The following is a 57,671-nucleotide window of genomic DNA, read 5'->3' on the forward strand; positions in this document are numbered from 1 at the left end:
CGGTCGACCGGACTTGGCGCTTTAGCGCTTGGTCCGGTCCCATGCAGTTTTATCGCGGTCGACCGGACTTGGCGCTTTAGCGCTTGGTCCGGTCCAAGCGCTTTCCCCACGATGGACCAAACTTCGCGCTTCTGCGTACTCCGGTCACATGCCCGTCCTCTTTACGGCGCGATGCAATCCGTTACTTGCTACTTGTTACCGTTCCCCGCTGATGCCGGTTGCCCGGCACTGCATATCCAGTCCCACTGCCGGGTCGCTGCACTGGCGAGCCCGTCCCGTAGTTCTAGCACCGATTCGCCTCGCGCGGGCGACGTTTGTCGTGCGTGAGGCGCCTCGCGCCCAACTGCGAACGATCGACCGTTGGGCGCCCGCGCTCCGTACGCCACGCCACATAGCCTGCGAGGTTCGCCGCGCAATATGCGTGCCACTTGGCAGGGCGCTGTAGCGCGGCTGGCGTTGTGTGCGCCGCTGCGCGGCTCACCGAGCCGTCGTAGAATCGTCGGCGGCCGGCGAGCAAGCCTGTGGGTGCTTGCGGCGGCCCGTGAACGTAAAACCAACCATGAAAAAATGTCGATGACCTTTCACCGCCTTTCCCTGCTTGCCGCATTGAGCGCCGCCACGTTCTGCGTTGCACCGGTCGCGGTACGCGCTGCTTCCGACGCATCCCCGAACAATGCGTCGACGGCCCCGTCCGTTATGTCGCAACCCGCACCGGCCAGCGTTGCGAGCGAGTCCGCTCAGTCGGTCGGCAACGACGGCCCGGCCTACGGACCCGAGTTGGAAGGCTTCGACTATCCCGCGCCGGTCCAGCAATACGCGTTCACTTCGCAAGGCGCTGCGTTGCACATGGCGTATATGGACGTTAAACCGGCGCACGCGAACGGCCGCACAGCAGTACTTCTGCACGGCAAGAACTTTTGCGCGGCGACGTGGGCCACGACGATTCATCGTCTGAGCGACGCCGGCTATCGCGTGATCGCGCCGGACCAGATCGGCTTTTGCAAGTCGAGCAAGCCCGAGCATTACCAGTACAGTTTTCAGCAACTGGCGCGCAACACGCACGCGCTGCTCGAATCGCTGGGCGTGAAGGACGCGACCATCATCGGTCATTCGACCGGCGGCATGCTTGCCGTGCGTTATGCGCTCATGTATCCGCAGGAGACGCAGCAACTGGTGCTTGCCAATCCGATCGGTCTCGAAGACTGGAAGGCGAAGGGTGTGCCGTCGCTGTCGGTGGACCAGTGGTACCAGCGCGAGTTGAAGACCACCGCCGACGGCATTCGCCGGTACGAACAGTCGACCTATTACGCAGGCCAGTGGCGCGCGGACTACGAGCCGTGGGTGCAGATGCTGGCGGGCATGTACCGGGGACCGGGTAAGCAGATCGTCGCGTGGAATTCGGCGTTGCTTTACGACATGATCTACACGCAGCCTGTTGTCTATGAATTCGGCCAGTTGCAGATGCCGACGCTGCTGCTGATCGGCCAGAAGGACACGACGGCCATCGGCAAGGACGCGGCGTCACCCGAGGTGCGCGCAAAGATCGGCCACTATCCCGAGTTGGGTAAAGCCGCGGCCAAAGCGATCCCTCATGCGACGCTGGTTGAATTCGCCGACCTTGGCCATGCACCGCAAATGCAGGACCCACAGGCTTTTCATAAGGCGCTGCTCGACGGAATGGCGGCGCTAAAGGTGAACCGTTGAGCCGGTAAAGGGTGTACGCGGACCGAACGGGTCGCAAGAAAAGTGCAATAAAGAAAAAGGGCGGTCGCTTATGCGCCGCCCTTTGTTCATCCAGTTGCGGTTTACTTGCCGCCGGCCAGTTCCTCATGAATTTCCGCGCCGATCTCGAACGACCGCAGCCGCGCCTTGTGATCGTAGATTTGCGCGGTGAGCATCAGTTCGTCGGCACCGGTTTGATCGATGATCGACTTCAGCCCCTCGCGCACCGCATCGCGATCGCCGATCGCCGTGCATGCGAGCGAATGCGCGACCGAGTTCAATTCCATCTCCGAAGCCGCTAGCCGCTCCACCGGCGGCTGCAATTGCCCCGGCGTGCCGCGCCGCAAGTTGATGAACTGCTGCTGAAGCGACGTGAAAAGACGCTGTGCTTCGTCATTGGTATCGGCTGCGAAGAGGTTCACGCCGACCATCGCGTAGGGCTTGTCGAGCGTCTCCGATGGCCGGAACTGCGAGCGATAAACCTGCAGCGCTGTCAGCAGGTAATCCGGTGCAAAGTGCGACGCGAACGCAAAGGGCAAGCCGAGCGCTGCAGCGAGCTGCGCGCTAAAGAGCGACGAGCCCAGCAGCCACAGCGGCACATGCAACCCCGCGCCGGGCACCGCGCGAATCCGTTGGCCTGAGACGGGGTCCGCGAAATAGCGCTGCAATTCGGCGACGTCGTCGGGGAAAGAGTCCGCGCTGTTCTGCAAATCGCGGCGCAGCGCGCGTGCCGTGGATTGGTCCGTGCCCGGCGCGCGGCCAAGGCCGAGATCGATCCGGCCGGGATACAACGACTCGAGCGTGCCGAACTGTTCCGCGATCACGAGCGGCGCGTGATTTGGCAGCATGACGCCGCCGGAGCCGACGCGAATCGTCTTCGTGCCGCCGGCCACATAACCGATCACGACCGAGGTCGCCGCACTCGCAATGCCGGTCATGTTGTGATGCTCCGCGAGCCAGAAGCGGCGGTAGTTCCACCGTTCCGCATGCTGCGCGAGATCAAGGGTGTTCTTGAAGGCATCTGCGGGCGTTGCGCCCGCGATGACCGGCGAGAGGTCGAGGACCGAAAAAGGGATCATTGTCTGTTCGCTTGCTGTTTCTGGCGCTTTCACGCGATGGGACATTCTCCCAAAGCTTTCGGCTTTCTGCTGATGGCGGCGCGATGCCCACGTTCGCGAAAGGGTTTGTCTGTGCAAAGCGGACCGAGGCGACGGCGCCGCCGTTACATGCAAAGTCGATATAGATATGGACGATCGATATTTAACAAGCGCATGACGCGCTGCTACCTTGAACGCCTCCAGAGAGCACGGCATTTTGCGTGCGATGCCGCTGCCCCGCCGGGCAGCAACCATTCACGGAGGCACTCGCGTGTCCATCGAATTCATCGGCATGATCCAGACCCGGAAGGTATCGGAAACGCATGCGCCGCAAGGGCCCGCTGTCGACGTCGGCTATGTCGCGCAGTTCGCCCGCGCGCATGAGGCGGCGGGCTTCGACCGCATTCTCGTGCCGCACCATTCCACGAGCCCCGATGCGCTGCTTACCGTCGCGCATGCCGCCAGCGTGACGAGCAGGGTGCATTTCATGCTCGCCCATCGCCCGGGCTTTGTCGCGCCGACTCTCGCCGCGCGCCAACTGGCGACGCTCGACCAGTATTCGGGCGGCCGGCTCGCCGTGCACATCATTTCGGGCGGCGACGACGCGGAACAGCGCCGCGACGGCGACTTCCTCTCGCACGACGAACGCTATGCGCGCACCGACGAGTATCTGAACATCGTGCGTCGCATCTGGACCGACGCGAAGCCATTCGATCACCACGGGCAGTACTATCGTTTCGAACAGGGCTTTTCCGAAGTGAAGCCGGTGCAGCAGCCGCACATTCCGGTGTATTTCGGCGGCGCGTCGGCGCCTGCGCTCGAAATTGCCGGACGTCATGCGGATGTCTACGCACTGTGGGGCGAATCGAAGGCGCAAGTGCGCGAGCAGGTCACGCGCGTGCGCGCCGAAGCCGCGAAGCACGGTCGCACAGTACGCTTCTCGGTGTCGTTCCGGCCGATTCTCGCCGCGACAGAAGCTGCCGCGTGGGAGCGCGCCGATCACATCCTCGCTGAAACGAGACGGCTGCGCGCGGCGCAAGGACTCGGGGTAGGCGGCCCCGCGCAAAGCGAAGGCGCGCGGCGTTTGCTCGCGGCATCCGGCGATTCGGATCGTGCCGACGAACGCTTGTGGACCGGCATCGCGAAAGAAATCGGCGGACGGTCGAATTCGACCGCCCTGGTCGGCACGCCGCAACAGGTCGCCGATACGCTCGCGGAGTACTACGCGCTGGGCGTCTCCACCTTTCTCGTGCGTGGCTTCGATCCGCTCGAAGACGCGATCGACTATGGCCGCGAGCTGATTCCCGCGACGCGCGAACGCATTGCGCACTTGCGTAGCGTCGAGGGAGCCCAGGGCGCCGCGACGACCGAGACTTTGGCCGCATGACCGGAGTTGCGATGACCGATCTTTCTCACGCACGTCCGGCCGCCGAACGCTCGGCGGTCGACGGCGAATCATCGACATTCAGGCGCCACGCGCCGCTGCGCAAATTCTGGTTCGACGACGTGCCGCCGCGCGAGGGCGTCGCCGAAGAGCGGCGTTACCGTCGGGAACGGCTCGCGGTCGCGTTTCGGCTCTTCGCACGCTACGGCTTCGATCAGGGACTTGCCGGTCACATCACCGCACGCGATCCGGAATGGCCCGATCACTTCTGGGTCAATCCGTTCGGCAAGCACTTCGGTCGCATCCGCGTATCCGATCTGTTGCTCGTCAATTCGCAAGGCGAGATCGTGGTCGGCGAGGGGCCCGTGAATCAGGCCGCTTTTGCGATTCATGCGGCGATTCACGAGGCTCGTCCCGAAGTGGTCGCGGCCGCGCACACACATTCGTTGTACGGCAAGGCGTGGTCCACGCTCGGCCGCAAGCTCGATCCGCTGACGCAGGATTCCTGCGCGTTCTACCAGGACCACGCATTGTTCAACGATTTCCGCGGCGTCGTGCTCGATACCGAAGAGGGCGCGCGCATCGCTGCGGCGCTCGGAGGCAATAAAGCGGTGATTCTGAAGAATCACGGCATCCTGACGGCGGGTCCGAGCGTCGAAGCGGCGGCCTGGTGGTATATCGCGCTCGACAACGCCTGCCACGCGCAATTGCTCGCCGAAGCGGCCGGCACGCCGCAAGCCATTCCTCACGAGATGGCGGCGCTTACGCACGAGCAGGTCGGCCGTGCGAACGGCGCTTTGTTCGCCTTTCAGAGCCTGTTCGAAGGCCTCGTGGAAGCGGCGCCCGACGTGCTGACCTGAGCGCTTTTGCCGGAATCTCGCGGTTCATCGCAGCGCCGCTGCGGCGCAGCGATGCCGCGGCTAAATGGCACAACGGCGGGCGAAGGTACGCAACGCCGGGCGACGGGCGCAACCATAGTCGAGCAGCGTGCCGAACTCGCACCGCTTTGGACCCGATTCTTCAACGCGGCGCTCGCTGCAGGTGCGCGAAGCGACCAGTGCCGCCCGCGCGCCGAACTTCCACATTATTCTGTCAAGCTATCCATGACCCAGACCCTGAGGCATGACCGGCTGCGCGCGTTCGTCGGCCGGATTGCGTCGCTCGTCGACGACGAAACGCCCGAAGCCGCGCTGCTCGAAGCGGGCGCTGTTGCGCTACGCGAACTGATTGCGCACGACGACTGGCTGCCCGATGCTTTCGCGCGGCCCGACCCCGAGCGCTACCAGCAGTTTCTGTTGCATGCGGACTCGCGGCAGCGTTTTTCGATCGTCAGTTTTGTCTGGGGGCCGGGGCAATCGACGCCCGTGCACGATCATACGGTTTGGGGGTTGATCGGCGTGCTGCGTGGCGCGGAAATTGCGCAGCATTACCGTGCCGCGCCGCATGGCGAGTTGGTCGAAGAGGGCGCGCCGCAGCGCCTCGATACCGGTGCCGTGGCTGCGGTGTCGCCGCGCATCGGCGATATTCATCGCGTGCGCAATGCTTTTGGTGACCGTACGTCGATCAGCATTCACGTGTACGGTGGAAATATCGGAGCGGTAAGCCGCTCCGTTTATCCGTGCGGCGGTGGCCGCAAAAATTTTGTGTCCGGCTACTCGAACGACGTGTTGCCGAACATCTGGAATGTGTCAAAGGAGTCTCCGATCTCATGACATTCGAAAAAGATTTACGTACCCGATCTTATTCAGACGTGCGCCGCGCACTGCTCGAACGCGAGGAAATCGCGCTCGTCGATGTGCGCGAGGAAGATCCGCACGCGCGCAGTCATCCGTTATTCGCCGCGAACCTGCCGCTGTCGCGGCTCGAACTCGATGCACCGGTGCGCCTGCCGCGCCGCGACGTGCCCATTGTCGTGCTCGACGACGGCGAAGGGCTCGCCACTCGTGCGGCGGAGCGCCTGGCAGGCCTCGGCTACACCAGGGTCGCGCTGCTCGAAGGCGGTTTGCAAGGCTGGCGCAAGGCCGGCGGTGAGCTGTTCCAGGACGTCAACGTGCCGAGCAAAGCGTTCGGCGAACTGGTGGAAAGCGTGCGCCACACGCCGTCGCTGCCGGCGCAGCAAGTGCAGGCGCTGCTCGATCGCGAAGAAAACGTGGTCGTTCTCGACGCGCGCCGTTTCGACGAATATCAGACGATGAATATTCCTGGCAGCATCAGCGTGCCGGGTGCCGAACTGGTGCTGCGCGCGCGTGAACTCGCGCCGGACCCCACGACGCGGATCATCGTCAATTGTGCGGGGCGTACGCGCAGCATCATCGGCGCGCAGTCGCTCATCAATGCGGGCGTGCCGAACCCGGTCGCCGCGTTGCGCAACGGCACCATCGGCTGGACCCTCGCCGGGCAACCGCTTGCGCACGGCAGTTCACGCCGGCCGCATCCGGTTGTCGACGATACGCTGCGCCTCGTCGCCGCCGACGGCGCGCGGGCGGTCGCCGATCGCGCGAAGGTAGGGCGCACGTCACGCGACGAAGCGCGCCGCTGGGCCGACGAAGCGGTACGCACCGTGTACCGCTTCGATGTGCGCACGCATGAGGAATATGAAGCGGGCCATGTGCCGGGCTTTCGCCACGCGCCCGGCGGCCAGCTCGTGCAGGAAACCGAGATGTTCGCGCCGGTGCGCGGTGCGCGCGTGATCCTCGCGGACAGCGACGGCGTGCGTGCGAACATGACGGCGTCGTGGCTCGCGCAGATGAACATCGAGGTGTACGTGGTGGACGGTCTGACCGCCGCCGACTTCGCCGAAAAGGGTCAGGCGCCTGCCGCGCGCCTCGCGCCCCAGCCACCCGCCGCCGACGAAATCGCGCCGGCGGAACTCGCCGCGCTCCTGCAGTCGCCGGGCACGGTCGTGCTCGATGTCACGAGCAGCGCGAACTATGTGAAGCGTCATATTCCGGGCGCGTGGTTCGCCATTCGCAGTGATCTGGAGAGGGCGGTGCACAAGCTGCCGGACGCTCAGCGTTATGTGCTCACATGCGGCAGCAGTCTGCTCGCGCGCTTCGCGGCGCCCGAGTTGGCGGCGTTGACCGGCAAGCCGGTACAGGTGCTGACGGGCGGCACGGCGGCGTGGATCGAAGCGGGTCTGCCCGTGGAGAGCGGCGAGACGCGGCTGGCGTCGCCGCGCATCGATCGATATCGGCGTCCATATGAAGGCACCGATAACGCGCGAGAAGCAATGAACGCCTATCTCGAGTGGGAGTATGGGCTCGTCGCGCAACTGGCTCGCGACGGCACGCATGGATTTCATGTGATCTGACGTTGGCGTTCAAGCCCGCGCTGCGGCTGCCGTAGCGCGGGCTAAACCACCAACTGGCGACGAACCAGCGACCACATTGAGAACCTGGACACGCCGCGCGCCGCAAGACGCGCGTTGCGTGCGCGCACTCCTTGAAGTGCCGTTCGATCGCCGCGCGGAACCTCTCGACCGACTGCTGCGATTCATCAAGCAGACGCGGGTGTCTTCATGACGATCCGCGAGGTGCTTCGTGCGTCTGACAACGCGCGCGAGCCCATTCTTTCAAACCTCGCACGCAATGAAAATTCGCATATTTGCATAGCAGAATAAGGCGTTTGTCTTATATGAGCCGCTCGCTTATCGTCGCTGGAATCTCATTCGCAGGCCTTCCACATGACGCTACCCGGTTCTCTTTTCGCGACGTTCTCCGCGCTGCAACGCGCGCTTGTCAAAGCGCTCACAGCCCCAGTGCTGGCGATTCCCGCTTTGCTATTTGCAAGCGCATCGAATGCTGCCGATCTGCCCGTGCTCAAGGTCGGCGATCAATCGCTGCAAACGCGCGGCATTCTTGAGGCCTCGGGCCAGTTGAAAGACCTGCCGTACAAGATCGAATGGTTCAACTTTCCGGCAGCGCAACCGCTTGGCGAAGCATTGAATGCCGGTGCCGTGGATGTCGGCGGACTCGGAGACGCGCCGCTCGTGTTCGCGCTCGCTGCCGGCGCGCGCGTGCGGGCCGTCGCCGCGACGCGGTCCAATCCGCTCGATCTCGCGATCGTGGTTGGTCCGCAATCGCCGCTCACCGAGGTCGCAAACCTGAAGGGAAAGCGCCTTGCCACGACGCGCGGCTCTATCGGTCATTACCTCGCGCTCGCCGCACTGAAGAAGGCGAATCTGTCCGCGAGCGACGTCACGTTTGTGTTCCTCGCGCCGGCCGACGCCAAGGCCGCGCTCGCTTCGGGCAGCGTCGATGCGTGGTCCGTTTGGGACCCGTACACGGCGCTTGGCGAGTCGCGCGATCACGACCGCATTATCGCGAACGGCGTGGGTCTGTCCGAAGGGCTCAGCTATCAGGTCGCCACCGAGACCGCGATTGCGGCCAAGCGGGCACAGTTAGCCGACTTTCTGCGGCGCGTGGCGACGGGGCAGCGTTGGGCGCTCACGCATCCCGATGAAGTCGCGGCGATGCAGTCGCGCGTCACCGGCTTGCCGACCGACGTGTTGAAGACGGTCTATCAGCGCGGCCAGGTTCATCCGGTCGCCATCGACGATAGCGTCGTGGCCGCGCAGCAGCGCACCGCCGACACCTACGAAGCAGCCAGCGTGATTCGCGCGCATCTGGATGTGCGTGCGAGTTTCGATCGCAGTTTTCCTCTACCCTGAACGCTCGACTGCAACGAAATCCTCTGCAAATTCGGTGTAAACGCGCTCTCGTCTAAACCGTCCGATCCCGTTAGATTAACGTCACCTGAAGGCTTATCGAGGGACCAGGACGGCCATACAAGCAGCGGTTCGTCACTTCCGGCGATGGCGCAAGGTGAGCGGCCAAGGTCGTTCATCGCCGCGCTGGAACCGGACCGCTGCGCGTCGTCCACGCACTCATCCCGGTCTTTCGCATCTTCTGTAGTCCCTTTTTTCTCCGCGTCATCTCCCGTATCGGTCGCGAGCACCTCATTGCCGCCACGAGACATGCCGACGCTTTCCACGGCGTCGCCTGTTTGCTTTCTGTTGCGTCTGTTGCTGTTTGCAATAAACCTCGCTCAGACAGCGTGATCCTCCAGAAAACGCCTGACGTCCCACGTTTTTCGCAGGCGAGCACCGGCATCGCCCGCTTTCGGCGCGTCGGCGCGCGCTCGCGGTTTTTGCCGCACGCGGTTATCCTGTAGCGCGTTCCAAAGGATTCCCTTTGGCGAATCACTACACGAGCGGTGCGCACAGTCGCGCTCGCATCGATACAGGAATTTCGCTGTGAGCCTGAAATTGCCTATTGCCGCCATGCTGGCCGCGTGCATCGCGCTCACTGCGTGCGACGACCAACAGAGCGAGCGCGCCGTGCAAAAAATCAAGGAACTGTTCAACGCGGTGAAGCCCGACGCGCTGCTGCTGAAGAACATGACGCCGGGCGTCACGACCGAAGCGCAGATCCGCGAGCAGATGGGTAAGCCCGAAACCGAGCGCACTTATACGGACGGCTCGAAACGCTTCGAGTATCCACGTGGTCCGCAAGGTTTGAATACGTACATGGTCGACATCGATCGTGACGGTAAGCTTCAAGCAATCACGCAGGTACTGACCGCTGCGAACTTCGGCAAGATCCGCATCGGCATGAGCGAGGACGAAGTGCGACGCCTGCTCGGCAAACCGGGCGAAATCGCGGTGTTCCCCCTCAAGCCGGAGACGGTGTGGAGCTGGAAGTGGCGCGAGGGCGGTGTGACGGAAGAAGGCATTTTCAACGTGCACTTCGACCAGAACAGGAAGGTGTACACGACATCGCGCTCGGACGTGATGCGCGGGCGCTAGAAGCAACGACAAGACAGACGAATGGAAGGCGGGGAATCATGATACGTCGACGTCGATACAGCCGTATCGGGCTGGTGTTGGGGGGCGGCGCGGCTCGTGGCTGGGCGCATATCGGTGCGATTCGGGCGCTGCACGATGCGGGCATCAAGCCCGACGTGGTGTGCGGCACGTCGATCGGCGCGCTGGTCGGCGCCGTTTATGCGAACGGGGACCTCGACTGGCTAGAGGAGTGGGTGTCGCGCCTCACGTGGCAGACGGTCGTGCGACTGCTCGACTTGCGCCTCTCGGGCGGCCTGCTCGGCGGGCGCAAGGTCATCCAGCTTTTCGCCGACAAGTTTGACGGCCGCTCGATCGCGCAGCTGAACATGCCGTTCGCGGCGGTCGCCACCGAACTCGATTCGGGCCGCGAGAGCTGGCTGCAGGACGGCAGTGTGGTCGACGCGGTGCGCGCGTCGATTGCGATTCCCGGCATCTTCACGCCCGTTTGGCACAACGGCGTATGGCTTGTGGACGGCGGGCTCAGCAATCCGGTGCCGGTGTCGGTCGCGCGCGGCATGCGGGCGGACTGTGTGATCGCCGTCGATCTGAACAACGACATTCTCAACGGCCGCGATTTCGGCGGCGCGGTGGTGGACACCCCGGCTATCGATCCCACCGCACCGCCGCCTGTGTCGCTGCGCCGTAACGGCAAGCCCTGGCCGCGCTGGCTCGCGCCTGCCGAAGAGCGCGTCACCGACGACGTTCGCGTGCCTCCCGCACCGAGCGCACGTGTGCCTTCCATGCTGAGTTCGATCGCGCAAAGCATCGACATCATGCAGGTTCGGATTACCCGAAGCCGTCTCGCCGGCGAGCCGGCGGACATTCTGATCCAGCCGCGTCTCGGCGGCATGGGCATTTTCGACTTTCACCGCGCGGCGCCGGCCATCGAGGAAGGGCGCGCGGCAGTCGAATATATGCTGCCGGCGATTCGCGCCCGGCTCGGCATCGAATAGAGGCGGCTCGCGGTACGCCTTCGCGCTACGTTAAGTGCGACCTTGCGCCCCGCGCGAACCCCGCGCCCATCTATCGAAAAAGCGACCTCAAACTTGCGAAATCGCAGCGGCCACGGTTGCCCGCGTGGCGGCCCGTATCGCCCGACGCGCCCCCGTACCAAGCGCCGTCAGCCGTACCAGGTTGTCATTGCCGGTTTGCTGCGTCGCAGCAAATGTCGCGCGGGCCTTTGAGAATTTAATTTTCGCTTGCGAGACTCCGCGCCATGCAGGATGAGTCGGGACGTTAGCCGACGACATCTCTAGGATTCAACGAACCTGGATGGAGACACGCGTGGTGCTATACGGCTTTGGTCCGGTATTACTGGCCGGCACGATCCAGACAGTCGAGCTGTCGGTCCTTTCACTCGCGGCCGCCGTGGTGCTCGGCCTCGCGGGCGCGGCGGCGAAACTCTCGTTCAACCGGCCGTTGCGCGCGCTCGCCACCGGCTACACGACATTGATCCGCTCGGTGCCGGACCTCGTGCTGATGTTGCTGCTCTTCTATAGCATCCAGATCGCGGTCAACAATCTGACCGACGCGCTCAATCTGCCGCAGTTCGACATCGACCCGTTCGTCGCGGGCGTGCTGACGCTCGGTTTCATTTACGGCGCGTACTTCACCGAGACGTTTCGCGGCGCCTTTCTCGCGGTGCCGCGCGGGCAGCTGGAAGCGGGCAGCGCTTATGGCATGAGCGGCGTCCGCGTGTTTGCACGCATCCTGTTTCCGCAGATGATGCGTTTCGCGCTGCCGGGCATCGGCAACAACTGGCAGGTGCTCGTGAAAGCGACGGCGCTGGTGTCGATCATCGGTCTCGCCGATGTCGTGAAGGCTGCGCAGGACGCGGGCAAAAGCACGTTCAACATGTTCTTCTTCATTCTGATCGCCGCGCTGATCTATCTGGCGCTGACGACTGTCTCGAACCTCGCGCTGATCTGGCTGGAACGCCGCTATTCGATCGGCGTGCGGCACGCGGAGCTTTAAGACCATGATCGACATTCTCAATCAGTTCTGGCGTGCGTTTCTCTACTGGGACGGTCAGCGCATATCCGGCCTTGCGGTCACGTTGTGGCTGCTGGTGGCATCCGTCGGTATCGGCTTCTGTCTTGCGATTCCGCTGGCGGTGGCCCGCGTGTCGAAGAAGCGCTGGCTTTCCACGCCGGTGCGTCTTTACACTTACGTGTTTCGGGGCACGCCGCTGTACGTGCAGTTGCTGCTGATCTATACCGGCATGTACAGCCTCGAATTCGTGCGTTCGCATCAACTGCTCGATGCGTTCTTTCGCAGCGGTTTTCACTGCGCGATTCTGGCGTTCGCGTTGAACACCTGTGCATACACCACGGAGATTTTTGCCGGCGCGATCCGCTCGACGTCGCACGGCGAAGTGGAAGCGGCCCGCGCCTACGGTATGAGCTGGTTCACGATGTATCGCCGCATTGTGATACCGTCCGCGCTGCGCCGCGCTTTACCGTTGTACAGTAACGAAGTGATCCTGATGCTGCATGCCACGACGGTCGCGTTCACGGCCACCGTGCCGGACATCCTGAAAGTCGCGCGCGACGCGAACTCGGCCACTTATCAATCGTTCGACGCGTTCGGTCTGGCCGCGCTGATTTATCTCGTGGTGTCGTTCGCCCTCGTAGCGCTGTTTCGCCGCGCGGAGCGTCACTGGCTCGGTTACCTGGCGGTGCGCACGCATTGAGCGCGCCTTGTTTGCAGCAGGCGGTGCGATCAAAGCGCGCCGTCGACGTTCGATCCGTATCTTCACAGGGAGAGCATCTTGCTCCACACCACGCAAACCGAAGCTTGCAAGCTCGCCGTGCAGGACATCCACAAGCGCTATGGCGACAACGAAGTGCTCAAGGGCGTATCGCTCAATGCGAACAAGGGCGACGTGATCAGCATCATCGGCGCGAGCGGCTCGGGCAAGAGCACCTTCCTGCGCTGCATTAATTTTCTCGAGCGGCCGAACGCCGGGCAGATCGTCGTCGACGGCGAAACGGTCAAGACGAAAGCCGACCGCGCCGGCAACCTGGAAGTGGCCGATCACAAGCAATTGCAGCGCATCCGCACGAAGCTCGCGATGGTGTTCCAGCACTTCAACCTGTGGGCGCACATGAACGTGATCGAGAACATCGTCGAGGCGCCGATTCATGTGCTCGGTTTGCCGCGTCGCGAAGCCGAGGAGCGCGCGCGCGAATATCTCGAGAAAGTGGGCCTCGCGCCGCGTCTGGAAAAACAATATCCTTCGCATCTGTCGGGCGGTCAGCAGCAGCGCGTGGCGATCGCCCGTGCACTGGCAATGGACCCTGACGTCATGCTGTTCGACGAGCCGACTTCCGCGCTCGACCCTGAACTGGTCGGCGAGGTGTTGAAAGTCATGCAGAAGCTCGCCGAAGAAGGGCGCACGATGATCGTCGTCACGCACGAAATGGGTTTTGCGCGCAACGTGTCGAACCATGTGATGTTCCTTCACCAGGGCCGTACGGAAGAAGAAGGCCTGCCCGCCGAGGTGCTGAGTTCGCCGCGCAGCGAGCGGCTCAAGCAGTTCCTCTCCGGCAGCCTCAAGTAACGCTCGCCGTCTTCTATCCGATCGATGGCTCGCACGTCCAGCCCCGCACGCACCATGCAGGTTGCAATCGTGGCATTGCCGCCTGTGTCGATGTCGGGCGTCGGGCCGATTGTCGACGCACTCAATCTCGCCAATGAAATCGACGGCCGCGCGCTGTACCGCGTGCAGGTGTGCTCGTGGGACGGCCGCGCTGTGCCGCTTGCGGGCGGCGCGCAATGGCCGGCCGACGTGGCCTTCGGCGACGCGGTGGTCTGCGACTGGCTGATCGTGGTCAGCGAACGGTTTCAGCAATTCGCCGACTACCGGCTGTTTCTCGCAAGTTTGTCGCGCGTCGGGCAACGCACGCCGCTTGTCACCGGCATTCATCACGGCGTGTGGTGGCTTGCAATGGCGGGCCAGTTGTCGGGCTATCGCGTCAGTGTGAACTGGGAAACGTATCAGCAGTTCTCCGAGCAGTTCGAGCGCTCCATCGTCACCCAGCAGATTTTCGAAATCGACCGCGATCGCGCCACCTGCGCGGGCGGTCAGGCGACCGTCGACTTCATGCTCGCGATGATCGGCCGCGAGCACGGCCCGGAGCTCGCGGATCGCATCGCGGATACGCTTGGCGTCGGCGTGTTGCGCGCGGGCGAAGAGCGTCAGCGCATACCGTTCGTGACGGCGCCCGGCGAGCGTCATCCGCGCCTGAACGATGCGTTGTTGCTGATGGAAGCGAACATTGAAGATCCGCTCACCACCGACGAAATCGCGGGTCTCGTCGGCGTTTCGCGACGCCAGCTGGAGCGCCTCTTCCGCCAGTATCTCGGCTCGATGCCGTCCAAATACTATCTCGGCTTGCGCCTTTCGAAGGCGCGCACGCAATTGCAGCGCACCAGCAAGTCGGTCGTGCAGATCAGTCTTGCTTGCGGGTTTTCGTCGGCGGCGCACTTTTCGAATGCATATCGCGAACGCTTCGGCGTGACGCCGCGCGAGGACCGCCGCAACTGGATCGACAAACAGACCGGCGCAAGCGGCGCCGCGGCCAGCGAGCCGCGCGCGGGTGCGCTGATCGAGCCGCCGGATAGGGGCGACTGAAGGGCGACTGAAGGGCGGCAAGCAGGCGGCAAGTGTCGGCGTCGGTTGGCGATGCGGCTGGTCAGCATGCGTGAGGCCCCGCATGCCGCGCGGAAGCTCATAGAAAGCGTCGCGTATGCGCAAGACGTAACGCGTGCGGTTTCCTACACTATCTGTACTACCTCTCACCTGTAACGAGGATTTGCCATGAACGACCTGACTGTGACACGCAAGACCTTCGACGAAGTCATGGTGCCGGTATTCGCACCCGCCGCCTTCGTGCCGGATCGCGGTCTCGGCTCACGCGTCTGGGATACGCAAGGCCGCGACTATATCGACTTCGCCGGCGGTATCGCCGTCACCGCGCTCGGTCATGCGCATCCCGAACTGCTGAAAGTCCTGCACGAGCAGGGTAGCAAGCTCTGGCACATCGGTAACGGCTACACCAACGAGCCGGTGCTGCGTCTCGCCAGGCGTCTCGAAGAACTGACGTTCGCCGACCGCGCTTTCTTCGCGAACTCGGGCGCGGAAGCGAACGAAGCCGCGTTGAAACTCGCACGCCGCGTCGCATTCGAGCGTCATGGCGCCGACAAGTACGAAATCATCTCGTTCACGCAGTCGTTCCATGGCCGAACGTTTTTCACCGTCAGCGTGGGCGGTCAGCCGAAGTATTCGGAAGGCTTCGGGCCGGTGCCGCAAGGCATCGTTCACCTGCCGTACAACGACATTCAGGCTGCGCAAAAGGCGATCGGCGCGAAGACCTGCGCGGTTATCGTCGAACCGATTCAAGGCGAAGGCGGTGTGATCCCCGCCGATCCGGCGTTCCTCAAAGCGCTGCGCGAAGCCTGCGACCAGCACGGCGCGCTGCTGATTTTTGACGAGGTACAAACAGGTGTCGGCCGCAGCGGCTACTTCTACGCGTATCAGGACACGGGTGTTACGCCCGACATCCTCACCACCGCGAAGGCGCTCGGCAACGGCTTTCCGATCGGCGCGATGCTGACCACGAACGAACTCGCCGCGCACTTCAAGGTCGGCGTGCATGGCACGACTTACGGCGGCAATCCGCTGGGTTCCGCCATCGCGGAAAAAGTGGTGGAACTGATCAGCGATCCGAAGCTGCTCGAAGGCGTGCGCACCCGCAGTGAAGTGCTGAAGGGCCATCTCGCCAAGCTCAACGAGCGCTTCGGTCTTTTCGACGAGGTGCGCGGCAAGGGCCTGTTGATCGGCGCGCAACTGACCGACGCGTACAAGGGTCGCGCGAAAGACTTCGTCACGGCCGCCGGCCAGCACGGCGTCATCATGCTGATGGCAGGACCGGACGTGCTGCGCTTCGTGCCGTCGCTGATCATGCCGCTGGACGACATGAACGAAGGCTTCGAGCGTCTCGCCAAAGCTATTGCGGACGTGGTCGGCGTGAAGGCCGAAGCTGCATCCAGGTGAACGGCGGTTCTAGCGGTTCCAACGGTTCCAGCGCTCCGCATTCGCTCATGCGTCACATTGAACAGGAACGATGATGCTCTTCGTACGCCCCGGCCGCCTCGCCGATCTCGATGCGCTCGAACATATGGCGCGCACCGCGCAACCGGTGCTGCATTCGCTACCGCACGACCGGCGCGCGCTCGAAGCACGCGTCGCGTTGTCAGAAGACTCGTTTCGCGCGGAGGTCGATTTCCCGGGCGAGGAGTTCTATCTGTTCGTGCTCGAAGATTCGGAGAGCGGCAAGCTGATGGGCACGGCGAGCATCGTTGCCGCCGCGGGTTACTCCGATCCGTTCTATGCGTTTCGCAACGACGCGCTGATCCATGCATCGCGTGAACTGCACGTGAACCGCAAGATTCACGCGCTCACCATGTCGCACGAGCTGACCGGCAAGAGCCGGCTCGCGGGCTACTACATCGACCCGTCGCTGCGCGGCGACGCCGCCGCGCATCTCATGTCGCGTGCACGAATGATGTATATCGCGGCCAATCGCAAGCGCTTCACGCCCGAGGTGTTCTCGCTGCTGCTAGGCGTCACCGACGAGAACGGCGTGTCGCCGTTCTGGGAAGCAGTAGGGCGCAAGTTTTTCGGCCGCAATTTCGCCGACATCGAAATCGAGTCCGGCGGGCGTAGTCGAACGTTCATCGCCGAAGTCATGCCGACGTACCCGATCTATGTGCCGTTGCTGCCCGAAGCGGCGCAGCGGGTACTCGGCGAGCCGGATTCGAAGGCTCTGCTCGCGTATGAGATACATCTCGAAGAAGGGTTCGAGACGGACCGCTTCATCGACATCTTCGACGCGGGGCCGGTGCTTACCGCGCAAGTGGACCGCAGTGCCTGCGTGACGCTCAATGAAACGCGGGTGGCGCACGAGGCGGCGGCCGGGGCGAACGGCTCGACATATCTGATCGCCCACAACGGCGCGGACGGTCAATTCCGCTGCGTGCTCGGCGAGTTGCCTACGGCGAGGAACGAAGGCGCGCCGCTTGCCCAGCCGGCGCGTGCGGCGCTCGGCGTGCAGGACGGCGATACGGTGCGCTGCGTGCCGTTGCATCGACCGGAAACGAATGAACAATCGGGAGACGCGCAATGATCGTCGTTCGCGTGGTGCAACGAGGCGATGTCGACGCGTTGATGCGGCTCGCGCAGGAAACCGGTCCGGGGCTCACCACCTTCAAGCCGGATCGCGACGCGCTTGCGGCGCGAGTCGAACGCGCGCGCCGCACGATGGAAGACAAGGCCGAGCCGCATGAAGCGGGCTACTTCTTCGTGATGGAAGACACCGCAACCGGCGACGTGGCCGGCGTGTGCGGAATTGAAACGGCGGTCGGTCTGCAACAGCCGTTCTACAACTATCGCGTGAGCACCGTAGTACACGCGAGCCAGGACCTGGGCATCTGGACGCGCATGCGCGCGCTGAACATCTCGCACGACCTGACCGGTTATGCCGAAGTGTGTTCGCTGTTTTTGAGTCCGCGATATCGCACGAGCGGTGTGGGCGGCTTGCTGTCGCGCTCGCGCTTCATGTTTCTCGCGCAGTTTCGTGAGCGTTTTCCGCAGCGCCTATGCGCGGAATTGCGCGGGCATTTCGATGCGGAAGGCACGTCGCCGTTCTGGCGCGCGGTCGGCTCGCACTTCTACCAGATCGATTTCAACGCGGCGGACTATCTAAGCTCGCACGGACGCAAAGCGTTCCTTGCTGAACTGATGCCGCGCTATCCGGTGTATGTCGAGTTGTTGCCGCAAGAGGCGCAGGAATGCGTCGGCCTCACGCACAACGACACGATTCCGGCGCGCCGCATGCTCGAAGCGGAAGGGCTGCGCTACGAGAACCACGTCGATATTTTCGATGCCGGTCCGGTGCTCGAATGCCACATCTCCGACTTGCGCACGGTGCGCGAAAGCGTGCTGGTGCCGGTCGAGATTGCCGACGTACCGGAGGGCGCGGCGCAGGACGCACCGCGCTCGATGGTATCGAACACGTCCCTCGGCGATTTTCGCGTCGGCGTGGCGGCGGGCGTGCCGCAAGACGGCGTGTTCCGCATGAATGCGACAGAAGCTGCGGCGCTGGGCGTCAAAGCAGGCGACCCGGTTCGAGTGCTGGCGCTGAAACACAAACAAGGATGATCATGAGCGAGCTTTTCATCGACGGCGAATGGGCCGCTGGCACAGGACCCGCATTCGCGTCGCGCAATCCGGGCACGGGCGCGACGGTGTGGGAAGGCAATAGCGCCTCCGCAGACGACGTGGACCGCGCGGTGCGCAGCGCGCGCCGCGCGTTCGCAACATGGTCTGCATCGAGCCTCGACGAGCGGTGCGCGGTGGTGCGCCGCTTCGCCGCGCTCGTCACCGAACGCAAAGAGGCGCTCGCCGAAGCGATTGGCCGCGAAACCGGCAAGCCTCTGTGGGAAGCGCGCACGGAAGCGGCTTCGATGGCTGCGAAAGTCGAAATTTCGATTCAGTCGTACAACGAGCGCACGGGCGAAAAGCGTTCGGCAATGGCGGACGGTACCGCGGTTTTGCGGCATCGTCCGCACGGCGTGGTGGCGGTGTTCGGGCCGTATAACTTCCCCGGCCACTTGCCGAACGGGCATATCGTGCCGGCGCTGATCGCGGGCAACGCCGTTGTCTTCAAACCGTCGGAACTCGCGCCGGGCGTGGCGGCACTCACCGTGCAGACGTGGCGCGACGCGGGCCTGCCCGCCGGCGTGCTCAATCTCGTGCAGGGTGAGAAGGACACGGGCATTGCGCTCGCGAACCACCGGCAGATCGACGGTCTGTTCTTCACAGGTAGTTCGGACACCGGAGCATTGTTGCACAAGCAGTTCGGCGGACGTCCGGAGATCGTGCTGGCGCTGGAGATGGGCGGCAACAATCCGCTCGTGATCGGGCCGGTGGCGGACCTCGACGCCGCCGTGCATCACACCATCCAGTCGGCGTTTTTGTCAGCGGGACAGCGTTGCACCTGCGCGCGCCGTATCTTTGTGCCGAACGACGCGTTCGGTGAGCGCTTCCTGGCGCGCCTCGTCGAAGTGACGTCGCGCATCAGCGTCGGCGAATACAACGCCGAACCGCAGCCTTTCATGGGCGCGGTGATTTCGGCGCGCGCGGCTTCGCGGCTCGTCGCCGCGCAGGAGCGTTTGCTTGCCGACGGCGCGCACGCGTTGTTGAAGATGGAGCAACGCGATCCGAAACTCGGTTTCGTCACGCCGGCTATTCTCGACGTAAGCGCTGTGAAGAATCTGCCCGACGAGGAGCATTTCGGACCGCTTGCGCAGATCATCCGTTACGACAGCTTTGACGAAGCGCTCGACAAAGCCAACGACACCGAGTTTGGCCTGTCCGCAGGACTGCTCGCCGACGACGAATCGCTATGGACGCACTTCCAGCGCACCATCCGCGCGGGTATCGTCAACTGGAACCGGCCGACTAATGGAGCATCGTCGGGTGCGCCGTTCGGCGGGCCGGGCCGTTCAGGCAATCACCGGCCAAGCGCCTATTACGCGGCCGACTACTGCGCGTACCCGATGGCTTCTGTCGAAAGCGCGCAACTGCAAATGCCCGCGAGCGTCTCGCCGGGCCTCCAATTCTAAGGATCGACGATGCAAGCCACTGAAGCCAATTTCGACGGTCTGGTCGGCCCGACGCACAACTACGCGGGGCTGTCGTTCGGCAACGTCGCGTCGCAGAACAACGAAAAGTCGGTTGCGAATCCGAAGGCGGCCGCGAAGCAGGGCCTGCGCAAGATGAAGCAGTTGGCCGATCTCGGCTTTCATCAGGGCGTGTTGCCGCCGCAGGAACGCCCGTCGATGCGTCTGTTGCGCGAGCTGGGATTTTCCGGCGACGACGCGACGGTGATCGCGCGCGTGGCGAAAAACGCGCCTGAGTTGCTGGCCGCCGCAAGTTCGGCGTCGGCGATGTGGACCGCGAATGCCGCGACGGTGAGTCCGTCCGCCGATACGCACGACGGCCGCGTGCATTTCACGCCGGCCAACTTGTGCAGCAAGCTGCATCGCGCGATCGAGCACGAATCGACGCGCCGCACGTTGCGCGCCATTTTCAGCGACGCCGATCGCTTCGCGGTGCACGAAGCGCTGCCCGGCACGCCTGCGCTCGGCGACGAAGGCGCGGCGAATCACACGCGCTTCTGTTCCGAATATGGCACCCGTGGTGTCGAATTCTTCGTGTATGGCCGCAGCGAGTATCGTCGTGGGCCGGAACCGAAGCGCTTCCCCGCGCGCCAAACGTTCGAGGCGAGCCGCGCGGTTGCGCACCGTCACGGATTGCTGGACGAGGCCACGGTGTATGCACAGCAGAACCCGGAGGTGATCGACGCGGGCGTGTTTCATAACGACGTGATCGCGGTCGGCAATCGCAATACGTTGTTCTGTCATGAGCTTGCGTTCGTCGAGCAGAACGCGGTGTATGACGAATTGCGCGCGAAGCTCGCAGGTCTGAAGGCTCAGTTCAATGTGATCGAAGTGCCCGACGCGCAAGTGAGCGTGGCAGACGCGGTCTCGTCGTATCTGTTCAACAGCCAGTTGCTGACGCGGCCCGACGGCAAGCAGGTTCTGGTGGTGCCGCAGGAGTGCCGCGAGAACCCGCGCGTGGCTGCTTACCTGGACGATCTGACATCGCATACGGGTCCTATCGACGACGTGCTCGTGTTCGACCTGCGCGAAAGCATGAAAAACGGTGGCGGTCCTGCCTGCCTGCGCCTGCGTGTCGTGCTGAGCGACGCGGAGCGCGCGGCGGTCACACAAGGCGTGTGGATCGACGACACGTTGTTCGGCCGGCTCGATTCGTGGATCGAAAAGCATTATCGCGACCGTCTTGCCCCGGCTGATCTGACCGATCCGCAACTGCTCGTCGAATCGCGCAGCGCGCTCGACGAACTGACCCAGATTCTCGGACTCGGGTCGCTTTATGACTTCCAGCGCTGAGCGCCACGCGCAGCACGCGATGCTGGACGATTTCCTCGCGTACACGCTCGCGGGCACGCGGCCTTCCGCGAACGAAACACACGGCACGTGTGGCGGCGGCGTGCGCTGGTCGTGGCTCGACGAGGGCGTTCTGTTGATGGAGCCTGCGGCAATTACGGCGGACACGCGCAGCGTGCTGGCGTCGGCGGGCGTGCATGGCGACGAGACCGCGCCAATCGAACTGCTGTCTCACCTCGTGCGCGACATGGCGCGCGGCGAGGCCGCGCTGACGTGCCGGTTGCTGGTGATTCTCGGCAATGTCGATGCAATGCGCGACGCATGCCGTTATCGCGACGACGATCTCAACCGCCTCTTCAGCGGCCGGCATCTGCAGTTGCCGCACAGTTACGAAGCGCCGCGCGCGGCCGCGCTCGAACAGGCGGCGACGCAGTTCTTCGCCACCGCATCGCGGCAGCCTGGAGCACGGTGGCACATCGACATGCACACGGCAATCCGCGCGTCCGCGTTCGAGCGCTTCGCGTTGCTGCCGCATACCGGCAGGCCGTTTTCGCGTGCGATGTTCGAGTGGCTTGCAGAGGCACGCATCAGTGCCGTGCTTCTGCACACAACGAAGGGCAATACGTATTCGCATTTCACCGCGCAGGCGTGCGAAGCCGAAGCGTGCACACTCGAACTGGGCAAAGTGCGCCCGTTCGGCCAGAACGACCTGACGCGCTTTGCCGGCGCAGACGCGGCCTTGCGTCATCTGCTCGCGGGCACGAGTGGCCGCGAGCAGGCAGAATTGCCGCGCGCCTTCACGGTGATCGACCAGATCACAAAGCCGAGCGAAGCGTTCGAATTGCTGGTCGCGCCCGATGTCGCCAACTTCACGCCGTTCGGCAAGGGCACGTTGCTCGCGCGTGATGGCGACTATCGGTACGTCGTGCAACACGACGAGGAGCGGCTCGTGTTCCCGAACGCGACGGTCAAGCCCGGCTTGCGTGCTGGGTTGATGGTGATAGAGACCACGCACGACACGTTGGCCAAGCTCGTCTAACGGCGCGATCCGCATGAACGGCGCCTGCATCGGCGAATATGTTTTTGCGTGCACGCGACATCAAGTTGCAGGTTTGAATGTGCGCCTGACTCTGCGTTCCGCCTGGAGGTTTGGCTCAGTTGTCCGCGGGCGCGGCGAGCGCGCCTGTACAATCCCCGCCTCGCGGCTGCTGCGCTGCACCACATCGGCCGCACGAGTTTGAATCGCATTTTTGGCGCGGCAATCATGCCTGTCCAGATTCGGCTCCGTCTTGTTCAATACCGTAGAGGAACACCCGCAATGAAGATGAATTGGCGAAACACGGCCGCGCTCGCGCTGTTCGCGACCGCAACGGCGACAGTAACGGCAGGCTCCGCAGCGGCGGCGGACATTAAGGAAGTGCGCTTCGGTGTAGAGGCGTCGTATGCGCCGTTCGAATCGAAGTCGCCGTCGGGCGAGTTACAGGGTTTCGACATCGACGTGGGCAATGCTGTCTGCGCGAAGCTGAAGGCCAAATGCGTGTGGGTCGAAAATTCGTTTGATGGCCTGATCCCCGCGTTGCAGGCGCGCAAATTCAACGCGATCAACTCGGACATGACGATCACGGACCAGCGCCGTCAGGCAGTGGATTTCACGGACCCGATCTACACGATCCCCAATCAGATGATCGCGAAGAAGGGCAGTGGCCTGCTGCCGACGCCTGCATCGTTGAAGGGTAAGCATGTCGGCGTGCTCCAGGGCACGATCCAGGAAACCTACGCGAAGGCGCGCTGGGCGCCGGCGGGTGTCGACGTCGTGCCGTATCAGACGCAAGACCAGATTTATGCGGACCTCGCGTCCGGTCGGCTCGACGCATCGTTCCAGGATGCTGAGGCGGCGTCGAAGGGCTTTCTGAAGAAACCGCAAGGCGCGGGCTTCGAATTCGCCGGTCCCGCTGTCAGCGACGAGAAGCTGCTCGGCGCGGGCGTCGGCTTCGGCATCCGCAAGGGCGATGCAGCGCTGAAGGACGCGTTGAACCAGGCGCTGAAGGAACTGAAGGCAGACGGCACGATCGACCGTTTTGCGGCGAAGTACTTCGACGTGAAAGTGGTGCTCAAGTAACGCGTCGTTGCGCAACACCTGAGAGGAACGGCCGCGAGTTGCGGCCGTTTTTTATTTCGGGTTAGAAAACCAGTTCTTCGCTCCTACGAAATTTTTGCGGATATTGTTTTCTCGACATGCCCGTGCAAGACTGCCTGCGCTAGAATCGCCAGGCGTGCTGCCGTCGCAAACGATAAATCAGTCGCAATCTGTACGGTGGCGACGCCAGGACAGCGACAAGACGGGCATAAAGCGGCAGCAGCAATAAGCACCAACATAAGCAGCAAAAATAAGCAGCAGCAATAAGACAGCCAAAACAGCAACAAGCGCCGGGGCGGCGCGTCGCGGGGGACCAGAATGAGCACCATTGCAGTCGAAAATCCGGGCCATGCGGGCGCCACGGACGATGAGCAGTTGAACGCCAGCTTCGCACGGCAACCCATCCTCAATCGGGACGGCATGCTGTGCGGTTACGAGCTCAAGATACGCGCGCCGGAATTGCCGCCGGAACCGCTGCCCGACCTCGATCACGACCTCGACGCTGAAAGCAACGCGGACAACGCAGGCGCCAGGGCAGGCCGCGCGCCCACGCCGGCGCAACGCGTCGCGCGAGCGATCATCCGCGGCCTCACGCAAAGCAATGTGCGCGGCGCACTGACCGGGCATCCGGCATACATCGACATGAGCCGGGACATGCTGTTCGACGACGCAATCGAGCGGTTGCCCGCCGAGCGCTTCCTGTTCGAGCTGCCGCCCAATATGGAAGTCGACGACGAACTGGTTGCGCGCATCGTGCTCCTGCATGGCCGTCGCTACCGTTTCGTGCTCGACGAAGTGACGCAGCCCAACGAGACTTTCGCGAAACTGCTGCCCTATGCGGAAGCCATCAAGATCGACATCACGCGTGCACCCGCCGGGCTATTGCCGAAGCTGACGAGCGTGCTCAAGTCGGCGGGCAAGCTGCTGATCGCATCGGGGCTCGACGCGCAAGCCGACTTCGAAACGGCGCACGGCCTCGGCTTCGACCGCTTCCAGGGGTATTTCTTCGCACGCCCGCAAACTGCACTGACCCGGCGCGTTAGTGCGCCACGCCACGCGCTGCTGAATCTGCTGCAACTGCTCGCGGGCGACCCGACGGTCGCGCAACTCGAAGCGGAGCTCAAGCTCAATCCCGTGCTGGTGATGCATCTGATGAAGCTCGCGAATTCCAGCGGGCTCGCAGTCGGTCATAAGGTGACCACGCTGCGCGAGGCGATCAACGCAACCGGCACCGACCGGATCGCGCGCTGGACGCAGTTGCTGCTCTATGCCGACGGCCGCAAGGTCGCGCTCGAAGACGATCCGCTGCTGCAACTCGCGGCGACCCGCGCGCGTTTCATGGAACTGGCGATCGAACGCTTGCCCGAAGCCGGTCGAGACGAAGCCGACGCGGCGTTTCTGACCGGTGTGTTTTCATTCGTCGACGCGGTGTTCGGCGGCTCGCTCGAAAGCACGTTGAATGTGCTCACGCTGTCGCGTCCGATCCAGGCGGCGATTCTGCAACGCGAGGGCGCGCTCGGTTTGTTGCTCGACACCGTCGAGGCGCTGGAAAACGGCTCGTGGGACGACCTTGCCGCACTCTGCGCACATCTTGCGCCGTTGACGGTGGAAGAGGTCGCTCAAATGGGACTCGCCGCCGGCGCATGGGCAGGCGTTGCGGATCGCAGCGCGGAAGGTCTGGAACGAATCGAGGATTGAAGCTCAAAGATTCGAGCGATGCCGGCATGCAGCGCAAACCGGCATCGCGAATCTGACTTGCAAAATCAGGCGTCGGGCAAATGCAGAAGCAGGAGACTCACGTACCGTGATCAACGATCACGCCACGTCTTTACATCGTCTCCATTTCCCGCATCTGCCCCAGGCCGAAAAAACGGCCTAACTCCTTGGCCAGTTCGTTCAGCACGCTCATCTCTTTCTGCGAGATGCGCCGTGGCTCCTGAGTGTGAGACCAGTCGCCGTAAAGTAGCGCGACTGTCTGATCGGTCTCGTCCACCACCGGTAACAGGACGAAGGCGCGGGCGTCGTCGAAAGAGCGGCGGAACCATTCCGGCAGACGCGCGACCATTTTCGGATCGCGCGCATTTTCGATGAAGATGCCCACCGAATTCGCTATGGCGAGGTGGAACACGTCGGGCTCGAAGGCCGAACCGAACGTGAGCTTGGGCAGCGCCGCATCGATTTTCGGGCCGAGACCCAGGCGCGCGCGGAAGGTGCCGTTGCTGTGCTTGACGAACACCACCGTGCGCGCAAAGCCAAGCGCCGCGAGCACCGTTTCCGACGCCATGCCGAGGGCCGGCGCGAGCGAACTGGTGTCGGGGAGGGCGCGCAGATCTTCGACACCTGCTGCAATGCGCGCTTCCGGATTCAGCGCCTCGCGCGCCATCGCGTCAGCGTTCGCGCGCAGTTCGACGATTTCGCGCATCACGCCGTCGCCGCCTTCCTCGCGGGCCAGCGCGACGCTCATTTCGAGCAGCACTTCGGGATCGGTGTTGAGCGCGTGGCTGTATTCCTGGGCGAGTTCGGCGATGCGTTCCTCGCGCTCGAAGTCGGGCACGTTCTGCTGCGTGAGGACGTCGGCGACCGCCGTCGAATAATTGGTGATCGCGCGCAGCCACTGCACCTGGCGCGGTTGCTCCGTGTCCTGCGGATCGAATTCGCCCATGCCCGAGCGGATCATGTCGGGCAGGCGCCAGCGCACTGCGGCTTCGGCGCCGATTTCGTCGAACGTCACGCCGAGCACCAGCACACAAGCGTCCGCTTCCTGCGTGCCGCTGTCGATGTGGCGGCGAATCTGATCCCATTCCGCGTCGAGATAGAAGACCACCAGCAGCTTGCCGATTTGGCGCATCAGCGTGCAGACCACGGCTTCCTCGCCGGCACGCAGATCGCCGCGCTCGGTCAGCTTGCGCGCAACGCAGCCCGAGAGCAGCGTGCGGTTCAGTTCGAGCTTCGCGTCGATGCGGCGCGGCGCACTGTGATGAAAGTGATCGACGATCTTCAGGCCGACCACGAGATGGCCGACCGCGTCCATGCCGAGCACCATCAGCGCGCGCGACACGGTGGTGATATTGCCGCCGAAGGCCATATACATGGCTGAGTTCGCGAGCCGCAGCACCTTCTGCGTGAGCGCGAAGTCCGAGAGCACGACCTGCACGAGGCCGGTGAAGTCGAGGTCGTCGTTGTTCATCGCCGCCATGGTGGTGCGCAACGACTGCGACAGCATGGGGAAATCGCCGCGCTCGCTCATTCGCGTCCACAGCCGGTCGAGCACAGCCGCCTTTACCATGTGAGTCCCGCAAAAGCCATACATGTTCCAATGAATGCCACGCCGGCCTGAAGCCGGCTTGTGCCGCTGCGTAAGCGCTTGACCCGCACTGCTAGGCGCTGTGCAGGTGAAGCGAGCGCGCTTCGAAACGCTGCGCCAGTTCGTCGGAAGGCAACGCCTGGCAGACGAGCCAGCCCTGTATGTGGTCGCATCCCATTTCGGTCAGCAGGGCGCGCTGCGCTTCGGTTTCGACGCCCTCCGCGACCAGTTCCAGGTCGAGTGTCTGGGCGAGGCCGACCACCGCGCTGACAATCGCCTGGTCGTTTCGGGAGGTTAGCAGATTCTCGACAAAACTCCTGTCGATCTTGAGCTTTGCAAGGGGAAACCGTTGCAGGTAAGCCAGGCTTGAGTAGCCAGTGCCGAAATCGTCGACGGCAAAGCGGATACCCATGGCGGTCAAATCCTCCAGCAACACCTTTGCGTGTGCCGGATCGTGCATCAGCAGACTTTCGGTAATCTCGAACACGAGACGCCGCGGGTCGATGCCGGTCAGGTTGATCGCTTCGCGCACGGCGTCCTTGAAACGCGGATCGCGGAACTGCTGCGGCGACACGTTCACGGCGACGTATTGCAGCGAAATGCCCTTGGCGTCCCACTGGATCAACTGCATGCACGCGATTTTCAGCACCCAGTTGCCGAGGAAGTTGATCAGGCCGATCGACTCCGCGAGCGGAATGAACATAGACGGCGGCACGAGACCATGCACCGGATGCAGCCAGCGGATCAGCGCCTCGACCCCGACCACGCCGTGCGTGCGGCTGCTCGTGATCGGCTGGAAATGTAGCGAGAACTCGCCGTTGCGCACGCCGTCGTAGAGATCCGCCTCCAGCTTCAGGCGCTCCGCGTCGGCGGGATTGTCGTCGGGCACGTAGAACGCGAGCGTATTGCCGCCGGCCGCCTTGGCCTGCAACAACGCGTGGTCGGCCCAGCGCAGCAGATGCGTGTCATGCGCGGCGGTGTCGTTGGCGTGGCGCACATCCGGATACAGCGCGATGCCGATGCTCGCCGAAAGATGCACCTGCTGGCCGCTGAATACATAGGGCTGCTGGATCGCGGTCAAGAGGCGCCGGGCCAGCGTTTCGGCGGCGGCGGCCGCGTCGGTGCGGTTCGCAGCGGGCTTGACGAGGATCGCGAACTCGTCGCTTGCCACGCGCGCCACGGTTTCGCTCGGACTCGTCATGTTCATCAGACGCCGCGCAGTGTCGCGCAGCATCTCGTCGCCGGCATCGTAGCCGAGCGCGCGGTTCACGCGCTGATAATCGTCGATGTCGAGCAGCAGCAGCGCGGCCGGCGTGCCGTGCGCGTCGGCTTGCCGTTGCGCCTCGAGCACTGCGGGAATCAGCGCGGACTGATTGGCGAGGTTGGTCAGGCGGTCCAGATGCAGTGCCTGGATGAGGCGCTCCTCGCTCGCACGCCAGGCGGACACGTCGAAGCCGGCAATCGCATAGCCGCCGATGCCGTTGTGGCTGCTGCGCACCACGCGCAACTCCACGGTGATCGGGTAGGTAAGCGACTTGATGAGCCCGAGCGTGGCTTTTTCCACGTTGCCGGAAGCCGCCGCACGGGCAAGCAGCGCGTCGAGGCGCGGCACATCGGCCTGGGCCACCAGTTCATGCAGCGTGATCGTTTCCAGATATTCGCGGTGATAGCCGATAAAGCGCAGGCTCGCGTCGGACACATAGATAAAGCGCAGTTCGCTGTCCACGTGCGCGAGCAGATCGACGGCGCCCACCACCTGTTCAAGTTGCGGCGGCGGAGGCGGGGCTGCTTGCGGGGTGTCGTCCACGCGACGGCCAAGCGCAAGAAGCCGGTCGACGACCGTGCGCAAGGAGCCCCGGCGGGGCGCGGTGATCCTGTTCGCTTCCATGTTTGTCGCTGGCAACCTGTGTTCGTCTGCAGGCGGAGCGGCTTGCTTTTCGCCTGGTGAAGGCGGTCAAAAGGTATCAGGCCGCCCCATCAGAACAAGATAACGGCCCGTGCCCTGAAATCTTTAGCCGGCGATCGGGAAAAACTTTTCGTAAGGCACGGCGGGCCGCCATGGCCGGGCGTTCCGGCGATTGGGTTAAAGTGCGGCGACCCGGCGTCCGTTAATACGGCAAACCCCTTGTGCGGTGGCGGTGCGCCGCTGCCGCGCCACACTCCGACAAGCTGCACCGATGATCCATGTCTGAACTTCATTTGGTCCGTGCCACTGCCCGGCGCATCGAGGCGCGTGACTCGTCCAGCGAGGATGCCGACCGGGCGTCCGCGCCTCAGTTCGTCTATCTTGGCCGCCAGCCGATCCTCGATCGACAGGGCGCGCTCAACGCCTATGAACTGCTGTTCCGGGCCGGCGCCCACAATTATGCGGAAATCACCGACGACGCTCAGGCGACGGCGCAGGTCGTGGCGCGCGCCCTCGGCGGAATCGGTGTGCCAGCGGTACTCGGGCGGCATCGCGGCTTTGTGAATATTGATCGGGCGATGCTTTTCGACGACATTGTCCACGTCATGCCGCCCGAACGCTTCGTGCTCGAGATTCTCGAAACGGTGAAGTTCGACGCGCAACTCGCGCGCCGGCTGAACGAACTGAGGCGCAGCGGTTTCCAGGTCGCGCTCGACGACGTCAGCGAACTGTCCGGCGAACTGCTCGCCATGTTGCCGCATGCGGACATCGTCAAGATCGATTTTTTGCAGACGAAGCGAGCGGATCTGCCTGAACTCGCCGCCGCCATGCGCGGCTACGGCAAAACGCTGTTAGCCGAAAAAGTGGAGACACGCGAAGACTTCGCGCTCGCCCGCGATCTCGGCTTCGATCTGTTTCAGGGCTATTTCTTTGCGCGGCCCCAGGTGCTGGCCGCGCCGCGCAACCGGTCTCCGCGTCCGAGCCTCTTGCGACTGCTCGCGCTACTGTCGCGCGATGCGGGTATCGTCGAGCTCGAAGCCGAACTGAAGCTGAACCCGAGCGTGGTCGTCCAGTTGCTGCGGCTCGTCAATTCGAGTGCATTCGGTCTTGGGCGCAATATCGCGTCGTTGCGCGAGGCGATCATCGCGACGGGGACGCGCCAGATCGCGCGCTGGGCGCAACTGCTGCTTTATGCCGACAGCGGCGATCTGCCGTGGCGCGCCGATCCGCTCGTGCAACTGGCCGGTACCCGTTCGCGCTTCATGGAACTGGCGGCAGGCTGGATGCGTCCCGCCGACGACGAATTCGCCGATGCCGCGTTCATGACCGGCATTTTTTCGCTCGTACATGTGCTGCTCGGCAGCACGCCGAAGGCGGTGCTGGAAAAGCTCGGTCTTGCGCCGCAGATCCGCGAGGCAATCGTCACGCATCACGGAGCGCTCGGCACGCTGTTGCGCATCGCAGAGCTGGCGGGCAAAGGCGGCGATGCGGCGTCGATCGCGCTCGAACCCGATGCGCCGCCGGAATTCGCCGCGCTCACGCCCGAGGTACTCGCCGAGCTCAACCTCTCCGCGGCCGCGTGGTTTGGCGCGCACGTGGAAGAAGCGGCCGCCTGATCCGCGCCGTTGTTTGCATCCTGCGAGGGGCGGCGCACGTATTCTGCGTGTACGTGGTCCAATAGAGCGCAGGGCCGGTCGGTCATGTCCGGCTTTGCCGCTTAGGTCCGTTCCAGGCTGCCGCCTGGAAGGCGCCCGGATCGTGCCGGGCCGACCGTGGTCACGCCGGACGGCGAGGCCGTAGACTCGTCGCCGGAATCGTGTGCATCAACGCTCAAAGGATCAGCAGATGACAAGAAAACTCATACCCGCGGCGCTGGCCGCTGCCGTGTCGGTGGCCTTCGCCGCGTATTCGTTGGCGGCGAACGCGACACTCAAGCCGGGCGATGCGGCACCGCAGTTCACCACGCAGGCGTCGCTGGGCGGCAAGACGTACACCTATTCGCTTGCCGACGAGCTGAAGAAGGGACCGGTGGTGCTGTACTTCTACCCGGCCGCTTTCACGAAGGGCTGCACGATCGAGGCTCATGAATTCGCCGACGCCGTCGACGAATACAAGAAATATGGCGCGACGGTGATCGGCGTGTCGCACGACAACATCGACACGCTGACAAAATTCTCGGTGAGCGAGTGCCGCAGCAAATTCCCGGTTGCCGCGGACGCGGAGTCGAAAGTGATTGGCGCATACGACGCGGGCTTGCCGATGCATAGTTCGATGGCCAATCGCGTCTCATACGTGATCGCGCCTGACGGCAAGATCATCTACGAATACACGAGCTTGTCGCCGGAAAAGCACGTCGAGAATACGCTTAAGGCCGTGAAGGACTGGGCCGCGACGCACAAGCAGCCGTAAGGCTCATCGTCGGGAACTCGCCATGCCGATTATTGTTGCGCTACTGGCGCTGATTGCGCTGGTCTATGGCGCGGTGCGCGCATTCTATGGTTTGCAGTCGGCCTTCGGCACGACGGTCGCCGTCGGTGCGGCGGTGCTGGCCGCCGTGCTGCTGATTGCCGCCGTCGCGTACTGGTTGCGCCGCCGCAAGGAAGTTGCACCGAATATTCGCGACGGCGACTGGACGCATCGGCTCGACGACACGTGGGGCTCGGTGCGGCTCGCGTCGGGCAAGCGTCTGTGTGAGATTTATCTCGGCTCGGAGCAGGGCGCGTATATCTTTGCCGATCTTCTTGGGGCCGACATGAAGCGCGACGGCGCGCAATGGCAGGTTGCGCTGAAAGTGAAGGATGCCGCGCATGGCGTGTGGCACTTGCCGATGCAAAGCGAAGGGCAAGCGAAGCAATGGCGGCGCATTTTTCTGCTCGCTATCGACCAGAAACTTTGAGGCCGTTTTGGACGGTGGAGAGGCGATGAAGCAGCGGTGAAGCGGCCGTACTGCCGCTTCACCGCTGTGCCCCCGCGCATGCGCGACGCTGTGCCCACACAACGCCACAGCGGCACAACGCCATGCATCACGCAGACGGAGCAATCCCGCTTCTGCGCGCTTTCCTCGACTCCCAGCGAACGCGAATCCGGTCCATGTAAAGGTAGACCACCGGTGTCGTGTACAAGGTCAGCATCTGGCTGACAATCAGCCCGCCGACAATCGCAATGCCGAGCGGCGCGCGCAACTCGGCGCCTTCGCCGCGGCCGAACGCGAGCGGCACTGCGCCGAGCATGGCCGCGAACGTGGTCATCATGATCGGACGGAAACGCAGCAGGCACGCCTCGTGAATCGCATCGCGCGACGAGCGGCCTTGCCGCGACGCTTCGATAGCGAAGTCCACCATCATGATCGCGTTCTTCTTGACGATGCCGATCAGCAGAATCACGCCGATCAACGCGATGATGCTGAACTCGGTCTTGAAGAGCAGCAGCGCCAGCAGCGCGCCCACGCCCGCCGAGGGCAGCGTCGACAGAATGGTCAGCGGGTGAATGTAGCTCTCGTACAGGATGCCGAGCACGATGTACACCGCAGCGAGAGCGGCCAGAATCAGAATCGGCTGGTCCGACATGGATTGCTGGAAGGCCTGCGCCGTTCCCTGGAAGCTGCCGTGGATCGTCGCCGGCATACCGATCTGCGCCATGGTCTCGTAGATCGCCTGGGTTGCCGTGGACAGCGACACGCCGGGCGGCAGGTTGAACGAGATCGTCGAGGCCACGAACTGACTCTGGTGATTCACCGACAACGGCGTATTGCCCGGACTGAAGCTCGCAATTGCCGACAGCGGCACCATGGTTTCCTTCGAAGTCGACACGGCCGCGCCCGACGAAGCGCTCGACTTGCCGCTCGCGGCGATCGAATTGATCGCCTGGTTGCGTGCCGAATCGGCGGCAATCGTCGCGGCGCTCGACGCCGTGGTGCCCGCGGTGCCCCCCGCCGAGGCGCTCGTGGACGACGTGGTGGTCGCCTTCGTCACCGTGCCCGCAGGCGCGTTGGTGGTCTGCGCGCCGCTCGCGCTGCCGCCCGACGTGCTGACGTAAATCTGCTTCAGCATGTCGGGGCTCTGCCAGTACTTCGGCGCGACTTCCATCACCACGTGATACTGGTTCAACGGGTTGTAGATCGTCGATACCTGGCGCTGACCGAATGCGTCGTACAGCGTGTTGTCGATCTGCGCGGGCTTGATGCCGAGTCGCGACGCGCTCGCGCGGTCGATGGTCACCATCGCTTCGAGGCCGCCTTGCTGCTGGTCGGAATTCACGTCGGTCAGTTCGTGGCGCGCCTGCAGCGCCTCGGTGAGCTTCGGTCCCCACAGGTACAGGTCGGGCGTCGAATCGGCGAGCAGCGTGAACTGATACTGCGCATTCGATTGCCGGCCGCCCACGCGGATGTCCTGCACCGATTGCAGGAACGTGCGTGCGCCGGCCACGTCGCCAAGCGGCGCGCGCAGTTGCTGGATCACCTGATCGGCGGAAAGCTTGCGCTCGCCCTTCGATTTGAGCGACACGAACATGAAGCCCGAGTTGGTCTGCCGCCCGCCCGTGAAACCGACCACGCTATCCACGGCCGGGTTCTTGCTGACGATCTCCATCATCTCGGCGAACTTGCCTTTCATGGCCTGGAAAGACGTGCTCTGGTCCGCCTGAATGCCGCCGATGAGCCGCCCGGTATCCTGCTGCGGGAAGAAGCCCTTCGGCACGATGATATACAGCCAGATATTCAGGCCGATGGTCGCGAGCAGAATGGTGAGGATCAGGCGCGGATGCAGAAGCGCCCAGCCCAGCGTGCGTTCGTAGCCGCGTTGCATGGACGCAAAACCGCGTTCGAGCCAGCGTCCGAAACGGCCTTCCTCTTTCTGTTCGCGGGGCTCGCGCAGCAGGCGCGAGCACATCATTGGCGTGAGCGTGAGCGAGACGATCAGCGACACGCCGATTGCGAGCGACAGCGTCAGCGCGAACTCGCGGAACAGCCGGCCCACGATGCCGCCCATCAGCAAAATCGGCAGGAACACGGCGACGAGCGAGATGCTGATCGACATGACCGTGAAGCCGACTTCGCGCGCGCCGATGAATGCAGCCTTCATGCGCGGCACGCCGTTCTCGATATGGCGCGAGATGTTTTCCAGCACCACGATGGCGTCGTCCACCACGAAGCCCGTCGCGATAGTCAGCGCCATCAGCGAGAGGTTGTCTATCGAAAAGCCGAGCAGGTACATCGCGCCGAACGTGCCGATGATCGAGATCGGCACCGCTACGCTCGGAATGAGCGTGGCGCGCCAGTTGCGCAGGAACAGGAACACGACCATCACGACGAGCGCGACTGCGATCATCAGCGTGTACTCGGTGTCTTTCAGCGACGCGCGGATCGTGACCGAGCGGTCGGACGTGGGCGAGATGTCGACGTCGGCCGGCAGCGACGCATGCAGTTGCGGCAGCATAGCCGTGACGCGGTCAACGGTTTCAATGATGTTCGCGCCCGGCTGGCGGTACAGGATCACGAGCACCGAACGCTTGCCGTTGAAGAGCCCGAGGTTGCGCAGATCTTCGACGGAATCGACGACTTCCGCCACGTCCGACAGCTTGACCGCCGAGCCGTTGCGATAGGCGATCACGAGGTCGCGATACTGCGACGCCTTGCTCGCCTGGTCGTTCGTATAAATCTGCACGCGGTTCGGGCCGAACTCGATCGAACCCTTGGGACTGTTCGCGTTGGCCGCGGCGAGCGCCGCGCGCACGTCTTCGAGACCGATGCCGTAGTGAAAGAGCGCCTGCGGCTCCAGTTCGACGCGAACAGCCGGATTCGCCGAGCCGCTCACGTCCACTTCGCCCACACCGTCCACTTGCGACAGCGACTGCTGCAGCACCGTGGCCGCCGAGTCGTAGAGCTGGCCGGCGGTGAGCGTTTTCGACGTGAGCGCGAGAATCATGATCGGCGCGTCAGCCGGATTGACCTTGTGATAAGTCGGATTGCTGCGCAGGCTCGCGGGCAGATCGGCGCGTGCGGCGTTGATTGCCGCTTGCACGTCGCGCGCTGCGCCGTCGATGTTGCGGTTTAGACCGAACTGCATGGTGATGCGCGTCGAGCCGACTGAACTCGTCGACGTCATTTCCGTGACGTCGGCGATCGAACCGAGATGCCGTTCGAGCGGACTCGCCACGCTGGTCGCTACCGTATCCGGGCTCGCGCCCGGCAACGATGCCTGGACCGAAATGGTCGGGAAATCGACCTGCGGGAGCGGCGCAACCGGCAGCTTCGTGAACGCGAAGATGCCGGACAGCGCAATGCCGATTGCCAGCAGTGTGGTGGCGACGGGGCGCGAGATAAACGGACGCGACAGGTTCATCGCATCAGTTCCCCGCGTCCGTGGCCGGCGGCGTTGCGCCCGCCGATGGACCGCCGCGGTTGAAGCGCTCGCGCGTGCGGCGGGCCAGCGAATCGAACGCGAGGTAAATCACCGGCGTGGTAAAGAGCGTCAGCAACTGGCTGACGATCAGGCCGCCCGCGATCGCGATACCGAGCGGGCGACGCAATTCCGAACCGGCGCCAGTGCCGAGCATCAGCGGCAGCGCGCCGAGCAGCGCGGCGAGCGTAGTCATCAGGATCGGCCGGAAGCGCAGCAGGCACGCCTGATAAATGGCTTCGCGCGGCGCCTTGCCTTCTTCGCGTTCCGCATAAAGCGCGAAGTCGATCATCATGATCGCGTTTTTCTTCACGATGCCGATCAGCAGCACGATGCCGATAATGCCGATGATGTCCAGGTCATGGCCCGTGATCAGCAGCGCGAGCAATGCGCCCACGCCTGCCGAAGGCAGCGTCGAAAGAATTGTGATCGGGTGGATGAAGCTCTCATACAGCACGCCGAGCACGATATACATCGTGACGATGGCCGCCAGGATCAGGAACAGTTCGTTCGATAGCGACGCCTGGAACGCGAGCGCCGCGCCCTGATAGCGTGTCTGGAACGAGGCCGGCAAACCGATGTCCTTTTCCGCCTGCCCAATTGCCTTGACGGCCGCGCCGAGCGACGATCCCGGCGCCAGGTTGAACGACACCGTCGTGGCAGGAAACTGGCTCAGGTGCGTGACAAGCAACGGAGCCGGTTTTTCGATGAATCTCGCGATCGAGGAGAGCGGCACTTGTCCGCCCGACGAGGTGGAAGAGGGCAGATAGATCGAGTTGAGCGACTCGGTGTAGTGCTGCATCGAGGGCTGCGCTTCCAGGATCACGCGGTACTGGTTCGACTGCGTGAAAATCGTCGAGACGATGCGCTGGCCGAATGCGTCGTACAGCGCGTTATCCACTGTGGCGGGCGTGATGCCATAACGCGACGCGGTGGCACGGTCGATTTCGATGTAGACCGACTGACCGTTGTCCTGCAGGTCGGTTGCGACGTCCGCGAGTTCCGGCGACTGCTTCAACCGCTCGACGAGCTTCGGCACCCAGGTCGTGAATTCGCTCATGTTCGGGTCGGTCAACATGAACTGGTACTGCGTGGGGCTCACGGTCGAATCGATCGTCAGATCCTGCACCGGTTGCATGTACAGCGACGCGCCAGCGATATGCGCGACGTCCCGTTGCAGTTGCCGGATCACTTCGCTCGCGGTGCTGCTACGGTCGTCGCGCGGCTTCAGGTTGATGAGCATACGGCCGCTGTTCAACGTGATATTGCTGCCGTCCACGCCGATGAAAGAGGTCAGGCTTTCCACGTCCGGGTTTTTCAGAATCTGCGCGGCGAGTTCCTGCTGGCGCTCGGCCATCGACGCATACGACACCGACTGCGGCGCCTGTGTGATCGCCTGAATCACGCCCGTATCCTGCACCGGGAAGAAGCCCTTGGGAATGAACACGTAGAGCAGCGCGGTCAGCACGAGCGTCAGCACCGCAACGACCAGCGTGGCGCGCTGCCGGCTCAGGACCCACGTGAGCGCGACCGCATAACGGGCGATCACCCAGTCGATCGTGCGGTGTGCGCGCGCCTCGAAGCGGTGGCTCTCGTGCGGTGGCGTGTGGCGCAACAGTTTTGCGCACATCATGGGCACCAGCGTGAGCGACACGATTGCCGAAATGACGATGGTCACCGCGAGCGTGATCGCGAATTCATGGAACAGGCGGCCTACGACGTCGCCCATGAAGAGCAGCGGAATCAGCACGGCGATCAGCGAGACGGTCAGCGAAATGATCGTGAAGCCGATCTGCTTCGAACCTTTCAACGCGGCTTCGAGCGGCGCTTCGCCTTCCTCGACATAGCGCGCGATGTTCTCGATCATGACGATTGCGTCGTCGACCACAAAACCGGTCGCAATCGTCAAGGCCATTAGCGATAAGTTATCCAGCGAGAAGCCGCACAGATACATCACCGCGAGCGTGCCGATCAGCGAGAGCGGCACCGAGAGGCTCGGAATGATGGTCGCGTAGACGTTGGCGAGAAACAGGTACATGACGAGCACGACGAGCACGACCGACATGGCCAGTTCGAACTGCACATCGCGCACGGAAGCGCGGATCGTGGTGGTGCGGTCGGTGACGACCTGCACCTCGAGTGCGGCCGGCAGCGATTGCTGCAACTGGGGCAGCAGTTTCTTGATGCTGTCCACGACCTGGATCACGTTCGCGCCCGGCTGGCGCTGCACGTTCAGAATGATCGCGGGCGTGCCGTCGACCCATGCGCCGAGCTTCGTATTTTCCGCGCCCTGCACGATGGTGGCGACGTCGGTCAGCATCACGGGACGGCCGTTCTTGTACGCGACCACCGCGCTCTTGTACGCGTCGGCGTCGGTCAACTGGTCGTTCGCGTTGATCGTGTAGTTGCGCGTCGGGCCGTCGAAGTTGCCCTTCGGCGTGTTGACGTTCAGGTTCGAGATCGTGGTGCGCAAGTCGTCCAGATTCAGCCCATAAGCGGCGAGCGCGCGCGGGTTTGCCTGGATTCGTACGGCCGGCCGCTGGCCGCCCGACAGACTCACGAGGCCCACGCCCGCGACCTGCGAAATTTTCTGCGCAAGACGCGTGTCGGCGAGATCCTGAACCTGCGTGAGCGGCAATGTTTTCGACGTGATCGCGAGCGTGATGATCGGCGCGTCGGCGGGATTGACCTTTGCGTAGATCGGCGGCGCGGGCAGGTCCGAGGGCAGCAGGTTGCCCGCCGCGTTGATCGCGGCCTGCACTTCCTGCTCGGCGATATCGAGCGGCAGGTCGAGGCTGAACTGCAGCGTGATGATCGACGAGCCGGCCGAGCTTTGCGACGACATCTGATTCAGCGAGGGCATCTGCCCGAATTGACGTTCGAGCGGCGCGGTGACCGACGACGTCATTACGTCCGGGCTCGCGCCGGGATAGAACGTTTGCACCTGGATGGTCGGATAGTCGACCTGCGGCAGCGCTGAGAGCGGCAAGAAGCGCAGCGCGACGAGGCCGACCAGCATGATCGCCGCCATCAGCAGCGCGGTGCCGACGGGGCGCAGAATAAAGGCGCGGGATGGATTCATGCGGTAAGTGCCGTGCCCTTATTGCGAAGCTTGCGCTGCGTGCTTGCCGTGATGCGGGCGTGCAGCCGAGGCGCCGGAGGCACCCGAGGCCACAGCTGCGGCTGCACCGCTGGCACCGCTGGCCCCGCGCGCGCCGCGCGGCTTGTCCGCCGGAATCGTGATCTTCGCGCCTTCTTTCAGGCGGTCCGAACCGTCGATCACGACGCGCTCGCCCACTTGCAGACCCGACTTGATGCTGGTGCGCTCGCCGTCGACGGGGCCGACCTTAACCGGGCGCACCGTGACGGTGTTGTCAGGCTTCACGACGTACACGAACTGGCCCATGGAGCCGTTCAGCACAGCCGATGTCGGTACGATCACTGCGTCCTTGATCGTATTGACGAGCAACCGTGTGTTCACAAACTGATTCGGGAACAACAGGTTCTTGTTGTTCTGGAAGATCGCGCGCAGCTTGACGGTGCCGGTCGTGGTGTCGATCTGGTTGTCGAGCGTTTCGAGTGTGCCGCCTTCGAGCGACGTGGTGTTGCTGCGGTCGTAAGCGGTGACCGAGAGCTTCGTGCCGGATTGCGCCTGCTCGAGGATCTGCTGCAGGTTGTCTTCAGAGGTGGTGAAGATGACGCTGATCGGCTGCAATTGCGTAATCACGACGATGCCGTTGGTCAGGCTCGGCGTCACGTAGTTGCCGGGATCTACCTGCCGCAGGCCGACGCGCCCCGACACCGGCGCGGTGATTCGTGCATAAACCAGGTCGAGCCTGAAGGTGTCGACGTTGGCCTTGTCGGACTTTACGGTGCCTTCATATTGGCGCACGAGCGATGCCTGCGTATCGACCTGCTGGCTCGCGATCGAGTCTTGCGAAAGCAGCGTCTGATAGCGCTTGAGGTCAAGACGCGCGGTTTGCAGCAGCGCCTCGTCGCGCGCGAGCGTGCCTTCGGCGTTGCTGAGCGAGATCTGGTAGGGACGCGGGTCGATCTGCGCGAGCAGGTCGCCCTTCCTGACCATCTGGCCTTCCTTGAAATACACCTCTTGCAGCGTGCCGCTCAGTTGCGGCAATACCGTCACGCTGGCGAGTGGGGTGACGGTGCCGAGCGCAGTCAACACAACCGGCATCTCGCCTTGCGTCGCCGTGGCCACATGGACCGGTTGCGGCATGTTTGCCATGCCGCCCGGGCCGCCGCGGCCGGAGCGCCCGCTATGTGTGCCGCTCGCGCCTGGTGCGGCGACGCCGCCAGGCGAGCCCCACGGATGCCAGCGCCACAGCACGAAGCCGAGAATCGCGAGCGCGGCGACGATGAGTGCGATATTGCGGCCGCGATGCGATTTGACGGCGGCGGGCGGCGTGTCCCGCTTCTCGCGGTCGTGCAACGGACGGTCAGGCCCGCCACTGGCGGGCGTCGGGGAAACCGGAGCGGTGGGGCGAGAAGTTTCCGAATGCTGTTGTTGTTCGTCCATCGGTTCGGTCAGTGACTGGCTTGGAAGTGAGGCGTTCGCGCGATTGTGCCGCATCGGCGCGTGGCGCCCGATGCGTGCGGATCGCACGACAGGCGGTTTCGACAGCGGTCGGTCCGCAAATGTTCAGCGCGATGCTACCTGAGACGTGGCCTACGATGCATGCACAGTGCTGCGGGACACGCGTGCGCTCGGGGATTCGGCGCACCGTGCCGGACGGCCCGAAGCCCGACCGCGCGGGCGGCTCCGCGACAGGAATGCATGATCCTACGTCCCGCGCTCTGTAACAGTCCACCCGCGTATTTTTCGTTTGATTACGCCGGTTACACGATGTGGAATGGCTCGCCGCTGCGCGGGGCGGGCAGTGCGTTTGCGGCACTCCTGCTGTTCAGTTGTCGAGACGGCGCCCCGGCGTCCCCCCGATCTCCAGCACGATTCGCGCGACACAATCGAGCAGGTGGGGGCCGGCACGGTTGATGAGCCAGTCGCGCGGGCACTGGTCGGCGGAGCCGCCGCAATTGACCGCGTACCGCTCGCCAGACGGCCCGGTGAAGCCGAGCGCGATCGCATTCAGTCCGTCGTGCCATTCGCCGGTCGCGATCGCGAAGCCGCGCTCCATGGTTTCCTGCAGCGCCGTTTCGAGCCGGCCGCCGACATGGCCCCAGTCGTCGCCCTCGGCGGCCTGCAAACCGGTCAGCAGTTTCGCGCGCTCCGGCTCGTCGAGCGCCGCCAGGTAGGCGCGGCCGATGGCGGTGCGGCTCAGGCTCATCCGCGCGCCGACCTCCAGGCGCGACACGAGCACGGCCGACCGTGGCCGGATCACGTCGATCACCACCATGTCGAGCCGGTCGCGCACGGCGAGATGCACCGAGAGCCGGGTGCGCTCCGCGAGTTCGATCAGAAACGGGCGGGCACGCGCGCGAATGTCGAAATTGCGCAGAAAGCCATTGCTCAGTTCCAGCACCGACGAAGTCAGCACGAAGCGCTCGCTGTCCGGCAACCGGAATAGAAAGCCGGTGCCCACGAGCGTCGCGGTGATACGCGAGACGGTCGGCTTCGGGATGCCGGTGAGTTCGGTCAACTCGCGGTTGCTGAGCGGCGCGTCTGCGGCGGCAATTGCGCGGAGCACTGTCAGACCACGGGCCAGCGCGGTGACTTCGTCGCCGGAGCCGTCTTTTTCCTTGACGGGGTCGGCGAAAGTATTGAGTCGCGTGCGTGGGTTCATGTGAATTGTGAAACGTTATTTCAGATTAATGGCTCAGAAGGGCGCTTAACGGTGAGGCGTACGGTTTGAAACGCCCATCGCACAAGGTTGCTACGCCCCGTATTTTCTTCATCTGATCATTGTAGCGAAATAATTTCCGACACCGCGCCGAAGCTTCCGAGATTTTGCTTGACTAAGTCAGCATTACCGGAAAAAATGGAACCTCATTTCGAAAGCGAGTGTCAGGGGTCGCGTTTTTGCCTTTGGACTTTTTTGGCTGGAGGCCGTGCGAACAGCGCGTGTCTGCCTACTTTGATACTGGTCGCTTGGCGCCGTCTGTGTTCGATACCGCTCAAGCGCGTTTGGTCACCCCGCCAATTTTTCGAAATACCTTCTCTCAGGTTCTAGCACGGCCCTCGGAATGGCTAGAACTTTTCAAGGCGTCACGGTAACGTGACGCCTTTTTTTTGCTCTTACGAGTGCACAAGAAAGTGTGCGGGAACGAAGAAATTGCGTTTCGGATCTTTGTTGTGCTCGGTGGACTTGCCCTGAGAACGGCTGTCTATCCGGCGGCCCATCCAATCAGTGACCGCTTCCGAGCGATGAGTTTGGGGAGCGGAGACGCAGCCGGACCCACGCCGGCCAGATGACCTTCTCCAAACCGGCCAGTCAGCAGAATTCAGTTTTTGCGAAGCAGAGCGCCCGTGAGCGGCCATTGGCGAGTTCACGGGTGCGGCCACAACCAATGGGATGGACTCCTCCTCACCCGACTCAGACGTGGCGCATGATTAGCGACATGTTCGACTGGTCAACGAGGAGGAACCCGAAATGGACATGATTCGCGTCGGAATTGATCTCGCCAAAAACGTCTTCCAGGTTCATGGAATCGATCGAAGCGAGAAGGCGGTATGGCGCCGCAAGCTGAGCCGTTCGGAATGGCTCGAGGTCTTGCAGCAGACTGTTCCTCTGCATGCTGAGATCGGCATGGAGGCTTGCGGCAGCGCGCACCATTGGGCTAGGCGCCTGCAGGCGCTCGGATATACGGTGAAACTGATTGCCCCGCAGTTTGTGAAGCCATATGTCAAAAGTAACAAGAACGACGCGAACGATGCCGAGGCAATTTGTGAAGCGATGAGCCGGCCGGCGATGCGGTTTGTCGCGGTTAAAACGATCGAGCAGCAAGATGTGCAGGCCGTTCACCGCGTCCGCTCAGGATTGATGGAGCAGCGTAACGCCAAGGCGAACCAGATCCGCGGCCTGACGTCCGAGTACGGTGTCGTGGCGCCAAGGGAGATTGCTCAGTTGCGTCGTGCGGTTCCGGTTTGGCTGGAAGACATTAACTGCGGTCTGAGCGATCGTTTCCGGCGTCTGCTTGTAGGCCTTTGGGAGGATCTGCGTTCGCTGGACGACCGCATTCACGAGCTGGACCGTGAAATTATGGAAATTGCTGCATCCGATCCAGTTGCCAGGCGTTTGCAGCAACTGCGTGGCGTTGGTCCGATGGTGGCGACGGCGTTGATTGCAACCGTGGGCAATGCCAAACAGTTTGCTAATGGCCGGCAGATGGCTGCGTCGCTCGGGCTGACGCCAAAACAAAACAGTTCAGGGGGCAAGGAGCGGCTGCTCGGGATAAGTAAGCGTGGCGATGCCTATGTGCGTTGTCTGCTAATTCACGGTGCACGGGCGATGATCCAGATGGCCAGACGACGCACCGACGCACTCAGCGTGTGGGTCATGTGTATCGCCGGCAAGCGACATCCAAACGTGGCCGCCGTAGCCCTTGCAAACAAGACTGCCCGCATCGCCTGGGCGATGATCACGCGGGGAACGGACTATCAACCGGAACCTTCAGCATGTTGAAGTTGTGAGTACCCAGCAGCACCTTTCTCAATGATTGCAAAACAAGCCGCACGATGGCCAACAGGTCGAACCGGCGCTGATCAAACCCGCGAATGACCGAGGCTTAGAGCCCGTACAACCGATTGGGAGTCAGCGCGCGAATAGCCCATCAGGGTCCTTGCCTCATTGAGGCATAACTGTACGAGACCGGATATACGTGAGCGATCGACACTCAGGCTCAAGGGGCGACATGTTTGCAAACGAGGAGGAGTCCATATACGGTCATTCATGACAAGCGGGCAAATGGCGGCTTCGGGGTCGGGTAGGGACATTCGGCGGCGGGTATGGCACACCGCGCGATCGATTTCAAACCTTCATGGTTTGACTCGGCTGGACCTGGCCAACCCGTAGAGCGCTGTTGCAAGAGGCGACCGGGTCGAATGCCTCAACCAAACAAGCCCTACCTCTCTTGATGGGCATGGCGCTGGGAGCTTCCACCGCTTGGTCCGAGGGTCTGGTGGTCCGAGTAGCGGCCAATCCGGAAGTATGGAAACACCAAACCCTTCTGCTACGAGCTGCGCGATGTGCTCGATGCCGTCCAACTCGAACCGCACCTTCGGGCGAACGTTGTTCCGTCGCAGGTAGTCGTCCGCCATCTTTCCCGCCACGACGTTTCTGTCGTACAGGATGAAGGGCTCCCGCGCCGCGGTGATAAAGACATCCTGAACCTTCATTTCCCTGGGCGTGAGCATGATGAGTGGCTCCTCTCGCAAGGGCTCCCAGGCACACGTTTTATGCAGGGCGAAGGGAGGATGGACCACGATGGCCGCATCTAGCTGACCAGACATCACGCGCTGCAGGAGCGTCGCGGACGTCCCCGGTTCGATGTAAATCTGCGTCGCCGGATAGGCGCTCATCCATCGTCTGAGGATGGGTGGCAGCAACCCCATCAGCGCCGTCGGGGTGGCGCCTAAACGCAGCGGCCCTGCAGGGAGCCCGGTGTCCGATGCCGCGGATCGGAGATCCTGCACGTTTCGGAGCAAGTCGCGCGCTTGCTCGACGATGCGTGCGCCAACGACCGTCGGCTTAACCGTTCGCCCCACTCGCATGAGCAATTCAGAGCCGATGTCGGCTTCCAGCGCTTTCATTTGCTGAGCGATTGTGGTCGGTGCCAGGCCCAGCCTTCGAGCGGCATCAGCAACAGAGCCACTCTCAACAACGGCAACAAAGCTTTGAAGGAAACGAGTATCCATCCGACGTATTTTACGTCATCTGAACGCGGTAACTGCACCTTTGTTGGATTGCCTCCGACGCGTACAGTCTTTCTACGGAAAGCCCAAGCCAAAGGAGAAAGAATGGCCACTATCCATTCCATCGAAGTCTGCGTCGCTCGCGTCCCGCTCGACAAGGTCACCTACCTCTCAAACCGTACTGTCGTAGACCGTCACTACGGCCTCGTCAAGGTTCGCAGCAGCGATGGCGCAGAGGGTATCGGCTTCTGCTACGTGGGCAATGCCGCAGGTGAGATTTTTCGCGTTGCAGTCGAGCAGTTGCTGGCACCCGTCCTCAACGGCCGCGATTCCCTGGAGGTTGAAGGCCTGTGGAAAGAGATGTACCAGGAGTCACTGCTACAAGGTCGCATGGGCACCGTAATGCGCGCGCTGAGCGCTTTGGACATCGCGCTGTGGGACCTGAATGCACGCACCGCAGGTCTGCCCCTGCACAAGTACCTTGGTGCAGTTGAGCTGGACCATGTGGATGCATACGCCAGTGGCGGCTACTACGTTGACGGCAAGACTGCCGAAGAGGTCGGCGAAGAAATGGCCAGCTACGTGGCTCTGGGATTCAAGGCCGTGAAGATGAAGACCGGTCGCTGGAGCCCCGCCGGCGAAGAGTCTCGTGTGAAGGCCGCTCGTGAAGCTATCGGCCCTGACGTCGAACTCATGCTCGACTGCAACAACGGCTGGGTCGACACCGTCCAGGCCATGCAATACCTACGCCGCTTCGAGCAGTACGACCCGTACTTTATCGAGGAGCCCTTCAGCCCGGACGACATCGAAAGCCACGCCCGTCTGGCGAAACTGACCCGCATTCCGGTGGCCACCGCCGAAATCGGCTACGGCCGCTGGTACCACAAGCAGCTGCTGGACATGGGCGGTGCCTCCATCCTTCAAACCGACGCAGCTGTCTGCGGAGGCATCACCGAATGGCGTCGCATCGCAGCGATGGCCTCAGGTTACGGCATCCAGATGTGCCCGCACTGGTTCCACGACGTGCACGCTCCCCTGGTGGCCGCCACCCAGAACGCTCGATACGTCGAGTTCTTCTGGGATGACCAGGTGTTGAACTTCCGCCGTCTGGTGGACCGCCAGTTGACTCACAAGGAAGGCCGCGTCCTGCTTCACCAAACTCCTGGTTTGGGCTTCAACTTCGATGAAGCGGAAGTCGCCAGGTACGGCCGCTGGACCAAGGTCTCCTAAGCCAGCTGGGCCCCCATCATCGAGGAGTCCGGTGTCAGGCTGAACTGGGCCCTGTCATCGCTTCTCCTTCCATCTGACCTGTACCTGGAAACCATCGTCATGAGCAAACCCAACATCGTTAAAGACTTCGAACGCGTTTCCCCCGAACTGGTGAAGAAGGCTTCGCAATTCCAGCCAGCGATTCTCTCCGACGTGAACGGTCGGCGGGGTGCACTGCATGGCCGCATCAAGGCGCTGTATCCTCGCATGAAGCTGGCAGGCCCCGCTTTCACCGTGGAAGTCCGACCCGGCGACAACCTGATGATTCACGCTGCCTTGGCCGTGGCCAAGCCCGGCGATGTGCTGGTCATCGACGGCAAGGCCGACCAGACCTGCGCGCTGATGGGAACCATCATGATGCATGCCGCCCGCGAACGCGGCCTGGCCGGCGTCGTGCTGGACGCTGCCGTGCGCGACTCCCTGGACCTCGACGAGCTGGATTTCCCCGTGTTCTCCGTCGGCACCAACCCCAATGGCCCTACCAAGGAAGTCGGCGGCCGTATCGGCCACCCCATCGCCTGCGGTGGTGTCACCGTGAATCCGGGCGACTTCATCATTGCTGACGCTGATGGCGTGATGTGCGTTGAGCGCGAGAAGCTGGAGTCACTGCTGGACAAGGCATCCGAAAAGGTTGCGTGGGAAGCCAGGCGCATCGCGGACATCAAGGAAGGCAAGCTCAACCCTCCCTATCTGACCCAGGCCCTTATCACCGCAGGGGTTATCAAGGAAGGTGAAACGCTGTGAGTGCCAAGCCTGTGATTCTGGTCACGGGCGCGGATCTCGCGCCCCAGGCCGTCGCGCTGCTGGCGGACTACGAGATAGTCTACGCCGGCGCGACGCCAGGCCCGGATGAGCTGTTGCGCCTGGCGAGGCAGCACAACCCGACAGCCATCATCGTCCGCTTCGGCGGCGTGACTCCCGTCATCATGGATGCGGCTCCCGCGCTGAAGGTCATCTCCAAGCATGGCAGCGGCACCGACACTATCGACAAGCAGGCTGCGGCCGAGCGCAACATCAAGGTGGTCGCGGCCGTTGGCTCGAACGCTGCGGCGGTGGCCGAACAGGCTCTCGCGCTGACACTGGCCTGCGCCAAATCGGTGGTCAAGCTGCACGAGCGCATGCAGGCCGGTCACTGGGACAAAGCCACGCACAAGAACGTCGAACTCAACGGCAAGACCATCGGTCTCATTGGCCTGGGCGCCATTGGACGGAAGTTCGCGCGCATGGTAGAGGCACTGGACATGCGTGTGCTGGGCTTCGACCCCTATGCGAAGGACTTGCCGCACTATATCCAGCCAGTTGACCTGGGCACTATCTGGCGTGAATCGAACGTGCTGTCGTTCCACTGCCCGCTTACGGCAGACAACCGCAACATGCTCAATGCGCAGACGCTGGCACAATGCAAGAAAGGCGTCATCGTCGTGAACACCGCACGCGGCGGCCTTATCGAAGAGCCTGCGCTCCTCGCTGCAGTGCAGTCCGGCCAGGTGGCCATGGCCGGCCTCGACAGCTTCGCCATCGAGCCGCTCGCAGTGCCCCATATGTTCCGGAATCAGGAGCGCATCATCCTCAGCCCACACATCGGCGGCACTACCAGCGATGCCGTCGTCAGCATGGGCGTTGCAGCCGCCAGGAATATCCTGGCGGCAATGAATGACTAAGAGGGTGACCTGCCGCAGCGGTCAAGGCTGCTGCAGGCCAGCGCTGAGACACGGACGTCGTCAATGAAAATGTCGTTTGATGAGCCTTCATACTCGACGCAACTTCCGCGCTCACACAACAAGAGAAGACTATGCCTCGCCCAAACGTTCTACAGATTGGAGAATTTCCCTCTGCGCAGCAGGACATCATCAACGCTGAGGTGCGTCGCTACGCGCAAGAAGACCTGCAGCGGGATCCTGCGGTATCCGAGGGCATCGAAGCCATCCTGACGCGCAGCAGTTACCAGGTGCCAGCGTCGTTGCTGGCGAGTTTGCCAAACCTGAAAATCATCGCGACCTCAGGAGTGGGATTTGATGGCATCCCCCTAGACGCTGCGCGTAGCAGGGGGGTCATCGTAACGAATACGCCGGGGGTCCTTGACGCGGCGGTCTGTGAACTTGCGATCGGATTGCTGCTTTCTCTTTTACGGCGTATTCCTTCAGCAGACCGATTTGTCAGGGACGAGGCATGGGCTCATGAGCTCTTCCCATTGACGTCGAGCCTGGCTGGCAAAAGGATCGGCATCGTGGGCCTCGGTCGGATCGGCCAGGGTATCGCACGTCGTCTGGCTGGCTTTGACGTGGAGATCGCCTATTGCGGCTCGAAGGTCGAGGGCCTGCCGTACGCAATGATCAGCGACGTGCGGGAGCTTGCGTCTTTCGCCGACATCCTGATCGTGTGCTGTCCTGGCGGTGACAGGACTCGCCATCTCATCGACGGCGCAGTCCTGTCCGCACTCGGCTCAAGCGGCTTCCTGGTCAATGTTTCGCGCGGCACGGTAGTCGATGAAGCGGCCCTCATCGATGCGCTGGAGAAAGGCTTGATCCGTGGTGCCGCGTTGGATGTTTTCGAAAAAGAACCACTGATCGGATCCAGGCTGGCCACGTTAAGCAACGTGGTCCTTACCCCGCACGCCGGCTCTGCTACCGAGGAAACCAGGCATACCATGCTCCGCCTTGCACTCGATAACATTCACCGCGTACTCGATGGCAGTTGCGCGCTGACGCCGGTCAAGTAGATCGAACACTTTGAGCAGGCTAACTCATTCTCAGCTTTGAGTGCCACGGTTGCCAAGGCTGTGCCGCAGGGCGATGCTGTACGCAAAAAAACCGAGGCTCAACGTCCGTTTATCGAGCGAAAACGGCCATCGACATGGCTTGGGGTCAGCGGCGGCTCGGGGTCGGTTTGCGTCATCTCGCTCTTCATCATCATGGCCGGAAAGCGGCCAGTGGAACCTCGCAGCCCAGGAGCGGACAGTCGTCAGCGCGTACTTCCGACCCCTTACCGACATTCACGTCACTTAGGTCCAGTGACCGGTTTCCGAATTGAACCGGCCAATTGCCTGGTCCAGGCTGCGACGTTGAACGGCGGAAAGCACGAGCGCGTCCTCGCATCCATCCCGATCTGGAATGAGCCATATTCCTTTCCGCCAGTTCCCGCAGCGGTTGCGAATGGCTACATTGCAACTCAACGCAATCGCGAGAGAGCGCCGGATCCCCCGGCGCTCTGGCTCACTTAGGGAAAGATCATGGCAAAGCTGTTCAACCCTGTACAAGTCGGTGCATATACACTTTCACATCGCGTGACGCTCGCGCCGATGACCCGTCTGCGCACCACCCAGCCCGGCGATGTCCCGAGCGCGATGATGGCTGATTTCTACGGCCAGCGGGCATCGGACGGCGGTCTGGAAATCGTGGAAGCGGCAAGCGTGTCCGTGCAGGCGCGTTCCTATCTCGGCGCCGCAAGCATCTACCACGACGATCAGATGGAAGGCTGGCAAGCCATCACAAAGGCCGTGCACGCGAAAGGCGGCCGCGTATTCCTCCAACTGATCCACGGAGGCCGGCAGAGCCACGTCGAAATGACGGGCGGCGTCGATCCCGTTGCGCCTTCCGTCGTGCCGTTCGATGGTGTCGCTGTCACGAAGGATGGCTTCGTGCCCGCCTCGCCGCATCGCGCGCTCGATATCGATGAAATTCCCGGCATCGTCGAAGACTTCCGCGCCGCCGCGCAGCGTGCGAAGGACGCCGGATTCGACGGCGTCGAACTGCACGCGGCAAACGGCTATCTCGTCGATCAGTTCATCCAGGACGGCACCAACCAGCGCAGCGACTCCTATGGCGGCCCGATCCAGAATCGCGTGCGCTTTCTGCGCGAGACGCTCGAAGCGCTGATCTCCGTCTGGGGCGCGGAGCGCGTCGGCGTGCGCATCTCGCCTTCGGGAGAATGGGGCGGCATCTCCGACAGCGATCCCGAAGCCACGTTCAGCTACGTCGCGAGCGTGCTCGATTCGTACAAGATCGCGTATCTGCATGTAATCGAACCGCGCGTCAAGGGCGACGACACGCTGCACCACGATCACGCGCCCGTCGCGACGAAGTATCTGCGCAAGCACTTCTCCGGGCCGATTATCGCTGCGGGCGGATTCGATCGCGAGAGCGCCATCGCGATCGTCGAATCGGGCGATGCGGATCTCGTGGCATTCGGCCGCCATTTTTCGTCGAATCCGGATCTGCCGTATCGCTTGAAGCACGATCTTCCGCTCACACCCTATGTGCGCGCGGCATTCTGGGGCGGCTCGGAAAAAGCGTATTCCGATTTCCTCACGTATGAAGAGTCGCAAGCGCTGGAAACGCGTACAACCGTAGACGAAGCCGAAAACGCCTGAGCCGCCTCACGGCCCCGGGTGCGTTCGTGAATATCGATTCGCGCATCATGCGGCTTTCGGCCTGCCGTGCCCCGACATCGACTCGGGCGCGAACTCGGGCTCGAGGCACCCTTCGACGAAAGCCGTGAACTGGCGGGCCTTGCTGCTGGCGAGACGTCCTGTCGGATACACGGCGGACAAGGAAATGGGCGGCAGCATCCAGTCGTCCATGACCGAAACGACCGCGCCCGATTTGAGTTCCGGCCAGAAAGCCCATTCCGATGCAACGGCAAGCCCCATGTCCGCGAAGACGGCCGCGCGCAAGCCTTCTGTCGCGGAGATTCTCACGCGGCCTTGCAGCCGCACCGACGACTCCCCCGCCTCGCTGCGAAAGGTCCATTCTTCGCCGCCGCCCAGATCGCGCGTGTAGACGACGGCGCGATGCGCGGGCAAATCAGCAGGCGCTTCGGGCATGCCGTGCCGTTCGAAATAGGCAGGTGTCGCGAGTACGCGCCGCCGCGCGATGCCGATGCGGCGCGCCGTCATGTTCGAATCCGCCAGCTCGCCCATGCGCAGCGCAAGGTCGATGCCCTCTTCGACGAGATCGATATTGCGGTCGTCGAGCACGAGTTCGAGATCGAGGTCCGGATGCTGGTCAAGGAACGCCGGCAAGCGCGGCACGATGTGCAGCCGCGCAAAGCATACAGCGGCCGACACGCGCATCTTGCCAGTCAGTCCCGCCGCGGTGCCTCGCGCAGCGAGCACGGCCTCGTCGGCTTCTTCGACGGCACGGCGCGCGCGCAGATAAAAGTTCTGGCCAGCTTCCGTCGGCGTGAGCGCACGCGTCGAGCGCAGCAGCAGCTTCACACCAAGCCATTCTTCGAGTTGCGCAACGGTTTTCGATACGGCCGGCTGGCCGATATCGAAGTGTCGAGCCGCCGCCGAAAACGAACCGGTATCGACAACGCGGATAAAAATTTCGATCGCCGCGAGACGGTCCATCGCGATTCTCCCTCACTCAGTTGGTGGCAATCAGTTCGTCCGCTCTCGACAGAAACAGCTTCAGCACAGGCGATGCATTCGAACGACTGTAGCCGATCGCGAGATCGACGGTTGGCGCTTCGCCTTCGAGCGGACGGCTCACGACCGACCACGGCAGCAGATTGTTCGCATATTCGGGCATCAGCGACAAGCCTCGTGTCGATGCAACGAGCGACATCGCCATCGCAAGATTGTCGACGCCGTGCTCGGGCTTCGGATCGAGCCCATTGTCATCCAGATATCGGGCGACCACATCGTGCAGCACGCGTGCCTTGTTCGACGCCATCACAAACGTCTCGCCTTTCAGATCAGACGGACGGATCGCGCTTTTAGCCGTCAGACGATGATCGCTCGGCATCAGCACGACGAGTTTCTCGCGATAGACGACGCGATAATCGAGATCCAGCCCCGGCTCCGTGCGCACGAAGGCCAGATCGAGCTTGCCTCGCGCCACGGCGTCCGCGAGATCGGGAGAGTAGCCGCTCGACACCGTGACGTCGATGTTCGGCAATTCGTCGCGCAACACCTGCATCGCGCGCGGCAGCCACGTCATTTCCTGCCCCGTCAGAAAGCCGAGTGCGAACACCTGTTTGGTGGGGCTCGAAGCGCGGCGCGCAGCTTCGATGGCGGCATCGACCTGCGCAAGCGCGAGTCTTGCATGGTCGAGAAACGCCTTCCCCGACGCGGTCAGCTCAACCCCGCGCGCGCTGCGGCTGAAAAGTTCGGCCCGCACTTCGTCTTCGAGATCGCGGATCTGACGGCTCAGCGATGGTTGCGAGGTGAACAGCCGCTGCTCGGCGGCGACGGTGAGGCTGCCTGTTTCCGCGACTGCAACGAAGTAGCGCAGATGGCGTAGCTCCATGTTTTCTCCTGTTTCGCCCCGTTCTGCCGCGTCCGGGTGGCCATGCTTTCGAGGTATGCGAGGAAGCCTACAAAGTCTTTTTCCGCCGCGCAAGCGCGCCGGCACACCCCGATGAAATCGCCGAAGCGATCGTGTACGTGGCGTGGGCCAGCTTCATGACGGGCGAAGTGCTGCGTGTGAACGGCGGTCGGGCGGCATCGTAAGCCATGCTTCCCGGCCATGCCTCTCAGGCATGGCGCACAACTTATAAAGTCTTTTTCCTCTTTGTCCGACGCACCTACATTACCTGTCAGGACGGCATAACGCGAAGCGAATACGGGCCGAGTTGACGCAGCAAGCCCGAGCCGGTGCATACGTTTCAGCTATGTCGCGTCGCATGACCATCAACCGGTTTTAAGAGGACAACTGCCATGACCCGCCACACTCACCAGACCGCGCCGACCCGGTTCGTCGAAGCCAATGGCATCCGCTTCGCGTATCGCCGCTTCGGCAATCCCGGCGGCGTGCCGCTCGTAATGAACATCCACTTCACGGGCACGATGGATCATTGGGATCCTGCCGTCACCGACGGTCTCGCGCAAAACCGCGAAGTGATCCTGTTCAACAACGCAGGCATTTCGAGCAGTTCCGGCACGGTCCCCGAGTCGATCGAAGAGATGGCCGCCAATGCCGGCGCGTTCATCGAAGCACTCGGATTGAAACAGGTCGACGTACTCGGATTTTCGATGGGCGGACTGATTGCGCAGGAACTCGCTATCACGAAGCCGCGACTCGTGCGCCGCGTGATTCTCGTCGGCACGGGTCCGCGCAGCGGCGAAGGCATGGCGACGCTCACGCCTGAAGCGCAAGAAATTTTTGGAGCGTCATACGCGCATCCCGACGACCTGTGGCTGCGCGTGCACTTTTCGCCTTCGGACGCGAGCCAGGCGGCGGGCCGTAGCTTTATCGAGCGATTCCGTCTGCGCAGCGACAATCGCGATCCCGAAGCGAACGACAAGGTCGCGCCCGCGCAACTCGCCGCACTCGCGAAGTGGGGCGCGCCGCGCGAGAACCCGTACGACTATCTGCGCGCACTCGAACAGCCGACGCTCGTTGTCAACGGCGACAACGACGTGATCATCTATTCGATCAATTCGTGGCACTTGCAGCAACACATCCCGAACGCGCAACTGATCCTCTATCCCGACGCCAATCACGGCTCGCTGTACCAATACCCGGAGCGCTTCGTCTCGCACGTCGATCGGTTCCTCTCGGAAGCGGACGCGCCGGAGGCGTAACGCACTCTCACTCGACATCGAACGGAATTTCATCATGACCAATCTGACAGGCAAAACCGCGCTCGTGACGGGCGCCTCCCGCGGCATCGGCCGCGCCACGGCCATTGCGCTCGCCAAAGCAGGCGCGCGCGTGCTGGTCCATTACAGCAACGCTGAGCAGGCCGCCGATTCTGTCGTTGCGGCAATTCGCGCAGCAGGCGGACAGGCCGACAAGATCGCCGCCGATCTGCGCAATGCGCACGGACCGCATGAACTGGCGAAGCGCGCGCGCTCACTGACAGGCGAACGACTCGACATTCTCGTCGCGAACGCGGGCATCTCGAAGGCCGCGCCGATCGAAGAAACCGCCGTCGAGGATTTCGACGACCTGTTCGCCGTCAATGTGCGCGCGCCGTTTTTCCTCGTGCAGCAATTGCTGTCCGTACTGGGCGACGGTAGCAGTGTCGTCTTGCTGTCGTCTCTCGCGGCACGCGCGTCCGTGAACAATCTGTCGGCGTATGCCGCGACCAAGGGCGCGGTCGATACACTCGTGCGTCACTTCGCGTCCGCGCTCGGCGAGCGTGGTATTCGCGTCAACGCGATTGCGCCGGGTGTCGTCGAAACGGATATGTCGAACTTCGCGAAGACGGACGCGGGCCGCGATTTCACGCTCGGCATGCAGGCGCTCAAACGGGTCGCGCAGCCCGACGATATTGCCGGCGCCATCGTGTTCCTCGCCTCCGACGACGCGCGCTGGGTCACGGGCGACACGTTGCGCGTCGACGGCGGATCGAAGCTCTGATGCGCTCAAACTCGCGCGCCGCCTTGTGGATAGAGGTGCGTGATCGTCCAGACGTTGTGGACGAGCGCCGCGCGTCTCGTCGCATGCCTCGCAGGCATGCCCTCCAGCCTGGAAAGTCTTTTTCACAGCCGCAAGAGACGCCTAAAGTTAGTTCCGTCATGCTCACCGAGCAGTGCGACACGAGCAACGTGTCGTGAACCTTATTGACAGGAGCCTCAAATGTCCCACCCCGTCGTCCTCATCACTGGCGCCCTCACGGGCATCGGCCGCGCAACTGCTTTCGCGTTCGCGCGTTCGGGTGCACGGCTCGTCGTATCGGGTCGCCGCGCAACGGAAGGCGCCGCGCTCGAAGCCGAACTGCGCGAAGCAGGCGCCGAAGCTCACTTCGTCCTGGCTGACGTGCGCCGCGACGAAGAAGTCCTCAATCTGGTGGATCAGACCGTCGCCCGCTACGGCCGTCTGGACGTAGCCGTCAACAACGCCGGCACGGAAGGCCGGCCAGGACCTGTCGTCGAGCAGACCGCTGACAGCTATGCCGACACGTTCGACACCAACGTGCTGGGAACGCTGCTGAGCCTCAAGCACGAACTGCGCGTGATGACTGCGCAGAAGGCCGGCAGCATTGTCAACATTTCGTCGACTTACGGTCATGAAGGCGCCGCATTCGCATCGGTCTATGCAGGCAGCAAGCACGCCGTCGAAGGCATTACGAAATCGGCCGCACTTGAAGTTGCTTCGACGGGTGTTCGTGTCAACGCCGTCGCACCCGGGCCGACCGATACGGGCATGCTGGACCGCTTCACCAGCACTGCGGAAAACAAGGCAGCGCTCGCAGCCACGGTGCCACTCGCGCGTATCGGCAAGCCTGACGATATTGCCGCAGCGGTGCTCTATCTTGCTGCCGACGGCGCTGCATTCGTTACCGGTCAGATCCTGACTGTCGACGGTGGCAAGACGGCAGGCTAAAGCGACCTCACATGCTCGCCTGCGCGCTCACTGCCTGGCGGGCAGCTCAAATCCTGCAGATCTGGTCGCGGCCGGACGACACAGTGGTAACAAATTTAGTTGACGGGCGTGGCGCGTCGCGCCGTCGCCGACGTGTTAGGCGCCTGGTTGCTGGCGTCATATCGATAGAACTTTGATTATTCGTTTCAACCGGCGAGTGTATTCGTCGCCACTTACTATGTCCCGCGATTCACCGCGCCTATAGTCAGTCCAAGCCCTGCAACCGATGTCAACGGTTACGGGAGCCACTAATCATCAGCGACTGAACAGAGCTTAAGAACGGGCCTGGTCCAGTCAACACATTCGATCAAGGACTGACATGACGAAACTATCGGGAAAGATCGCTGTAATCACGGGCGGAAACAGCGGCATGGGCCTGGCAACGGCGCAACTCTTCGCTAAGGAAGGAGCGAAGGTCATCATCACGGGACGCCGCCAGAAGGAGCTGGATGAAGCGGTGGAAAGCATCGGTGCTAACGCGGAAGGCGTGCTGGGCGATGTCTCCAGGCTGTCGGATCTGGACAAACTTAACGACCACGTGAAAGCGAAATACGGCCGCGTGGATGTCATCTTCGCGAACGCAGGTTTGGGTTCGCTCGCACCGATCGATCAGGTCACGGAAGCGCAATTCGATGAAACCTTCAACGTCAACGTGAAGGGTACTTACTTCACGGTGCAGAAGCTTCTTCCGCTGGTGCCAGACGGTGGATCGATCATTTTGAACACATCGATTGCATCGTCCAAGGGGATGGAAGCGTTCAGCGTTTATTCGGCCACTAAAGCTGCGGTGCGTTCGTTGGCACGTACGTTGACGACGGATCTCAAGGCACGCAAGATTCGTGTGAATGCGATCAGCCCGGGTCCGATCGATACACCAATCTTCGGCAAGACTGGCCTGACCGAACAAGAAATTGAAGGCTTCAAGTCGGGCATTACTTCGCAGGTGCCACTAGGCCGCATTGGTCTCCCGGAAGAAATCGCCAAGCCGGCTTTGTTCCTTGCATCCGACGATAGCAGCTATATTTCGGGCATCGAACTAACCGTCGATGGCGGTATGGCACAAGTCTAAAAGTGCGCGGCAGGTGGGCGGCATCGGCTTGAGCCAGCGATGCCGCTTTTTGCGTTGACGCTGAGACTGCGGCGTTTCTAATCAGGACGTTCTGCGTCGCACCGTCGACGTCAACTCGGTGCCAGACGGTTCGGGGGGAGGGCCGCGCGCTGGTCAGCACGCGGGACAGGAGGTCGTGGCCGTCGCTCCCGGTTTATCAATTGCTCCACCGGGGACGCGATGGAGCGCGCTTATTCAGGCGTGGGCTCGGCCTCGAGCCCGGACCAACTGACGCTCGATACTCCTTTCTCCATGCTCAGGCGACTGGCAAGCAGTTCGAGCCTGGATTGGTCCTTCGGATGCAACTTCAGCGTTGCAGTGACCTCGATGCGCTGCTGCGTATCGTCGTAGTCGCGGCTGGTCAGGCTCTGGAACGACAGCGGCGCCGAGGACATTGCGTTCGAAAGCACCGCGCGGACATGGATTTCGTCCGCTTCGCGGCAGACCACTGTCAAGGTGTATTGACGTACCAGGTCGGCCGCCGACACCGGTGCCGTATTGATGGCCCGGCTGACTTCACGGAGGACCGTGTTGGTGAGCAGCACCACTCCCGTCCCGGCTGCCGCTGGCCCAAAATGGCCTGAACCGCACAGTACCCCGACAGCCGCGGAGCACCAAAGCGTAGCGGCCGTGTTGATGCCCTGTATCGAGCCCTTGTCGCGCATGATGACGCCGCCGCCAAGAAAGCCTACGCCCGAGACGACATAGGCGGCAATCTGCGTCACTCCGGTTGCCCCGTTTCCGGTCAGCACTCCCAGCGTAACGAACAGGCAGGAGCCACAGGCGACGAGCGTGATGGTCCGCAAACCGGCCGTGCGCTGACGCATCTGGCGCTCAAGGCCGATGACAACCCCGCAGGCGAAGGCGGCGAGCAGCCGCAAGAGGAAATCGAACGTCATGTTGGTAAATTCAGGTTGTGCCTGCGGGGTCACGTCTCGTGTGGGAACGAGCGAAGTATTGTGTGCGCGCGAGGCTTTTTGAAGTCAGCGACGGAATTGAAGAACCGTCCTTGTGCCGCCCTTACGAACCTGACAGGTAGCGCGCGACGCAATTTCTCGTACCGCAAAAGAATCGTCTGGACGGCCGTGATGATAACCAGGGCGACGGCCACGACGAAATAGCCGCGAAGTACGCCCGTGCAGACGCGACTGTACAGCGTGAGTGTCGGGGCTAGCAGTCCTGAAGTGGCGACTTGCATCAGGCATTCGATTCACGTGATCGCGGCGAGCCGATAGTTGCCGGTCCCTGAGTGGCGTTTACGAAGCATGAAGTCGTTGGCGTTTCGTGCGCGACGGCTGCATCTTGACGATGCCGTTGGGGCCACCATGCCGTGGAGGTAGTGCGACACCGGTTGAACAGAAAGTGAATAAATGGGCCCATCGTCTCAGTCAGTCCAGCCGTAAGCAACGCGAAGCGAAAACGGAATTGCTGCCCTTGCCAAAGCCGATACGCGACGCTTTGTCACTGGAATATCATCTTCAGCTCGAAGCGCTGCACGCGGGTGTGGGCTCTTTGATGGCCCTTCAGGTTGTGATGAGGGCGGTCATTGCGACAGGAATCCTATGCGAGCTCGGGTACGGAGATATCCAGAACGCGTCGTACAAAGATCTGGAAAAAATCGCGAATAATTCGTTTTCCTCCGGTGCGCAAGGGCGTTTCTATTTCGATGGCGACGCATTTCGTCTCTTCGCCAAAGTGTTGACGACCCACGATTCGCAGCTGGAAGCCGCTCCCGTCAAGGTAATAGACGAAGTCGCGAAGCGCCTGGAGCGATATCGCGGAGCTGCCTGACGAGAAGACACACAAGATGCCCAAGGCTCAGGTTGAGCCGCGAAAGGCCGATAGCATCCAGGATGACGACACTGTAAATATGCAGGACTTTGAATATTTAATCGAGCCTTCTATCGGCCCGTTATCGTTGTCGTTTACTCCATGTCTAAAAAGAAATAGTTCACCTCGCTTATCGTTTGCGCAAAGGGACGCTTTTCCGACAGAAAAATCCTTGAGCGGCTTCCGCCCAAAGCCCCGCTGTTCGCGCGAGTTGTTGAAGAAGAGCAGGAAGAGCGGGGTTTCAGGGAGCTGGATTCGTGCCGACATAAGTCATATCCACACACGTAACGGAACGAAGCATGAAATCGATGACTGTCAGCAGGAAACTCGGCTTGGCGTTCGGCCTTGTTGTACTCATATCACTGGTTGGCGGCGCGATATCGCTGATTAACTTTCTCAGCCTTAATCAGGCGAATGGCTGGAACGTCCACAGCTATCAGGTACTTCGGGCAAACGACGACATGCTGACCAACATGGTGAACATGGAGACCGGCGTGCG

The 57,671-nt window shown here is 62.7% G+C and carries 46 protein-coding genes (1 of these 46 running past the window's edge); 35 read left to right on the forward strand and 11 right to left on the reverse strand.

Going from position 1 to position 57,671, the window contains the following annotated elements; all coding sequences use genetic code 11:
- The first annotated feature begins 567 nt into the window (after nt 1-567).
- On the forward strand, nt 568-1,704 hold the full coding sequence (locus H281_RS0133235) for an alpha/beta fold hydrolase (RefSeq protein ID WP_020071442.1): 1,137 nt from the start codon (nt 568-570) through the stop codon (nt 1,702-1,704).
- 101 nt (nt 1,705-1,805) lie between these two features.
- On the opposite strand, the gene H281_RS0133240 is transcribed toward H281_RS0133235, so the two are convergent.
- Nucleotides 1,806-2,801 carry an LLM class flavin-dependent oxidoreductase gene (locus H281_RS0133240; RefSeq protein ID WP_027805161.1) on the reverse strand — a complete coding sequence of 332 codons (996 nt, stop codon included), beginning with the start codon at nt 2,799-2,801 and terminating at the stop codon, nt 1,806-1,808.
- A gap of 289 nt (nt 2,802-3,090) precedes the next feature.
- On the opposite strand from H281_RS0133240, the gene H281_RS0133245 reads away from it, so the two are divergent.
- The 19 genes from H281_RS0133245 (at nt 3,091) to H281_RS0133335 (ending at nt 24,920) form a co-directional block, all read left to right on the forward strand.
- Nucleotides 3,091-4,206, forward strand: coding sequence for an LLM class flavin-dependent oxidoreductase (locus tag H281_RS0133245; RefSeq protein WP_020071444.1), 1,116 nt, complete (start codon nt 3,091-3,093; stop codon nt 4,204-4,206).
- Nucleotides 4,207-4,217: 11 nt separating this feature from the next.
- Nucleotides 4,218-5,063, forward strand: a complete 846-nt coding sequence (locus H281_RS0133250) for a class II aldolase/adducin family protein (protein WP_020071445.1) — start codon at nt 4,218-4,220, stop codon at nt 5,061-5,063.
- Nucleotides 5,064-5,306: 243 nt separating this feature from the next.
- Nucleotides 5,307-5,915: a cysteine dioxygenase family protein gene (locus H281_RS0133255; RefSeq protein ID WP_027805162.1), complete on the forward strand. Its 609-nt coding sequence runs from the start codon at nt 5,307-5,309 to the stop codon at nt 5,913-5,915.
- On the forward strand, nt 5,912-7,513 hold the full coding sequence (locus H281_RS0133260; RefSeq protein ID WP_020071447.1) for a rhodanese-related sulfurtransferase: 1,602 nt from the start codon (nt 5,912-5,914) through the stop codon (nt 7,511-7,513). The genes H281_RS0133255 and H281_RS0133260 overlap by 4 nt, the downstream gene beginning before the upstream one ends.
- 372 nt (nt 7,514-7,885) lie before the next feature.
- Nucleotides 7,886-8,872 carry an ABC transporter substrate-binding protein gene (locus H281_RS0133265; protein ID WP_020071448.1) on the forward strand — a complete coding sequence of 329 codons (987 nt, stop codon included), beginning with the start codon at nt 7,886-7,888 and terminating at the stop codon, nt 8,870-8,872.
- Between the two features lie 585 nt (nt 8,873-9,457).
- Nucleotides 9,458-10,009, forward strand: coding sequence for an outer membrane protein assembly factor BamE domain-containing protein (gene bamE / locus H281_RS0133270; RefSeq protein WP_020071449.1), 552 nt, complete (start codon nt 9,458-9,460; stop codon nt 10,007-10,009).
- Between the two features lie 38 nt (nt 10,010-10,047).
- Nucleotides 10,048-11,001, forward strand: a complete 954-nt coding sequence (locus tag H281_RS0133275; RefSeq protein WP_027777331.1) for a patatin-like phospholipase family protein — start codon at nt 10,048-10,050, stop codon at nt 10,999-11,001.
- Between the two features lie 331 nt (nt 11,002-11,332).
- The gene (locus H281_RS0133280) at nt 11,333-12,022 is read left to right on the forward strand and encodes an ABC transporter permease (protein ID WP_027805164.1); all 690 of its coding nucleotides are present in this window, start codon (nt 11,333-11,335) and stop codon (nt 12,020-12,022) included.
- Nucleotides 12,023-12,026: 4 nt separating this feature from the next.
- A complete protein-coding gene (locus tag H281_RS0133285; RefSeq protein WP_020071452.1) occupies nt 12,027-12,740 on the forward strand; it encodes an ABC transporter permease in 714 nt (237 codons plus the stop codon).
- Between the two features lie 78 nt (nt 12,741-12,818).
- Nucleotides 12,819-13,610: an ABC transporter ATP-binding protein gene (locus H281_RS0133290; RefSeq protein ID WP_020071453.1), complete on the forward strand. Its 792-nt coding sequence runs from the start codon at nt 12,819-12,821 to the stop codon at nt 13,608-13,610.
- Nucleotides 13,611-13,634: 24 nt separating this feature from the next.
- Complete coding sequence (locus H281_RS0133295) at nt 13,635-14,684, forward strand: GlxA family transcriptional regulator (RefSeq protein WP_027805165.1); 1,050 nt, start codon at nt 13,635-13,637, stop codon at nt 14,682-14,684.
- A 186-nt stretch (nt 14,685-14,870) separates the two neighbouring features.
- On the forward strand, nt 14,871-16,106 hold the full coding sequence (locus H281_RS0133300) for an aspartate aminotransferase family protein (protein WP_020071455.1): 1,236 nt from the start codon (nt 14,871-14,873) through the stop codon (nt 16,104-16,106).
- A 73-nt stretch (nt 16,107-16,179) separates the two neighbouring features.
- Nucleotides 16,180-17,238: an arginine/ornithine succinyltransferase subunit alpha gene (gene aruF, locus H281_RS0133305; RefSeq protein ID WP_020071456.1), complete on the forward strand. Its 1,059-nt coding sequence runs from the start codon at nt 16,180-16,182 to the stop codon at nt 17,236-17,238.
- Complete coding sequence (astA, locus tag H281_RS0133310; protein ID WP_020071457.1) at nt 17,235-18,272, forward strand: arginine N-succinyltransferase; 1,038 nt, start codon at nt 17,235-17,237, stop codon at nt 18,270-18,272. Before aruF ends, astA begins: the two co-directional genes overlap by 4 nt.
- Nucleotides 18,273-18,274: 2 nt before the next feature.
- A complete protein-coding gene (gene astD / locus H281_RS0133315; protein WP_027805166.1) occupies nt 18,275-19,738 on the forward strand; it encodes a succinylglutamate-semialdehyde dehydrogenase in 1,464 nt (487 codons plus the stop codon).
- 9 nt (nt 19,739-19,747) lie between these two features.
- Entirely contained in the window at nt 19,748-21,088 is a 1,341-nt protein-coding gene (gene astB / locus H281_RS0133320) for an N-succinylarginine dihydrolase (RefSeq protein WP_020071459.1), read from the forward strand.
- A complete protein-coding gene (astE, locus tag H281_RS0133325) occupies nt 21,072-22,124 on the forward strand; it encodes a succinylglutamate desuccinylase (RefSeq protein WP_020071460.1) in 1,053 nt (350 codons plus the stop codon). Before astB ends, astE begins: the two co-directional genes overlap by 17 nt.
- A 279-nt stretch (nt 22,125-22,403) precedes the next feature.
- Entirely contained in the window at nt 22,404-23,204 is an 801-nt protein-coding gene (locus H281_RS0133330; RefSeq protein ID WP_020071461.1) for an ABC transporter substrate-binding protein, read from the forward strand.
- Between the two features lie 336 nt (nt 23,205-23,540).
- Nucleotides 23,541-24,920 carry an EAL and HDOD domain-containing protein gene (locus H281_RS0133335; RefSeq protein WP_020071462.1) on the forward strand — a complete coding sequence of 460 codons (1,380 nt, stop codon included), beginning with the start codon at nt 23,541-23,543 and terminating at the stop codon, nt 24,918-24,920.
- A 130-nt stretch (nt 24,921-25,050) separates the two neighbouring features.
- Here the strand turns inward: H281_RS0133335 and H281_RS0133340 are convergent, their stop codons facing one another.
- Together H281_RS0133340 and H281_RS0133345 are read right to left on the reverse strand one after the other, a co-directional pair.
- Nucleotides 25,051-26,508, reverse strand: coding sequence for an HDOD domain-containing protein (locus tag H281_RS0133340; RefSeq protein ID WP_020071463.1), 1,458 nt, complete (start codon nt 26,506-26,508; stop codon nt 25,051-25,053).
- A gap of 91 nt (nt 26,509-26,599) precedes the next feature.
- Nucleotides 26,600-28,414 (reverse strand): putative bifunctional diguanylate cyclase/phosphodiesterase, encoded by a 1,815-nt coding sequence (locus H281_RS0133345; protein ID WP_020071464.1) that lies wholly within the window; start codon nt 28,412-28,414, stop codon nt 26,600-26,602.
- 296 nt (nt 28,415-28,710) lie between these two features.
- On the opposite strand from H281_RS0133345, the gene H281_RS0133350 reads away from it, so the two are divergent.
- From H281_RS0133350 to H281_RS0133360, 3 genes are all read left to right on the forward strand, one after another.
- The gene (locus H281_RS0133350; protein ID WP_027805167.1) at nt 28,711-30,048 is read left to right on the forward strand and encodes an EAL and HDOD domain-containing protein; all 1,338 of its coding nucleotides are present in this window, start codon (nt 28,711-28,713) and stop codon (nt 30,046-30,048) included.
- A 229-nt stretch (nt 30,049-30,277) separates the two neighbouring features.
- A complete protein-coding gene (locus H281_RS0133355) occupies nt 30,278-30,841 on the forward strand; it encodes a peroxiredoxin (RefSeq protein ID WP_020071466.1) in 564 nt (187 codons plus the stop codon).
- A gap of 22 nt (nt 30,842-30,863) precedes the next feature.
- On the forward strand, nt 30,864-31,328 hold the full coding sequence (locus H281_RS0133360; RefSeq protein WP_020071467.1) for a hypothetical protein: 465 nt from the start codon (nt 30,864-30,866) through the stop codon (nt 31,326-31,328).
- 127 nt (nt 31,329-31,455) lie between these two features.
- On the opposite strand, the gene H281_RS0133365 is transcribed toward H281_RS0133360, so the two are convergent.
- From H281_RS0133365 to H281_RS0133380, 4 genes are all read right to left on the reverse strand, one after another.
- Complete coding sequence (locus H281_RS0133365; RefSeq protein WP_020071468.1) at nt 31,456-34,770, reverse strand: efflux RND transporter permease subunit; 3,315 nt, start codon at nt 34,768-34,770, stop codon at nt 31,456-31,458.
- Between the two features lie 4 nt (nt 34,771-34,774).
- On the reverse strand, nt 34,775-37,909 hold the full coding sequence (locus tag H281_RS0133370; protein ID WP_020071469.1) for an MdtB/MuxB family multidrug efflux RND transporter permease subunit: 3,135 nt from the start codon (nt 37,907-37,909) through the stop codon (nt 34,775-34,777).
- 18 nt (nt 37,910-37,927) lie between these two features.
- Nucleotides 37,928-39,361 (reverse strand): MdtA/MuxA family multidrug efflux RND transporter periplasmic adaptor subunit, encoded by a 1,434-nt coding sequence (locus H281_RS0133375; RefSeq protein ID WP_084690256.1) that lies wholly within the window; start codon nt 39,359-39,361, stop codon nt 37,928-37,930.
- A gap of 385 nt (nt 39,362-39,746) precedes the next feature.
- A complete protein-coding gene (locus tag H281_RS0133380; protein ID WP_020071471.1) occupies nt 39,747-40,583 on the reverse strand; it encodes an IclR family transcriptional regulator in 837 nt (278 codons plus the stop codon).
- Between the two features lie 807 nt (nt 40,584-41,390).
- On the opposite strand from H281_RS0133380, the gene H281_RS0133385 reads away from it, so the two are divergent.
- Complete coding sequence (locus H281_RS0133385; protein WP_020071472.1) at nt 41,391-42,422, forward strand: IS110 family RNA-guided transposase; 1,032 nt, start codon at nt 41,391-41,393, stop codon at nt 42,420-42,422.
- Between the two features lie 353 nt (nt 42,423-42,775).
- Here the strand turns inward: H281_RS0133385 and H281_RS0133390 are convergent, their stop codons facing one another.
- Complete coding sequence (locus H281_RS0133390) at nt 42,776-43,654, reverse strand: LysR family transcriptional regulator (RefSeq protein ID WP_020071473.1); 879 nt, start codon at nt 43,652-43,654, stop codon at nt 42,776-42,778.
- Between the two features lie 102 nt (nt 43,655-43,756).
- Here H281_RS0133390 and H281_RS0133395 point away from each other — a divergent pair, with 102 nt between their 5' ends.
- The 5 genes from H281_RS0133395 (at nt 43,757) to H281_RS0133415 (ending at nt 49,289) form a co-directional block, all read left to right on the forward strand.
- On the forward strand, nt 43,757-44,881 hold the full coding sequence (locus tag H281_RS0133395; RefSeq protein WP_020071474.1) for a mandelate racemase/muconate lactonizing enzyme family protein: 1,125 nt from the start codon (nt 43,757-43,759) through the stop codon (nt 44,879-44,881).
- A 99-nt stretch (nt 44,882-44,980) separates the two neighbouring features.
- A complete protein-coding gene (locus tag H281_RS0133400) occupies nt 44,981-45,664 on the forward strand; it encodes an RraA family protein (protein ID WP_020071475.1) in 684 nt (227 codons plus the stop codon).
- Complete coding sequence (locus H281_RS0133405) at nt 45,661-46,581, forward strand: NAD(P)-dependent oxidoreductase (RefSeq protein ID WP_020071476.1); 921 nt, start codon at nt 45,661-45,663, stop codon at nt 46,579-46,581. Before H281_RS0133400 ends, H281_RS0133405 begins: the two co-directional genes overlap by 4 nt.
- A gap of 131 nt (nt 46,582-46,712) precedes the next feature.
- Nucleotides 46,713-47,639 (forward strand): 2-hydroxyacid dehydrogenase, encoded by a 927-nt coding sequence (locus H281_RS35210; protein ID WP_020071477.1) that lies wholly within the window; start codon nt 46,713-46,715, stop codon nt 47,637-47,639.
- Between the two features lie 510 nt (nt 47,640-48,149).
- On the forward strand, nt 48,150-49,289 hold the full coding sequence (locus H281_RS0133415) for an alkene reductase (protein WP_020071478.1): 1,140 nt from the start codon (nt 48,150-48,152) through the stop codon (nt 49,287-49,289).
- 45 nt (nt 49,290-49,334) lie between these two features.
- On the opposite strand, the gene H281_RS0133420 is transcribed toward H281_RS0133415, so the two are convergent.
- Complete coding sequence (locus tag H281_RS0133420; RefSeq protein ID WP_020071479.1) at nt 49,335-50,270, reverse strand: LysR family transcriptional regulator; 936 nt, start codon at nt 50,268-50,270, stop codon at nt 49,335-49,337.
- 16 nt (nt 50,271-50,286) lie between these two features.
- Nucleotides 50,287-51,171 carry a LysR substrate-binding domain-containing protein gene (locus H281_RS0133425; RefSeq protein ID WP_020071480.1) on the reverse strand — a complete coding sequence of 295 codons (885 nt, stop codon included), beginning with the start codon at nt 51,169-51,171 and terminating at the stop codon, nt 50,287-50,289.
- Nucleotides 51,172-51,581: 410 nt separating this feature from the next.
- Here H281_RS0133425 and H281_RS0133430 point away from each other — a divergent pair, with 410 nt between their 5' ends.
- From H281_RS0133430 to H281_RS0133445, 4 genes are all read left to right on the forward strand, one after another.
- On the forward strand, nt 51,582-52,448 hold the full coding sequence (locus H281_RS0133430) for an alpha/beta fold hydrolase (RefSeq protein ID WP_020071481.1): 867 nt from the start codon (nt 51,582-51,584) through the stop codon (nt 52,446-52,448).
- A gap of 34 nt (nt 52,449-52,482) precedes the next feature.
- Complete coding sequence (locus tag H281_RS0133435) at nt 52,483-53,229, forward strand: SDR family NAD(P)-dependent oxidoreductase (RefSeq protein ID WP_020071482.1); 747 nt, start codon at nt 52,483-52,485, stop codon at nt 53,227-53,229.
- Nucleotides 53,230-53,448: 219 nt separating this feature from the next.
- Nucleotides 53,449-54,195: an SDR family NAD(P)-dependent oxidoreductase gene (locus tag H281_RS0133440; RefSeq protein WP_020071483.1), complete on the forward strand. Its 747-nt coding sequence runs from the start codon at nt 53,449-53,451 to the stop codon at nt 54,193-54,195.
- Nucleotides 54,196-54,553: 358 nt separating this feature from the next.
- Nucleotides 54,554-55,303 (forward strand): glucose 1-dehydrogenase, encoded by a 750-nt coding sequence (locus H281_RS0133445; protein ID WP_027805169.1) that lies wholly within the window; start codon nt 54,554-54,556, stop codon nt 55,301-55,303.
- Nucleotides 55,304-55,533: 230 nt separating this feature from the next.
- Here the strand turns inward: H281_RS0133445 and H281_RS0133450 are convergent, their stop codons facing one another.
- Nucleotides 55,534-56,241: an MgtC/SapB family protein gene (locus H281_RS0133450; protein ID WP_020071485.1), complete on the reverse strand. Its 708-nt coding sequence runs from the start codon at nt 56,239-56,241 to the stop codon at nt 55,534-55,536.
- 409 nt (nt 56,242-56,650) lie between these two features.
- Here H281_RS0133450 and H281_RS0133460 point away from each other — a divergent pair, with 409 nt between their 5' ends.
- Together H281_RS0133460 and H281_RS0133465 are read left to right on the forward strand one after the other, a co-directional pair.
- Entirely contained in the window at nt 56,651-57,133 is a 483-nt protein-coding gene (locus H281_RS0133460; protein WP_051121068.1) for a hypothetical protein, read from the forward strand.
- Between the two features lie 338 nt (nt 57,134-57,471).
- A protein-coding gene (locus tag H281_RS0133465; protein WP_020071488.1) for a methyl-accepting chemotaxis protein crosses the window boundary here: on the forward strand, nt 57,472-57,671 show its 5' portion. It continues 1,366 nt past the right edge of the window; 200 of the gene's 1,566 nt are visible here — the first part of the coding sequence; the start codon lies at nt 57,472-57,474; the stop codon falls past the right edge of the window.

It is taken from the genome of Paraburkholderia caledonica (assembly GCF_000383275.1).
Classification (GTDB): domain Bacteria; phylum Pseudomonadota; class Gammaproteobacteria; order Burkholderiales; family Burkholderiaceae; genus Paraburkholderia; species Paraburkholderia caledonica.

Excerpts from the sequence above, each read along its gene's own strand:
- H281_RS0133390 (WP_020071473.1), bottom strand. The coding sequence starts at position 43,654 with ATGGATACTCGTTTCCTTCAAAGCTTTGTTGCCGTTGTTGAGAGTGGC.
- astA (WP_020071457.1), top strand. The coding sequence starts at position 17,235 with ATGATCGTCGTTCGCGTGGTGCAACGAGGCGATGTCGACGCGTTGATG.
- aruF (WP_020071456.1), top strand. The coding sequence starts at position 16,180 with ATGCTCTTCGTACGCCCCGGCCGCCTCGCCGATCTCGATGCGCTCGAA.
- H281_RS0133385 (WP_020071472.1), top strand. The coding sequence starts at position 41,391 with ATGGACATGATTCGCGTCGGAATTGATCTCGCCAAAAACGTCTTCCAG.
- H281_RS0133355 (WP_020071466.1), top strand. The coding sequence starts at position 30,278 with ATGACAAGAAAACTCATACCCGCGGCGCTGGCCGCTGCCGTGTCGGTG.
- H281_RS0133335 (WP_020071462.1), top strand. The coding sequence starts at position 23,541 with ATGAGCACCATTGCAGTCGAAAATCCGGGCCATGCGGGCGCCACGGAC.
- H281_RS0133260 (WP_020071447.1), top strand. The coding sequence starts at position 5,912 with ATGACATTCGAAAAAGATTTACGTACCCGATCTTATTCAGACGTGCGC.
- H281_RS0133460 (WP_051121068.1), top strand. The coding sequence starts at position 56,651 with ATGCCGTTGGGGCCACCATGCCGTGGAGGTAGTGCGACACCGGTTGAA.
- H281_RS0133275 (WP_027777331.1), top strand. The coding sequence starts at position 10,048 with ATGATACGTCGACGTCGATACAGCCGTATCGGGCTGGTGTTGGGGGGC.
- H281_RS0133345 (WP_020071464.1), bottom strand. The coding sequence starts at position 28,414 with ATGGAAGCGAACAGGATCACCGCGCCCCGCCGGGGCTCCTTGCGCACG.
- H281_RS0133365 (WP_020071468.1), bottom strand. The coding sequence starts at position 34,770 with ATGAACCTGTCGCGTCCGTTTATCTCGCGCCCCGTCGCCACCACACTG.
- H281_RS0133420 (WP_020071479.1), bottom strand. The coding sequence starts at position 50,270 with ATGGACCGTCTCGCGGCGATCGAAATTTTTATCCGCGTTGTCGATACC.
- H281_RS0133295 (WP_027805165.1), top strand. The coding sequence starts at position 13,635 with ATGGCTCGCACGTCCAGCCCCGCACGCACCATGCAGGTTGCAATCGTG.
- H281_RS0133435 (WP_020071482.1), top strand. The coding sequence starts at position 52,483 with ATGACCAATCTGACAGGCAAAACCGCGCTCGTGACGGGCGCCTCCCGC.
- H281_RS0133265 (WP_020071448.1), top strand. The coding sequence starts at position 7,886 with ATGACGCTACCCGGTTCTCTTTTCGCGACGTTCTCCGCGCTGCAACGC.
- H281_RS0133400 (WP_020071475.1), top strand. The coding sequence starts at position 44,981 with ATGAGCAAACCCAACATCGTTAAAGACTTCGAACGCGTTTCCCCCGAA.
- H281_RS0133430 (WP_020071481.1), top strand. The coding sequence starts at position 51,582 with ATGACCCGCCACACTCACCAGACCGCGCCGACCCGGTTCGTCGAAGCC.
- H281_RS0133380 (WP_020071471.1), bottom strand. The coding sequence starts at position 40,583 with ATGAACCCACGCACGCGACTCAATACTTTCGCCGACCCCGTCAAGGAA.
- H281_RS0133330 (WP_020071461.1), top strand. The coding sequence starts at position 22,404 with ATGAAGATGAATTGGCGAAACACGGCCGCGCTCGCGCTGTTCGCGACC.
- H281_RS0133450 (WP_020071485.1), bottom strand. The coding sequence starts at position 56,241 with ATGACGTTCGATTTCCTCTTGCGGCTGCTCGCCGCCTTCGCCTGCGGG.
- H281_RS0133425 (WP_020071480.1), bottom strand. The coding sequence starts at position 51,171 with ATGGAGCTACGCCATCTGCGCTACTTCGTTGCAGTCGCGGAAACAGGC.
- H281_RS0133375 (WP_084690256.1), bottom strand. The coding sequence starts at position 39,361 with ATGGACGAACAACAACAGCATTCGGAAACTTCTCGCCCCACCGCTCCG.
- H281_RS0133340 (WP_020071463.1), bottom strand. The coding sequence starts at position 26,508 with ATGGTAAAGGCGGCTGTGCTCGACCGGCTGTGGACGCGAATGAGCGAG.
- H281_RS0133350 (WP_027805167.1), top strand. The coding sequence starts at position 28,711 with ATGTCTGAACTTCATTTGGTCCGTGCCACTGCCCGGCGCATCGAGGCG.
- H281_RS0133445 (WP_027805169.1), top strand. The coding sequence starts at position 54,554 with ATGACGAAACTATCGGGAAAGATCGCTGTAATCACGGGCGGAAACAGC.
- H281_RS0133300 (WP_020071455.1), top strand. The coding sequence starts at position 14,871 with ATGAACGACCTGACTGTGACACGCAAGACCTTCGACGAAGTCATGGTG.
- H281_RS0133415 (WP_020071478.1), top strand. The coding sequence starts at position 48,150 with ATGGCAAAGCTGTTCAACCCTGTACAAGTCGGTGCATATACACTTTCA.
- H281_RS0133240 (WP_027805161.1), bottom strand. The coding sequence starts at position 2,801 with ATGATCCCTTTTTCGGTCCTCGACCTCTCGCCGGTCATCGCGGGCGCA.
- H281_RS0133395 (WP_020071474.1), top strand. The coding sequence starts at position 43,757 with ATGGCCACTATCCATTCCATCGAAGTCTGCGTCGCTCGCGTCCCGCTC.
- H281_RS0133370 (WP_020071469.1), bottom strand. The coding sequence starts at position 37,909 with ATGAATCCATCCCGCGCCTTTATTCTGCGCCCCGTCGGCACCGCGCTG.
- H281_RS0133235 (WP_020071442.1), top strand. The coding sequence starts at position 568 with ATGTCGATGACCTTTCACCGCCTTTCCCTGCTTGCCGCATTGAGCGCC.
- H281_RS0133255 (WP_027805162.1), top strand. The coding sequence starts at position 5,307 with ATGACCCAGACCCTGAGGCATGACCGGCTGCGCGCGTTCGTCGGCCGG.
- H281_RS0133250 (WP_020071445.1), top strand. The coding sequence starts at position 4,218 with ATGACCGATCTTTCTCACGCACGTCCGGCCGCCGAACGCTCGGCGGTC.
- H281_RS0133360 (WP_020071467.1), top strand. The coding sequence starts at position 30,864 with ATGCCGATTATTGTTGCGCTACTGGCGCTGATTGCGCTGGTCTATGGC.
- H281_RS0133285 (WP_020071452.1), top strand. The coding sequence starts at position 12,027 with ATGATCGACATTCTCAATCAGTTCTGGCGTGCGTTTCTCTACTGGGAC.
- H281_RS0133440 (WP_020071483.1), top strand. The coding sequence starts at position 53,449 with ATGTCCCACCCCGTCGTCCTCATCACTGGCGCCCTCACGGGCATCGGC.
- astE (WP_020071460.1), top strand. The coding sequence starts at position 21,072 with ATGACTTCCAGCGCTGAGCGCCACGCGCAGCACGCGATGCTGGACGAT.
- H281_RS35210 (WP_020071477.1), top strand. The coding sequence starts at position 46,713 with ATGCCTCGCCCAAACGTTCTACAGATTGGAGAATTTCCCTCTGCGCAG.
- astB (WP_020071459.1), top strand. The coding sequence starts at position 19,748 with ATGCAAGCCACTGAAGCCAATTTCGACGGTCTGGTCGGCCCGACGCAC.
- astD (WP_027805166.1), top strand. The coding sequence starts at position 18,275 with ATGAGCGAGCTTTTCATCGACGGCGAATGGGCCGCTGGCACAGGACCC.